Consider the following 53,130-nt stretch of genomic DNA (forward strand, 5'->3'; position numbering starts at 1 on the left):
CAATTCAATGGTGGGTTGGCACCAGCTCGCGCCGAAGAAAAACTTAAAGTCGTGTCCGGGATTAGTTGACCACTACATCAGGACCTCTAGTTCATCAAAGAACTCCCTGTCGACCTGCGCACGAATGAAACCCTGGATTTCTTCTTTTGTGACCATGCGATTCACCACTCACTATTCGGTAAGCGGATTTTTACTTCATTTTTATTCGTTATGAAAGCGAAGGCTGTTTCTTTGTACAGTGCTCCGACAAGCGGAACATTTCAGGAGGGTAAGTTTTCTCGTTGAGGCTTTCACCTGAAAAACGGCACATCCCCCAACACCGTAGCCCGCTGCATCACCCGCCGCGCCGGGCGGTAATCATCCACTGCGTAATGCTGCGTCACGCGGTTGTCCCAGAACGCGATGTCATCCTTCTGCCAGCGCCAGCGAATGGTGAACTCCGGCCGTGTCGCATGCGCGAACAAGAACTTCAACACCGCTTCGCTCTCGGTTTCCGAGAGCTCATTGATCTTCGACGTGAACCCTTCGTTGACGAACAACGAACGGCGTCCGCTCACCGGGTGCGTGCGAATCACCGGGTGCGACAGCGGTGGGTTCTTGCGTCGTGCTTCTTCCCACTGCGCCAGTGCCTCCGGGGTATTGCCGTAGCGCTCCAGCGGAAACGAGCGAGTGAAATCGTGAGTCGCGGTCAGTCCTTCGAGCAGTGCTTTCATCGGCGCTGACAGCGCTTCATATGCGGCAATTCCGCTGGCCCACAACGTATCGCCACCGAACTCCGGCAACAGCTTGGCGCTGAGCACCGCGCCCATGGCCGGGGTCGGCAGGAAGGTCACGTCGGTGTGCCAGATCGCGTTGTCGCGCACGTCGGTGACGGCGGTGTCGAGGATCAGCACTTGCGGTTGTTCCGGCACGTTCGGGTAGATCGGGTGAATGTGCAGGTCGCCGAAGTAGGCGGCGAAACGCGCTTGCTGCGACGGTTCGATTGGTTGATTGCGGAAGAACAGCACCTGGTATTTGAGCAGTGCCTGCTCGATGGCGTCGCGCTGTTCCAGGTTCAGCGGCTGGCTGATGTCGACGCCGCTGATCTGTGCGCCGAGGGCCGAGCTTAACGGGGTGATGTTCAGGCTGCTCATGGTGGTTCTCTTCAATTCCGGGGCCCCGAAACTGTCGGGGTTGTCAGTGCTGAAAAAATCAGTGGGCCTGGCCGTGCCATGGCACCAGTTTGCGTTGCAGGGCGCGCAGGCCCATTTCCATGGCGAAGGCGATCAGGGCGATGACCAGAATCCCCAGCACCACCACATCGGTGACCAGAAACTGCGCGGCCGACTGCACCATGAAGCCCAGGCCGCTGGTGGCCGCGATCAGTTCGGCGGCGACCAGCGTCGACCAGCCGACACCCAGGCCAATGCGCACTCCGGTCAAAATGTCCGGCAGGGCGCTCGGCAAAATCACATGGCGGATCAGTTGTGCGCGAGTGGCGCCCAACGATTGCGCAGCGCGCAATTTGGCCGGGTCGACGGTGCGCACGCCGGTGGCGGTGGCAATCGCGATCGGGGCGAAAATCGCCAGGTAGATCAGCAGCACTTTCGACAACTCACCGATACCGCACCAGATCACAATCAACGGCAGATAAGCCAGTGGCGGAATCGGGCGGTAGAACTCGATCAGCGGATCGAGCACACCACGGGCGATGCGATTGGCGCCGATGGCAATGCCTATCGGCACCGCGGTCAAAATCGCAAAACCCAGGCCCAGGCCGATGCGACTGAGGCTCGCGCCCAAGTGCTGCCACAACGTCGAATCCATATAGCCCGTGGTCGCCAGCAACCAGCCTTTTTGCAGCACGGCGGAGGGCGGCGGCAGGAACAGCGGTTCGATCAGACCGGTGGCCGTGACGGCCCACCAGATCACTAGCAAGGCGAACAGGGTCAGCAGGCTGATCCAGCGGGTGCTGAGGCGGCGACGCACGGGAATCGCCACTGATGTGGCGGCGGGTTTCACGGCGGTGGCGGAAACGTCGTAACTGCTCATGCGCGCTCCTGCCGCTGAACGGCGCTGCGTTGCGAGAACACTTTGGCGAGCACGTGTTCGCGGGTTTCGATAAAACGCGGGTCGGACTTGATCGCCCGTGCCGACTCACCGGCGGCATAACGCTGGCCGAAGTCCAGGTGCAGACGCTCGACGATCTGCCCCGGATTCGGCGCCAGCAGAATCAGGTCGGTGGCGAGGAACACCGCTTCTTCAATGTCGTGAGTAATCAGGAACACCGGTTTGGCGGTGCGTTGCCAGACTTGCAGCAACAGTTCCTGCATCTGTTCGCGGGTGAAGGCATCGAGGGCGCCGAAGGGCTCGTCCATCAGCAATACACGCGGGTCCGCCGCGAGGGCGCGGGCCAGGCCGACGCGCTGTTTCTGGCCACCGGAAAGCTGCCAGATGCGACGGTGTTCAAAACCGGAAAGATCGACCAGCGCGAGCATTTCCCGGGCACGCAGTTCGCGTTTGTCCTTGGCCACACCGGCCAGTTCCAGACCGAAGGCGACGTTGGCCAGCACGTCCTGCCAGGGCAGCAGGGCGTCGTCCTGGAACACCACGCCGCGTTCGGCGCTCGGGCCTTCGACCGGCACGTTATCGAGGGTGATGCGGCCGGCGCTCGGTTCGACGAAGCCGGCAATCAGGTTCAACAGTGAAGTCTTGCCACTGCCGGACGGGCCAAGGGCCACCAGCAATTGCTGCGGGCCGAGGGTCAGGGAAATGTCGGACAGTACCGGTTCCGGGCTGCCGGGATACTGTGCGCTGATGCGCTCCAGCTGTAGCAAGGCCATCGCAGTCAACTCCCGATCAGTTGGTGATGTACTTGGCGCTGACGTACGGCGCGTAGTCCGGCAGTACCGCTTCGACCTTGCCTTGTTCCTTGAGGAACGCGGCGGTATCGGTGATGGCTTTGGTGGTCGGTGCACCGAGGTCGCTGACCTGATCCGCCGCCAGCGGGTAGACGTTGCCTTGCAGCAGCAATGGGATGTCGCTGGCCTTGGCGCCCGACAGTTTCACTAGCTTGTCGACGTTGCTTTGATTGGCCAGCCAGGCTTTCGGGTCCTTGCGGTAGTCGGCGTAGGCGTCGAGGGTGACCTTGGCGAAGGCGGTGACGATTTCCGGGTGCTTCTCGGCGAAGTCCTTGCGCACGATCCAGGCGTCGAAGGTCGGCGCGCCGAACTTGGCCAGTTCACCAGACGTGATCAGCACTTTGCCGTTTTCCTTGGCCACACCCAGGGCCGGATCCCAGACGTAGGTGGCGTCAATGTCACCGCGTTTCCACGCGGCAATGATCGCCGGCGGGGCGAGGTTGAGGACGGTGACTTTCGAAGGGTCGATGTTCCAGTGCTTCAGCGCGGCCAGCAGGCTGTAGTGACCGGTGGACACGAACGGCACGGCGATTTTCTTGCCGACCAGATCCTGCGGGGTCTTGATGCCGGAGCCGTCGCGGGCGACCAGCGCTTCGGCGGCGCCGATCTGGGTGGCGATGAGGAAGGTTTCCACTGGGACCTTGCGGGTGATCGCGGCGGTCAGCGGGCTGGAACCGAGGTAACCGATCTGCACGTCACCGGACGCGATGGCGGCAATGATGTCGGCACCGTTATCGAATTTGCGCCAGTTGATGTCGGCCTTGGTGGCTTTTTCATAGGCGCCGTCGGCCTGAGCGACTTTCGCCGGGTCAACGGTGGTCTGGTAGGCGACGGTGAGGTCGGCGGCCTGAGCCAGGAAGCTCGCAGCAGCCAGAGAGGCCACGGCCAGCAGGCGAAGCGGGAAATTCAGTTTCATTGAAAAGCTCCATATCAGGCGACCGAGCGTCGGCGTGAAAGGAGACTAAATGATCTAAGAATCTAAAAATAAATAACTATTTAGAATGAGCTTATGAGCGGAAAAATCTAACTGACAAAACCTGATAGTTACTACGCTCTGCGTGGGGATTCAGTGCGTGACGCTCCGCGTCCCTGGAGGCTTTTTTGATCGTTCCCACGCAGAGCGTGGGAACGATCAACGATCAGGGAAGGAAGTGTCAGTTACTGATCGCCAGAATACTCGCCTGATACGACCCGACAAACACGTCGAAATCGCCCACCTCGTTCTGCTCCAGCTCAGCCTGTTGTGCCAGCGACGAGCGCGCGAGTTCTTCGAACCTCGCTTGCTCTTCAGCCGCCAACGGCTCGCTGCGGAAGAACTCGGCGTGGGCCTGGCTCTGGCGCAGGGAGAACTGCGCGAAGCTTTCCTTGTGCGTGGCCATGGCTGCCAACACCTGGGCCGAAGGCGTCAGGGACGAATCCTTGACCTTGGCCAGCTGTGCATCCAGCGCCTTGCTATGGGCATCGCCGCCATGGCTTTGATCCAGCAGCGCCGCCAGCGGAGCGATTTTCTCCAGCAGTTCGGCAGCCCACGCCTTCAGCTCGACCGGTTGGCCGTCACGCTGCAATTGCAGGCCAGGACGACGGCCTTCCTTGACCACGCTGAGGAAGTTCGACGTGGCGTTGCCACAGCTGATGTTAGTCAGCAGCGGGCTTTCGTTCAGCGCGCAGTACAGCAGAAACGCATCGAGGAAGCGCGACTCGGTGAGGTCGATGCCCATCGGCAGGAACGGGTTGATGTCCAGGCAGCGCACTTCGACGTACTGGATGCCACGGGCCATCAAGGCCTGGATCGGCCGCTCGCCGGTGTAGGTCACGCGTTTCGGGCGGATGTTGGAGTAGTACTCGTTTTCGATCTGCAGGATGTTGGTGTTCAGTTGCACCCACTCGCCATCCTGGTGCGTGCCGACTTCGACGTACGGCGCGTACGGCGTGGCCACCGCTTTGCGCAGGCTATCGGTGTAGCTCGTCAGGTCGTTGTAGCACGGGGTCAGGCCGGCCTGGGCGTTGCTTTGGTAACCGAGGTCGCTCATGCGCAGGCTGGTAGCGTAGGGCAGGTACAGGGTGTCCGGATCCAGTTGCTCCAGCTGGTGCGGGCGACCACGCAGGAAACCGGCATCCAGCGCCGGTGAAGCACCGAACAGGTACATCAGCAGCCAGCTGTAGCGCCGGAAGTTACGAATCAGCGCGATATAGGACGACGACTGGAAATCCCGGTCGGTGCCGACGAAGCCTTCGGCTTCTTTCAGCAGCGGCCAGAGCTTTTCCGGCAGGGAGAAGTTGTAGTGAATCCCGGCGATGCACTGCATGGTCTTGCCGTAACGCAGGGCCAGGCCCTTGCGGTAGACGTACTTGAGCTGACCGATGTTGGAGCTGCCGTAATAGGCGATCGGAATGTCTTCCTCGGCCGGCAACGGGCACGGCATCGATGGACTCCACAGGTACTCGTTGCCGAGCTTGCTGTAGGCAAAGCGATGAATCTTGTCCAGGCTCGCCAGGGTATCGGCAGGGTCTGGCAGGGCGGGCGTGATGAATTCCAGCAGCGACTCGGAATAGTCGGTGGTGATCTGTTCGTTGGTCAGCGCGGAACCCAGGCTTTCCGGGTGCGGCGTTTGGGCCAGGCGGCCTTCGCCGGTCACGCGCAGGCATTCACGTTCGATACCGTGAAGGCACTGCTCAAGCAGAGAGAGGTTAGCGCGCTCGCCGAGCAGAGCCAGGCGGCGGTTGAGAAGTTCGCTCAATTTGGATTCCTTCACGCGTCAGTCGCCCCAATATGGGGGTGGGCAGGACGGTCTACAAGGGTGAAGTTGAAACTGGCGTTTTCGCCTGGTTTTTCGGGCTCTGAAGCCCCCGTTGAAACGCCAACTTCACTCCCTGAATCTGGCCGATGCACGCGAAGATTACGCGGTCCCTGTGGGAGCGGGCTTGCCCGCTCCCACAGAAAAGCTCGACGCTGCGATCACAGCGCCGAAATTAACTCAAAATGATGAACAACATCTACAGGACAGCGAACGTGCCTTGCGCTTTTGCGACCAGTTTGTCGCCCTGCATCACGTCGGCTTCGACCACCAGCGTGCGCCGGCCCGGGTGGATCACCCGCGCCGTGCACATCACCTCGCCTTCAGAGACGGCGCGGATGTAGTTGATCTTGCACTCGATGGTCGCGCTCTGCTGGTCAAAACCGTGGGTGCTGGAACAGGCCAGCCCCATGGCAATGTCCACCAGACTGAACAGCGCACCGCCGTGCAGCTTGCCGCCGCGGTTGCGCAGTTCGGGTTCCAGCGCCAGGGCGACTTGCGCCACCCCGGTTTCCAGGCTGTGCAGACGGCAGCCCAACAGCTTGAAAAACGCGCTCTCGACGAGCCCGACCGGCATGTCCATCAGCGTTTCTTCAACTGCTTGGCGTTGGCGAACAGCGAGGCCATTGCGTTATTGACCGGCGCCGCCGGGGTGGTTTCCTTGCGCGGAGCCGAACCCTGGGACTGGCGTGGCGCCGAGCCCGGACGCGAACCACGGGCACCGTCGATCTTCTCGCCCGGGGTGTCGCTCATGCGCATCGACAGGCCGACGCGTTTGCGCGGGATGTCGACTTCCATGACCTTCACTTTCACCACGTCACCGGCCTTCACCGCTTCGCGCGGATCCTTGATGAATTTCTCCGACAGCGCCGAAATGTGCACCAGACCGTCCTGGTGCACGCCGATATCGACGAACGCACCGAACGCGGTCACGTTGGTCACTACGCCTTCGAGGATCATCCCCAGTTGCAGGTCCTTCAGGTCCTCGACGCCTTCCTGGAACTCGGCGGTCTTGAATTCCGGACGCGGGTCGCGCCCCGGCTTTTCCAATTCCTGCAGGATGTCGGTGACGGTTGGCAGACCGAAGGTCTCGTCGGTGAATTTCTTCGGATCCAGACGCTTGAGGAACGCGGCGTCACCGATCAGCGAGCGGATGTCGCGGTCGGTCTCGGCGGCGATGCGCTGCACCAACGGATAGGCCTCCGGGTGAACGGCCGAGGAGTCCAGCGGGTTGTCGCCGTTCATCACTCGCAGGAAGCCGGCAGCCTGTTCGAAGGTTTTCTCGCCCAGACGCGCGACTTTCTTGAGTGCCGCGCGGGTCTTGAACGCGCCGTGCTCGTCCCGGTGGGCCACGATGTTCTGCGCCAGAGTCGCGTTGAGGCCGGAGATCCGCGCCAGCAGTGCCACGGAGGCGGTGTTCACGTCCACGCCCACGGCGTTCACGCAGTCCTCGACCACGGCGTCCAGACCGCGTGCCAGTTTCAGCTGCGACACGTCGTGCTGGTACTGGCCGACACCGATGGATTTCGGGTCGATCTTCACCAGTTCGGCCAGTGGATCCTGCAGACGACGGGCAATCGAGACCGCGCCACGGATCGACACGTCCAGATCCGGGAATTCCTTGGCTGCCAGTTCCGATGCCGAATACACCGATGCACCGGCCTCGGAGACCATGACCTTGGTCATTTTCATCGCTGGGTATTTTTTGATCAGCTCGATCGCCAACTTGTCGGTTTCACGGCTGGCGGTGCCGTTGCCGATGGCGATCAGATCGACCGAGTGCTTGGCGCACAGGGCGGCCAGGATGGCGATGGTCTGATCCCATTTGTTGTGCGGCACGTGCGGGTAAACCGTCGCGTGATCGAGCAGTTTGCCGGTGGAGTCGACCACCGCGACCTTGCAGCCGGTACGCAGGCCCGGGTCGAGACCCAGGGTGGCGCGCGGGCCGGCCGGGGCGGCCAGCAGCAAGTCGTGCAGGTTGTGGGCAAACACGTTGATCGCTTCGGTTTCGGCGCCGTCGCGCAGCTCGCCGAGCAGGTCGGTTTCCAGGTGGGTGTAGAGCTTGACCTTCCAGGTCCAGCGCACCACTTCACCGAGCCATTTGTCGGCCGGACGGTTCTGGTTCTGGATGCCGACATGCTGGCCGATCATGCCTTCGCATGGGTGCAGGGTGCCCGGCAGCTCTTCGCCGACTTTCAGCGCGGAGCTGAGAATGCCTTCGTTGCGGCCGCGGAAAATCGCCAGTGCGCGGTGCGACGGCATGCTTTTCAGTGGTTCGTCGTGTTCGAAGTAATCGCGGAATTTCGCGCCTTCCTCTTCCTTGCCGGCGATCACGCGGGCACTGAGAGTGGCTTCCTGCTTCAGGTAGGTGCGCAGTTTTTCCAGCAGGTTGGCGTCTTCGGCGAAGCGCTCCATGAGGATGTACTTGGCGCCTTCCAGTGCAGCCTTGGCGTCGGCCACGCCTTTTTCGGCGTTGACGAAGCGCGCGGCTTCGGTTTCCGGGGTCAGCGACGGGTCGTTGAACAGGCCGTCGGCCAGTTCGCCGAGGCCGGCTTCCAGGGCGATCTGGCCCTTGGTGCGGCGCTTCTGCTTGTACGGCAGGTACAAGTCTTCGAGGCGGGTCTTGGTGTCGGCGAGTTTGATTTCGCGTTCCAGTTCAGGGGTGAGTTTGCCCTGCTCCTGAATGCTGGAAAGAATGCTGATGCGCCGTTCGTCGAGTTCTCGCAGGTAGCGCAGACGCTCTTCCAGATGACGCAGTTGGGTGTCATCGAGGCTGCCGGTCACTTCTTTCCGGTAACGGGCGATGAAGGGAACGGTAGAGCCTTCATCGAGTAGCGCGACGGCCGCTTCGACCTGTTGTGGGCGTACGCCGAGTTCCTCGGCGATGCGGCTGTTGATGCTGTCCATAAAACCACCTGACAAATTGTGAAAGCAGGCTCGCAGGCACGTAAACAAGGGCCCGGAGTCTGGTGGGGCGGCCTGACGCTTGCCGCTGCCTGGGTCAAAAGGCATCCCATTGACCCGTGAAATCGAACAATTACTGCGGCGACCCGGAAAATAAAGGACGGCCACCTGCGGTAACGATTCAGACGTTGCCTGGCACAAAAGGCCGCGCATTATAACCAGCGTTCTGTCATTCGGGGGCGACACAGTCTGTAGGCCCAAGCCCCGGTTTTCTGGCAGTGAAGGAAAAATCTGCTAACAATGCACACGGTGCGTATAACGGCAGCTACGCCATAATGCGCGCCGAGCTAAAAGGAGCATCCAATGAGCAGCACTGCACAAACTGCTGAAGGCGAAAAAATTCTCATCGTTGACGACGATCCGGGGCTGAGCAGCCTGCTGGAACGCTTCTTCGTCAGCAAGGGCTACCGTGCCCGCGCCGTACCGAATACCGAGCAGATGGATCGTCTGCTGTCGCGTGAAGTGTTCAACCTGGTCGTCCTCGACCTGATGCTGCCGGGCGAAGACGGCCTGACCGCTTGCCGCCGCCTGCGTGGCGCGAACAATCAGATTCCGATCATCATGCTCACCGCCAAGGGTGACGAGCTGAGCCGTATCAAGGGCCTGGAACTGGGCGCCGACGACTACCTGGCCAAGCCGTTCAACCCGGACGAGCTGATGGCCCGCGTCAAGGCCGTACTGCGCCGTCAGGCCGCACCAGTGCCGGGCGCGCCGGGCAGTGAAGAAGAAAACGTCACGTTCGGCGATTACGTGCTGTCCCTGGCCACCCGCGAACTCAAGCGCGGCGACGAAGTGCACATGCTCACCACCGGTGAGTTTGCGGTGCTCAAGGCCCTGGTGATGAATGCCCGTCAGCCGCTGACCCGCGACAAGTTGATGAACCTGGCCCGTGGCCGGGAGTGGGATGCCCTGGAGCGTTCCATCGACGTGCAGATTTCCCGTCTGCGCCGGATGATCGAACCTGACCCGTCCAAGCCGCGCTATATCCAGACCGTCTGGGGTGTCGGCTACGTGTTCGTGCCGGATGGCAACTCCACCAAGTGATGGGTGATTTGTAGGAGCGGGTCTGCGGGGAACGGTCGAAAGTGCCGCCTGCGCAGACTCGCAATCCGCAATATGCGAGCATTGCTCGCTCCTGCAAGTGTGTAGCGGTTATCCATGAAAACCCCCGTCTGGTTCCCCCAAAGTTTCTTCTCCCGCACCCTGTGGCTGGTGCTCATCGTCGTATTGTTTTCCAAGGCATTGACCCTGGTTTATCTGTTGATGAACGAGGACGTGCTGGTCGACCGCCAATACAGCCATGGCGTCGCCCTGACGCTGCGTGCCTACTGGGCCGCCGACGAAGAGAACCGCGCGAAAATCGCCGATGCCGCGACCTTGATCCGTGTAGTCGGTGCCGGCGTGCCCGAAGGTGAACAGCACTGGCCCTACAGTGAAATCTACCAGCGGCAGATGCAGGCGGAGTTGGGTGCCGACACCGAAGTGCGTTTGCGTATGCACTCGCCGCCGGCCTTGTGGGTTCGTGCGCCGAGCCTCGGTGACGGCTGGCTGAAAGTGCCACTGTATCCACACCCGTTGCGTGGCCAGAAAATCTGGAACGTGCTCGGCTGGTTCCTGGCCATCGGGTTGCTGTCTACGGCGTCTGCGTGGATTTTCGTCAGCCAGCTCAATCAGCCGTTGAAACGTCTGGTCTACGCCGCCCGGCAACTTGGCCAGGGCCGCAGCGTGCGCCTGCCGATCAGTGACACCCCCAGCGAAATGGCCGAGGTTTATCGTGCCTTCAACCAGATGGCTGAAGACGTCGAGCAGGCCGGCCGCGAGCGGGAGCTGATGCTGGCGGGGGTCTCGCATGACTTGCGAACGCCGCTGACCCGTTTGCGGCTGTCGCTGGAGTTGATGGGGGATCGCACGGATCTGACCAACGATATGGTGCGCGACATCGAAGACATGGACGCAATCCTCGACCAGTTCCTCGCGTTCATTCGCGATGGTCGGGATGAGTCGGTGGAGGAAGTGGATCTCAGCGATCTGGTGCGTGAAGTCGCGGCACCGTACAACCAGGGCGAGGAGAAAGTGCGCCTGCGCCTGGAGCCGATCCAGCCGTTCCCGTTGCGTCGGGTGTCGATGAAGCGTTTGCTGAACAACCTGATTGGCAACGCGCTGAATCATGCCGGGGGGAGCGTGGATGTCGCGGCCTATGTGTCCGGTGACACGAGTGCGCCTTACGTGGTGCTGAGCGTGATGGACCGTGGGGCGGGAATCGCCCCATCGGAGCTTGAGGCGATTTTCAACCCGTTCACCCGAGGAGATCGGGCGCGGGGCGGAAAAGGCACCGGTCTGGGGCTGGCGATCGTGAAGCGGATTGCTTCGATGCACGGCGGCAATGTTGAACTGCGCAATCGCTCCGGTGGCGGACTGGAGGCGCGGGTTCGGTTGCCGTTGGGACTGATGCTGCCGAGAGACGCGGTTTGAATTTCAGGCGGCCTCGCGGCCGCCTGGTGCAAGGTTCAACCCTTGCCTTTGGTCCGGGTCATGTTCGGCCCGCCATTCTTCTCAAGGTGTTCGATGATGATCCCCGCCACGTTCTTGCCCGTGGTGGTTTCGATCCCTTCCAGGCCCGGTGACGAGTTCACCTCCATCACCAGCGGCCCGTGGTTGGAGCGCAGAATATCCACACCCGCTACCGTCAGCCCCATCACCCTGGCCGCGCGCAACGCAGTCATGCGCTCTTCCGGGGTGATCTTGATCAGGCTGGCGCTGCCGCCTCGGTGCAGGTTGGAGCGGAACTCGCCGGGCTTGGCCTGCCGCTTCATCGCCGCGATCACCTTGTCGCCGACCACGAAGCAGCGGATGTCGGCGCCGCCTGCTTCCTTGATGTATTCCTGCACCATGATGTTCTGCTTAAGGCCCATGAACGCCTCGATCACTGACTCCGCCGCGGTAGCGGTCTCACACAACACCACGCCGATGCCTTGAGTGCCTTCCAGCACCTTGATCACCAGTGGCGCGCCGTTGACCATGTCGATCAGATCAGGAATGTCGTCCGGCGAGTGGGCGAAGCCGGTCACCGGCAAACCGATGCCACGGCGCGACAGCAATTGCAATGAACGCAGCTTGTCCCGCGAGCGGGCGATCGCCACCGATTCGTTGAGCGGAAACACCCCCATCATTTCGAACTGACGCAACACCGCGCAGCCATAAAACGTCACCGACGCGCCGATCCGCGGGATCACTGCGTCGAAACCCTCCAGCGGTTTGCCGCGGTAGTGGATCTGCGGCTTGTGGCTGGCAATGTTCATGTAGGCGCGCAAGGTGTCGATCACCACCATTTCATGCCCGCGTTCGGTACCGGCTTCGACCAGACGGCGGGTGGAATACAGACGCGGGTTCCGCGACAGCACAGCGATCTTCATGCAACACCTGTGGAGGAGGTAGATACCGGGAACACCGGCTTGTCTTGTACATATTTGATGCCCGGATTGACCACCAGATGGCCGTCGATCAGGGCTTTGGAACCGAGCAACAGGCGGTAGCGCATGGACTTGCGGCAGGCGAGGGTGAACTCGATCGGCCAGACCCGGTCACCCAGGGCCAGGGTGGTGCTGATCACGTAGCGCACCTGGGCCTGGCCATTCGAACTCTTGATGGTCTTGCGGGCGACCAGCGGCGCTTCACAACGTCGATGGCGCAGCTGCACGACGGTGCCCAGGTGCGCGGTGAAGCGCACCCACTTCTCGCCGTCGCGTTCGAACGGCTCGATGTCGGTGGCGTGCAGGCTTGAGGTGCTGGCGCCGGTGTCGATTTTTGCCCGAAGGCCGGCGACTCCCAGATCCGGAAGCGCCACCCACTCGCGCAGACCGATAACGGTCAAATGGTCAAATGTCTTCAATGGAAAAAACCAACGATTAACGCGTCCACGCCTCAGGGGGCACCTGGGCCAACGCTTTGAATGCGGGTTTGGCGAACCAGTAGCCCTGCATCAGAAATATTCCGCAGTCCGCCAGGAAATCCCGTTCACCGGCGCTCTCGATGCCCTCGGCGATGACTGTAACGTTCAACTCCGCACAGATTGTGACAATCCCCCGAACGATAGCCTGACGAACACGGTCATGGTCGATATCGCGAATCAGCGCCATATCGAGTTTGATCAGGTCCGGTTGGAAATCGGCCAGCAGATTGAGCCCCGAATAGCCGGCACCGAAATCGTCGATGGCCGTCTTGAAGCCGAATTCGCGGTATTCACGCAGAATATTGGTCAAATGGCGATAGTTATCTACGTGCTCGCTTTCCAGTGTTTCGAAAATCAGCCGGTCGATCGGAAAATTGTGTTTCCTCGCGGCCTCCAGGGTGCTGCGAATGCATAACTCTGGACGATAGACGGCGTTGGGCATGAAGTTGATCGACAAGTGTGTCTGCATATTGAGCTCGGCTGCGCCTTCGATGGCGCGAGTCCGGCAGAGCTGGTCGAAACGGTAGCGGTTATCTTCTGTAACCTGATCCAGCACCGTTAATGCGCCTTCACCGGCCGCACCACGGACCAGTGCCTCGTAGGCATACACCGACTTGTCACGCAGATCCACGATGGGCTGATAAGCGAAGGAAAAGTCGAAGCCCAGCGGTTCGCTTTGCTGGCAACCCAGGCACCCGGATGTGGGCGAGGTCAATGAAGACGGAAATTTGGTCACTCGATCACTCCATGCCGTTGAACCGGCGAAGATCACAGTTTATCTGGAGGGCCGAGTTCTTGCGCCCGACAGAATCGGTAGTACAGTTCCGACTACTGGCTGAACGAGGAATTCATATGGCACAAAAAAGCGAAGAGGACGACAAGGTTCGTCTCGATAAGTGGCTGTGGGCCGCGCGTTTTTTCAAGACTCGCGCTTTGGCCAAAGCCGCCATCGAGAGTGGCAAGGTGCATTGTCGGGGAGAGCGCTGCAAGCCTGGCAAAGAACCACGGATTGGCGATGAGTTCGAGATTCGTACCGGTTTCGATGAAAAGACCGTCGTGGTTCAGGCCCTGTCGATCGTGCGTCGCGGCGCACCTGAGGCACAGACGCTGTATGCCGAGACCGAGGCCAGCATCGCCAAGCGCGAAGCGTCTGCGGCGATGCGCAAGGCAGGCGCGCTGGGGGTGACCACCGACGGCAAACCGAGCAAGAAGCAGCGTCGGGATCTGTTTAAATTTCGTGGGAACAGTAGCGGTGAATAAAAAAACGCAGCCTGCCGGCCTGGGTACAAGACCCGCCGGTGGCTGCGTTTTTTGTTCAGCAATGTTCGATTATTGCGCGGACACCACACTCATCCGCGAAACCACCGGCAGCTTGCCCAGCAGCCGGAAAACCGGCGCCGTGACCTTCAGCCAGAAGTTTGCCGCGTGGTAAGCAAACGGCGTGTAGTAACCCCAGCCCAGTGCCCACACCGCCAGCAGCATGCCGCCGATGTAATCGTCCTGGCCCCAATGAGCACCGGCGACCAGACGCGGCAACATGAACAGCAGTGCCAGGCCCCAGATCACCAGAAACTGACCGACCGTACGGCTGAACACGCCCATGAACAGCGCCCAGATCAACAGTACCGAAGCGTGGTCACCGGGGAAGCTCTGGCTCGAGCGATCCTTCAGCTCCCAGGTCTTCTCCAGATGCGGGAAGTAATCGCTGATATGCACGGCGCCTTCGAGCACCATCGACGGGCTGCTGTGCTGCCAGCCCATGTAATCGGAGAACTTGGAAAACAGCGCGCGGATCACCACCATCAGCAGCAGGATCGAGAAAAAACCAAAAAAGGCGCGGCGCACGTCAATCGCCCTGAACACCCAGTCGCCCTTGATCAGCAGCGTCAGCAGAATCAGACCGACGACGATGTCGAACGGTCGCAGACTTGCAATTGCCCAGATGTGGAGCCATATGGGGTTGCTGGCCAGCGGTGCGTTGAGTGAGCGGAACAGCCACTCGTCGAAAATCACACACAGCATCTGACCCGTAGGCCATAACCAGAAAGCCAGTAGTGCCAATGGCACAACGTTGCACAGAACCAGCCGGCCGAGGTTCCACCTTGATTGGAACAAACCCGGATTGTTCATAAAATGCCTCCCGTGGCTGAACATCGGCATCAAAAAGGATGCCAGAAGCGCGGGATTTTCATTCTTTGTAACCATTTTGTCATCACATTCAGATACCCAGACCTATGACCGATTTCCTCGATACCGATTACACCCAACGCTTCATCTTCGATGACAGCGACACGCGCGGCGAACTGGTGTCGCTGGAGCGCAGCTATGCCGAAGTGCTCGCCAAGCACCCGTACCCGGAACCGGTTGCGCAATTGCTGGGCGAACTGATGGCCGCCGCCTCGTTGCTGGTAGGGACCCTGAAATTCGATGGCTTGCTGATTCTTCAGGCCCGCTCCGAAGGCCCGATCCCGCTGCTGATGATTGAATGCTCCAGCGAGCGCGAAATCCGTGGCCTGGCGCGCTATCACGCCGAGCAGATTCCGGCTGACGCAACCCTTGGCGACCTGATGCCGAACGGTGTCCTGGCCTTGACCGTCGACCCGATCGCCGGTCAGCGTTATCAGGGCATCGTCGACCTCGACGGCGAAACCCTGTCCGATTGCTTCACCAACTATTTCGTCATGTCCCAGCAGGTCGGCACCCGCTTCAAGCTGTGCGCCGACGGCCGCCGTGCCCGTGGTCTGCTGCTGCAACAGTTGCCGGCTGATCGCCTGAAAGACGAAGAAGAACGCGCCGCCAGCTGGCAGCACATCACCGCGCTGGGCAACACCCTGACCGCGGATGAACTGTTGAGCCTGGACAACGAAACGGTTCTGCACCGCCTCTACCATGAAGAGCAGGTCCGTCTGTTCGATGTGCAGAAGCTGCGCTTCCACTGCAGCTGCTCTCGCGAGCGTTCGGGCAATGCACTGGTCAGCCTGGGGCTGGAAGATGCGCAGGCACTGGTGGCCGAGCAAGGTGGCCAAGTCGAGATCGATTGCCAGTTCTGCAACCAGCGCTACCTGTTCGACGCGGCAGATATCGCTCAATTGTTCGCTGGCGCGGGCGTCGAGACGCCGTCAGATACCCGGCACTAAAACGGTTCAGCGCAGGTAAATTCACTGCTCAACGACGGAATTACGCCGTTACGACGGGAGGGCCCTACTCTTTTTGGGCTTTTCTGGCATAATCCGGCCCACTTTTTTCGCGGTAGTAGTGCGCGACTTTCTACTACAAAACGTTTGGAGCACACTCGGCCACTGGCCGACGGGGAACCTCATGACGCAAGCCAATAACGCCGTGTACACCGATCTGAGTGTTGATGATCTGGTAAAAGAAGCCCTGAACCGCGGTGAAGGCGAGCTTGCCGATACCGGCGCTCTGGTTGTTCGCACCGGTCACCGCACCGGCCGTTCGCCAGTCGACCGTTTCATCGTTGAAGAGCCTTCCACCCAGGCTGCCATCGCCTGGGGCCCGATCAACCGCAAGTTCCCGGCCGACAAGTTCGACGCGCTGTGGGCTCGTGTTGAAGCATTCAACAACGCGCAAGAGCATTTCGTTTCCCACGTGCATGTAGGCGCGGCCGAAGATCACTACCTGGCCGTGAAGATGACCACCCAGACTGCCTGGCAGAACCTGTTCGGTCGTTGCCTGTTCATCAACCCGGCCCAGTACAACCCGGCCGGTCGCGAAGAGTGGCAAGTGCTGAACGTTGCCAACTTCGAGTGCGTGCCTGAGCGTGACGGCACCAACTCCGACGGTTGCGTGATCATCAACTTCGCCCAGAAGAAAGTGCTGATCGCCGGCATGCGTTACGCCGGTGAAATGAAGAAAGCCATGTTCTCCGTGCAGAACTTCCTGCTGCCGGCCGCTGACGTGCTGCCAATGCACTGCGCTGCCAACATCGGCGAAGAAGGCGACGTGACCCTGTTCTTCGGTCTGTCGGGCACCGGCAAGACCACCCTGTCCGCCGACGAAAGCCGTTACCTGATCGGTGACGACGAACACGGCTGGGGCGAAGGCGTTGTCTTCAACATCGAAGGCGGCTGCTACGCCAAGTGCATCGACTTGTCCGAGAAGAACGAGCCGGTCATCTGGAAAGCCATCAAGCACGGCGCGGTGCTGGAAAACGTCGTGATCGACGACGCCAAGCACGCCGACTACGCCGATGTCAGCCTGACCCAGAACAGCCGCGCGGCCTACCCGCTGGAGCACGTTGCCAAGCGTTCCGAGAAGAACCTGGGCGGCGAGCCGAACGCTGTGATCTTCCTGACCTGCGACCTGACCGGCGTCCTGCCGCCAGTGTCGATCCTCAACGAAGAGCAAGCGGCGTATCACTTCCTGTCCGGCTACACCGCTCTGGTGGGCTCGACTGAAATGGGTTCGGGCAGCGGCATCAAGTCGACCTTCTCCACCTGCTTCGGCGCACCGTTCTTCCCGCGTCCGGCCGGCGAATACGCTGAACTGCTGATCAAGCGCATCCGCGGCTTCGGCTCCAAGGTCTACCTGGTCAACACCGGCTGGACCGGCGGCGGCTACGGCGTCGGCAAACGCTTCAACATCCCGACCACCCGTGCGGTGATCGCAGCGATCCAGAGCGGCGCGCTGATCGGTGCAGCCACCGAGCACCTGGACACCATCAACCTGGACGTGCCACTGGCCGTACCGGGCGTCGAAACCAACCTGCTCAACCCACGCAACACCTGGGCTGACAAGGCTGCGTACGACGAAGCTGCCAAAGCACTGGCCGGTCTGTTCATCGAGAACTTCAAGAAGTTCGAAGTGAGCGACGCGATCAAGGCTGCCGGGCCTAAGTTGTAAGACTGGGTTTGTAGCGAATGAAAAAGCCGCCTCTTGAGGGCGGCTTTTTTGTGGGTGATGGATTAGTTGCGGTCGCTTTTAATATGCCGACAGCTGGAATGCGGGGGCCATTCTTTCCTGTTCACGTCTCGGAATGCCGAGCGCACCAGCCAATTCCGGCCACTGCGTTACGGTCTCTTTGAAGTCGTTGATGATTTTGTCGGCATCCTCTCGGTCAAGCCGGAAGTTAATCGCCACTTCCCGAGCAAGGTCCAGATCCAGTGCGTTATCAGAGTCCGTGATGTTCAGTTTCAACCCATCCGCGTTCGCCACCGGATTCATGTCGTAAGCCTCAGACAACCTCCACCCGCGACCAGGATCGAGAAGGAATCCGTGGTTGCGCAAGTGGTCGTCGGTGTTCGAAACGAGGATGTTGAAGACGATTCGCGACCACAGCTCGCGCAGGTCGGTGTCGACTTCAGAGCCGTGTTCAATGATTACTCGAGCCAGTTCGATGTAGCTGGCGCCGTTCGAGGCATCGTCACCGTCGACGCGGTCGGTCATGGTCATGGCTGAGGCGAAGTGGAAGCGGCCACCGGATTTGCTTCGGTCAAAGCGCTTGACCATGAAGCAGTGGTGCTGGCTTGCGTAACGTTGAGCGGTGCCAGTCGCTACTCTTAACCCGCAGTTCTTGGCCAGAGCATTCACCACCATTTCCCAGGCACCGACGTCGTAGTCATCTCGAATGCTCGGAAACTTGGCGATCCACAGATGGCCGTGCCGATCTGCGACGCTGGCCTTGGGTCTTGCGCCACCCAGCGAGCCGCCGGGTGCGATCAGCATTTTCAACCACTCGCGTCCTTCAAGTGCTGTGTTGTCCGGATCGTTTTCCAGCGCGCGGCTCGCTTGCTCCAGTGCGCGCAACTCCAGAAACGGCGGGGCGGCTATGCCGTCGCGGTCATCAAGAAAACTGCCTTCATCGTTGAGCTTGTAGCGCAGGCCTCCAACGCGAAAGAGGTCATGTACACCCAGTAGGCAGTCGGATTCGTAAAGCTTGCTGCCGCTTGGCAACAGCCCGTCGCGAATGTCTCGCTCCAGACGCCGTTTCATCAGTAAACGTCCCCAACGATCGGGGCTTGAGTCTGCAAACGCGCCGAACTGGGTTTGGTGCCCGCCGGGGAACTGGTGCCCTTCGAAAAGATTGATACGGGGATCGAGCTTCATGAAGCTCAGCTCTGGATCGGCCAGTGCGGCTGGATCGTACTCAAACTCGAACACTTCGTTAGCACGGGCCTTTCTGGCATGCAGAAATCCGAGGCGTCTTGCGCCATTCAAGGATTCCCAATCTGCATAAACCGCAATTCGCGTCATTCTTCACCTTTTTTGGAGCCGCTTTTTTTCTTGTTCAACAGTTCTGAAAGCGAGTGGGTGTTGAGGGGAAAGTCTTCGGTCAGGCTGGCGATGTAGGCGCTGTCTTCCTCCACTCGTGTACTTTTTTCGCCGACCAGAGGTGACTTCTTGATTCTGGAGGTTCCGCGTACTCGCTGGGGTTTTGCTCCAGGCAGCAATTGTGCGTCCTGCAATCGGCGCCCCATCTCATCGGCTTCGGCCAGTTTACTCAGGTCCTTTTCCAGCCCGAGTACCTGCATGACCGACAGATAGGCACCGATGGTTACCCCCGAGCCTCCGGACTCCAGAGAGCGCAACGTTGTCAGCGACATGCCTGATCGTTCTGCGACTTGCTTGGCCGTCAGTTTGCGGCGCAGGCGAGCCAGCTTCAGGCGCTCGCCAAACTCGGAAAGCAGTCTGGAGGTCGCCGGCAGGAGCGATGCTGTCTTATTAGCCATGTGCCAATATTCCTTCATTTTTTAGCCTTAACTACCAGAATAGTAGCACTTAAGGCTGAGAGGAAAAGTCGGCAAGACAACTGGAGGCAGAAACGCCTAATTGGAAGTATTCCAGCTGTTTTTATGGCTAATGAGCAGAATTTTGGTACTTATTTGTCTTGGTCATTGTCAGGACACGGCGCGCTGTGAAGATGTTCTTCGATTTTCAGCGGCATCTTTGGAGCAGGTTTCGAGTTGAGGTCTCCGTGCTCGCGGCGAAAGATTTCATCCGCCTGTTTGACGTTTTCCATCAGCTCATCAAAAAATTTGCTCACGAGAATCTCCATTGTTTGATTGCGTTTTTTCCATCGCTCTCAGGTACCGCCTGAGAGCGATTCGTTCACTCAGCCTCAGGCCGGCGCTTTCCAGTTGAGCATTCGCTGCTGGGCGACCTGGAGCAGGTCATAGCCGTCTTTGGTGAGAAGGTAGAGCGCGTGGGTGATGTGCGGGATGTCTTCGACATCGGCGTGTTTGAAGCAGAGGCAGTAGAGAGTTTGCAGCAGGTCGCTTGAGGCGCGCAGGCGCTGGACGGCGCATTCGAGGATGTCTTGCGGGTTGGCTTCGGTGTCGATGACCAGGGGCTTGGTGTCGGTGAGGTTGGAGTCGAGTGGGCGGTAGCGATTGGAGTGGAGCTCGTTCCATGATTTCATTTTTTAGATCCTCAATTGCTTCGAATGAAGCCACCACATCGTGACCAAGCGACTGGAGGCGACTGTGTTCGGGTTGGTCAACCGGTGAGGATCATGCACATACCCGGCACGCTCGAAAGCGTCCCAAACACAGCCACCATAACGCTACTGGCAATTGAGTGCCGGCAGCATACAGCGGACGCGAATGCATGATCCATTCGGGTGACCAAGCCCGAGTCGCTGAATTGGCAGCGACAGTCACAACTATAGGTTTCGGCCCACTGGCGCCGATAGAAGACAAGGCGCCGCCACGTGTAGGAACGGGATGCAGATTCGGGCAGGCGGTTCCTACAGATCAATCACGTTTTCAACGAATCGCCCGATATCCTTCAACATCCAGCACACTCGTCGTCAACCCGGTCGCCGGGGTGTAGATCGCGCCTTTGACCGTCGAGAACGGCACGCCTTTGCTGCCCAGCGATACGTAGCGTTCGCCTTGATCCAGCTCGGTGAACCAGGTGTAGGAGCACTTCTCCATGGCCTTGTATTTCGCTGCCGCGTTGACGATGGCGGCGGTGTGGTTGCGAAGGTCGGTGTCGGTGAGGTTGAGGTTCTTGTCGAGGACGGTGCCCCAGCGTTTCAGGCAGACCTCGGCAAAGTGGCGGACGATGAGGCCGGGTTCGGCCAGCACTTTTGGACCACTGTTGCCGTCGGCGGAGGCGTTACCGACCAGGGTGGCGTGACGGCCGGGCATGGGGAAGATGCTGGTCTTGGTGCCGGTCGCCGTTTGCGGAATGACGCAGCTGAAACCCTTGGAACGTTCATCCCGAGCGTAGAACCCCACATACTCTTTTACGTTGGTGTTGAGTTTCACCCGGTGTTCCTGAAAGTTACCGATACCTGGCACCGGGTCAACGGCAAAGATATTCACTGGAATATTTTTCAGTGCGCGGTCGTTGAACATGGCATTGGCCAGCATGTGACAACTGATACCGCCACGACTCCAGCCCACCAGATTGACTTTGGTTGGAATAACGCCGTCTTTGCGAAAGGTTTTGATAATTTGCTCCTGCAACTTCTGTTGCGTGACGCTGCGATCGCCATAGTTATATTTACGCCACAGCCAGGAGCCTTCGACTTTCACATCTTCAATCGGGATGCCGGCGGCTTTGAGGCGGTTGTACTCCGCCTCGGTCAGTTGCTGGCGCTGCCAGTCGCATTGGCCTTTGATGATGTTTACCGCGTGCTGGACGTTTTCCTCCCAGCCCTTGCCGAACAAGGTTCCGCTGAGCCCGTAATCCTTGGATTGGGTGAACAGTTCATCGGCTTGCAGGTTGCTGGTGCCGGGGCCGTCGACCACGATCCAGTCGGCGAACTCGCGTCCGGTGTGATGAGAGGCCAGTGTGGAGACCAATTCCCCATTCCAATAGTTAACGTGTGCATTATCAAACTTGGTCGATCCTGTACCGCAGAAGAAAATAGTTAGGGTCGTCATGTTATTGCTCTTGGTTGATGTAAGAGCAGACAAGCTAGTTCCGATTTTTGTTGTAATGGAAGCGATGGGTTGTTGCGAACTTTGTAAGTGTGGCTGGCGGCGTTAGTTGTTTATTCGTTGTCTGGCAACGTCCAGCAAATCACAACCGTCCTGGGTCAATAAATAAAGCGCATTGACGATGTTGGGGATGTCTTTTACATCGGCCTGTTTGAAACACAAGCAGTAAAGAGTTTCCAGCAAATCGCTGGCGGCACGCAGGCGTTGATCGGCGGCATTGAGCAGGTCGCCCGGTTTTGCTTCGGTGTCGATAACCAATACCGGTTGGTCATTGTCGCAAGTCTTGAGAGGGCGAAAACGGGTATTCAGCGGTTTGTACATATTCATGATCAAGGTGTGTCCCTTACGAAGCGCTTCGGTGAGCCGACACAGTGTTTCAGTCGCGCCGGCCACTATAGAAGGGCGCTGACCGCAGGGACAAGACGGCCGCAATGGACAGATTTCGTAAGGGTTTTTCCACGATATGGGCATTTGCCCTACATGTTTTTCCGGTTTTTCAAAGCCAAACCCTTATTGGCGAATTTTCCGACGTGATTATCAGGCGTTTCAGAGTAAACCTCTGTATGGTGCGCGCCAGAATCCGTAGGGCGTTTTCAGGCGTCCGACACAGACTTAAAGGGAATTAGGTATGCAGTGGCTACGAATGGCCTCGATCATTTTGCTGTGGGTGAGTGGCTGTCGTCTGGCGTTGGCCTCCGACACGGGCAACGGGTTGGTGCTCGCCAACCTGGAGCGCACCGGTTGGCCCGACGCGCTTGCGACTCAGGCCGACATCGACACAGCTGCCCGCGCTGAGGTGCTGGTTTTCGGCAAGGCTCTGTTGGCGAGCGAAGCCCTGGACGAGCCGGAACTCACACAACGACTGGGCGTGCAGCAAATGCAGCTCAAGACGATCAGGCAAGTGCGCGACGGTCTGTGGGATCGCTTGCTCAACACCTATCGCAACGCCAGCAATCACTGCGACGGGCAAGCATTTTGCCCCCGGGTGCGCAGCGTTGCCGACTTGCGTCAACTGGCGGCAGCCTTCACCGGCGATATCAGCCCGGCTCATGCACAATGGGCAAGCAAGAGCCTCGATGTGCATGAGCGGGTACTGGATGAGCAACTGCGGGTAGCCGTATTGCGGCCCTGACACAGCGCTTGCGGCGGTTACGTCGAGGGCGCTTCGGTGAGGGTCACGACGCTGGCCAGGATCGGCGGAAAATTGTCGGGAGAGGGCGTACAGCCTCCCAGCAGCAGGGAGGCCAGGATCAGGGCGAGGGGCAGTTTGAAGGTGTTCGACATGTTCACTCCTTGGTAAAAATCCATGCGCATGGGCCGTCCTGGCTCAAGGCGTGACGCACATTACCCTCGGGTCGATTCACGCGGCGATGAACAAAGTGTTTCATTTGTTTGATCCCTTGGCGTCGCTGACGACCCTGTATCATCCCGTATCGATTTGCCCCCCGACCTTTTCTCGACCCGCTGCGATCGCCCGCTAGGCTGTTGGCATGACAGCGGTCAACGGAGTGACAGCGAATGCACAACACCCTGGAACAGGTTTTCGGTTATCCACAGTTTCGGCCCGGTCAGGAGGCCGCGATCAGCGCTGTTCTCGCCGGGCGCTCGGCAGCCGCGATCTTTCCCACCGGCTCCGGCAAGTCCCTTTGTTACCAGGTTCCGGCGCTCTTGCTGCCGCATCTGACGCTGGTGGTCTCACCGCTGCTGGCGCTGATGCAGGATCAGCTCGAGTTTTTGCGACGGCACGGGATATCCGCAGGCAGCATCGATTCGGCCCAGAGCCGTGAAGACGCCAACGATGTGATGGCCCGCGCCCGTTCGGGCGAACTGAAGATCCTGATGATTTCGGTGGAGCGCCTGAAGAACGAGCGCTTTCGCAACTTTTTGCAGCAGGTGCCGATTTCGCTGCTGGTGGTGGACGAAGCGCACTGCATCTCCGAATGGGGCCACAATTTCCGCCCCGACTACCTCAAGCTGCCGGACTACCAGCACCAGTTCAATATCCCGCAGACCCTGTTGCTGACCGCTACGGCGACGCCGAAGGTCATCGCCGACATGCAGACGAAATTCGCCATCGCGGCAGAAGATGTGGTGACCACCGGTTTCTACCGGCCCAACCTCAATCTGCTGGTCGAACCAGTGCGTGGGCAGGACAAGCGCCGATGGCTGGTGGAGTGGATGAACGAGCGTGCGGGCCAGTCGAGCATCGTCTACGTCACTCTGCAGAAAACCGCCGAGCAGATTGCCGAACACCTTGAGCGCAATGGCATTCAGGGCGAGGCTTACCACGCCGGATTGCCCCATGAGCAACGGGACGCCATCCAGAAGCGCTTCATGGGTGGGCTGTCCAATTGCATCGTCGCCACCATTGCCTTCGGCATGGGCATCGACAAGAGCGACATCCGCAACGTTGTGCATTTCGACCTGCCCAAATCCATCGAAAACTACAGCCAGGAAATCGGCCGCGCCGGACGTGACGGGCAACCGTCCGACTGCCTGGTACTGGCCAACCGCGACAGCCTCAACGTGCTGGAGAACTTTGTGTATGGCGACACGCCGGAACAGGACGGCATTCGTCATGTGCTGGACGAGTTGCAGGCCGCCGCGCCGGAAGGCCAGTGGGAATTTCTGCTCGGGCCGCTGGCGGACCAGAGCAACATTCGCTCGTTGCCTTTGAAGACGTTGCTGGTGCAGCTGGAGTTGCGAGGACTGATTGCCCCGCGCTACGCGTACTACGCTGAATACCGTTTCAAATACCTGTTGGAACCGGATGCGTTGCTTGAGCGTTTCGAGGGCGAGCGCAGGGATTTCGTCGCTGCGATCATCCAGACCTCAAGCCGCGCGCGCACTTGGGCCACGGTGAATTTCGAGGCGATGTACGAGCAGTATTCGGCCGAACGCAATCGGGTGGTGAAGGCGCTGGACTACTTCCAGGAAAAGGGCTGGGTCGAGCTTGAAAGCAAGCAGATGACCGAGGTCTACAACGTCCTGCGCGACGACTTCGACAGCCAGGCCTTGAGCGCTGAACTGCATGGCTATTTCACCCGTCATGAGCAAACCGAAGTGGCGCGGATTCACGCCATGCTTGAGCTGTTCGCCACCGAGCGATGTCTCGGTTACCGGTTAGCCGACTATTTTGGCGATCACAATGCGCCCGAGCAGTGCGGACATTGTTCTGTGTGCCACGGGCAAGTCGCCCGGCTCCCGGCACCTCCGGAGTTACCAGCGCTTGTGGATAAAAGTTTTGCAGCGTTGTGTGGGGAGTTTATCCACAGGCATCAACAACTGACCGGCAGTGCTCCGTCGGCCGAGCGGCTGACCCGGTTCCTGTGCGGAATCAGCGTGCCGCTATTTACCAAACTCAAGGCGCGGGCCATTTCCGGATTTGCGGCGCTGGAGGAATATCCCTACGCCGAGGTTCGGGCCTGGGCTCAGACGCATCTTTGAGATTGCGAATCCATCTGCTGAATGTCGATCATCACGGTAATGAACTTCAAAAATGCCCGGTGGCTGACTATGGTGATGGCTGTCTTCGGATCGCCAACAAGAGAACAACATGAGCCAGACATCCTTCGCTATACAGCAGGCCGCCGTGATCGGCGCCGGCACCATGGGCCGCGGCATTGTCATGTGCCTGGCCAATGCCGGCGTACCCGTGCAGTGGGTCGATAACAATCCACAGATGCTCGAGCAGGCGCTGGTCACCGTGGCCGAGACCTATGCGCACAACGTGCGGCAGGGGCGGATTGATCAGGCCGAGGCCGATGCCCGGATCGCCCGTGTGAGTGCGGCGGCGGACTACGTGGCGATCCGTAATGTCGATCTGGTGATCGAAGCGGTGTACGAAAACCTCGAGCTCAAGCAGAAGATCTTCCGCGAGCTCGATGGCGTGCTGAAGCCCGAGGCGCTGCTGGCGAGCAATACTTCGGCGCTGGACATCGACGCCATTGCCGCCGCGACACGGCGACCGGCTCAAGTGCTGGGCCTGCATTTCTTCAGCCCGGCGCACATCATGAAATTGCTGGAAATAGTCCGTGGCGCACAAACTTCTCCGGCTGTGCTTGAGGCTGCGCTTGAGCTGGGCAAGCGCATGGGCAAGGTCAGTGTGGTGTCGGGCAACTGCCACGGTTTTATCGGCAACCGCATGCTGCATCCGTATGTGCTCGAAGCGCGCAAGATGTTGCTCGAAGGGGCGTACCCGCACCAGGTCGATGCGGCGTTGCAGAGCTTCGGTTTTGCCATGGGGCCGTTTCGCATGTACGACGTGGTCGGTATCGATCTTGAGTGGCGTGCCCGCGAACTGGCGGGCAAGGGGCAGGATGCACCTGAGGTTCAAGTGGATAACCGTCTGTGCGAGTTGGGCCGCTTCGGTCAGAAGTCCGGCAACGGCTACTACCACTACGAGCCCGGCAGTCGTCAGGCCGAGCATGATCCAGAAGTCGATGCGCTGGTGTTGAGCGTCAGCGAAGGGCTGGGCTTTCATCGCCGGGATATCGGCTCCGAGGAGATCCTTGAGCGGTGCCTGCTGGCGTTGGTCAACGAGGGTGCGAAGATCCTGCAGGAAGGGATTGCCGAATCGGCGCATGACATCGATCAGGTCTATCTGAATGGCTACGGCTTCCCGGCGGAACGGGGCGGGCCGATGGCCTGGGCGGATGATCAGGGGCTGGCCGACATTCACAAGCGCTTGCTGGCGCTGGAGACCCGGCAGGGCGATCACTGGCGGCCGGCGCCATTGATCGGCGAGCTGGCGGCGCGAGGCAAGGGTTTTTACCTTTAGACTGGGCAGATCACTTCAGGAATCGACACTGATGTCCAACCCGATGCCGCAACGCAGCGATTACCCGCACTTCCAGCCGATTACTACGCGCTGGCATGACAATGACGCCTATGGCCACGTCAACAACGTCACCTATTACAGCTTCTTCGACACGGCGGTGAACACCTACCTGATCCAGGTTGGAGGGCTGGATATTCATGACGGCGAGGTGGTGGGGTTTGTGGTGAGTTCGTCTTGCGACTACTTCGCGTCGATCGCTTTTCCGGATCGAATCGAGATCGGCCTGCGGGTCGGCAAGCTGGGTAACAGTTCGGTGCAATACGAACTGGCGGTGTTCAAGGCTGACGAAGACGAGGCCTGTGCCGCCGGGCGCTTCGTGCATGTGTTTGTCGACCGGACGTCCAATCAGCCGGTGGCGATCCCGGCCCGATTGCGCGAAGCGCTGGAACGCCTGGCGGTTTGACGGGCAAAAAAAATCGCAGCCCGGGGGAGCTGCGATCTGGGTGTACCGGTCGATGAGGCCTGGCCTCAGTCGCGGTAATAGCGGTGGTGCTTGCGATGGCCATAGGCATGACCACGACCTGGGTGACGGTCGCGGTAGTAGCGACGATCATCATGGCGACGATCGTAACGACGATCATCGTCATCGCTCTTGTTGCCCATGTAGTTACCCAGCGCGCCACCCGCGCCACCGCCGGCTGCTGCGCCGATCAGGCTGCCGGTGGTGCCGCCCATGCTGCGGCCGACCACGTTGCCGCCGGCTGCGCCCAGCGCACCGCCGATGGCTGCTTCGCCACGGCTGCGCTTGTCGGCGCCCACCGCACTACCACCCGCGCCGCCCAGGGCTGCGCCAATGGTTGAACCTGTGCTGCCACCTAACGATTGACCGACGACCGAGCCAAGAACCCCGCCCAATGCGCCGCCCACACCTGCTTCGGTGGTGCCTCCGGCAGAAGCGAAGCCACTGACCAGGCCAAGGGACAACAAGAGAATCGAGGAGAACTTCATAGAGGAGCCTCAAAGGGATGACGGCGCGATCCTGAGGCTCTGGATGGGGTGTGACAATCGAAATCCGACGAATAACACGACCTGTATGCATTTCTGCAAGTTACTGATTTTTGGGCGGAACTTTACGGTTTTTCGCCGGTCTTTAGCTACTTCAGACAGGCCGCTTTGTTAGCAAAGCGGCCTTTTTTGTGGGCGTTTGAAAAGAGTGTTCGAGATATATCGAGTCCGATTTGCGGACGCAGAGCGTCCAAGGCTGCGTCCCCACGCAGAGCGTGGGAACGATCAGGGTCAGGCCGATTTGGCCATGATCAGCCCCGTTTCACTCGCCGCTTCCAGGCGAATGGCAATGAACTTCGACGTCGGCGTATGGCTGCCGTCCCCGGTGCTTTCCAGCGGCACCAACGGGTTCACCTCGGGGTAGTAAGCGGCTGCCTGCCCTGCAGGAATATCGAACGCCAGCAGCGTGAAGCCTTTCACCCGGCGTTCGCGGCCATCGTCCCAAAGCGACACGATGTCAGCCTTCTGCCCCGGCTTGAAGCCCAGACGAATGATGTCCGCCTCGTTGGCGAACAGCACGTCACGCTGTCCCTTCACTCCGCGATAACGATCGTCGAGGCCGTAGATGGTGGTGTTGTACTGATCGTGAGAGCGCATCGATTGCAGGATCAGGTCCGGCAATTTTCCGGTGGCGCGGGTGCGTTCGTGGATCAGGTCCTTGGGCAGCATGTTCGGCTTGAAGTTGGCCCGGCCCGAGGTGGTGTTCCACTTGCGCGCACCGGCGCTGTTGCCGAGGTAGAAACCACCCGGGTTCTTGACCTTCTCGTTGAAATCCTTGAAGCCCGGAATGGTGTCGGCGATCAGCTCGCGGATGCGCCGGTAGTCGGCCACCAGCCAGTTCCAGTCCACCGGTTTGCTGCCCAGGGTCGCGGCGGCGATGCCGGCGATGATCGACGGCTCCGAGCGCATCTGGTTCGACAGCGGCTGCAATTGGCCGTTGGAGGCGTGCACCATGCTGAACGAGTCTTCCACGGTGACGGCTTGCGGGCCTTCGGTCTGGATGTCGATGTCGGTACGGCCCAGGCACGGCAGGATCAGCGCGTCCTTGCCGTGGGCCAGATGGCTGCGATTGAGCTTGGTGCTGATCTGCACGGTCAGGTCACAGTTGCTCAGGGCCTGGAAGGTGCGCGGGCTGTCCGGCGTGGCTTGGGCAAAGTTGCCGCCCAGGCCGATGAACACCTTGGCGCGACCTTCAGCCATCGCGTGAATCGCTTCGACCACGTTATGCCCGTTGTGGCGCGGTACCTTGAACTGGAAGCGACGCTCCAGGGCATCGAGGAACGCCACCGGTGGACGCTCGTTGATGCCCATGGTGCGATCGCCCTGCACGTTACTGTGGCCGCGCACCGGGCACAGACCGGCGCCAGGCTTGCCGATGTTGCCGCGCAGCAGCATCAGGTTGGCGATTTCCTGGATGGTCGGCACCGAGTGGCGATGCTGGGTGATGCCCATCGCCCAGCACATGATCACGTTCTTGCCTTTGGCGTACATGCGCGCCGCCTGTTCGATTTCCACCAGGGACAGGCCGGACTGCGCGACGATCTGCTCCCACGGCGTATCGTCGACGACACCGAGGTATTCCAGCACGTCGACGCTGTGCTCATTGAGGAAGTCGTGATCGAACACCGCCGGTGCGCCAGACTTCTGTGCATCGCGCTCCCATTGCAGCAGGAACTTGGCCATGCCGCGCAGCACCGCCATGTCGCCGCCCAGCGCGGGGCGGAAGTATGCGGTGTTGGTCGGTTTGTCGCCGTTGGTGAGCATTTCCAACGGGTGCTGTGGATGCTGGAAGCGTTCCAGGCCGCGCTCTTTCAGCGGGTTGACGCACACCACCTGGGCGCCGCGTTTCACCGCTTCGCGCAGGGGTTCAAGCATGCGTGGGTGGTTGGTGCCCGGGTTCTGGCCCCAGACAAAAATCGCATCGGCGTGTTCGAAGTCGTCGAAGGTCACGGTGCCTTTGCCGACGCCGACACTCTGCGCCAGCGCCACGCCGCTGGCCTCGTGGCACATGTTCGAGCAGTCGGGGAAGTTGTTGGTGCCGAAGGCGCGCACGAACAGTTGATACAGGTACGCCGCTTCATTGCTGGCGCGGCCCGAGGTGTAGAACTCGGCCTGATCCGGGCTCGACAGCGCTTGCAGGTGTTTGCCGATCAGCGCGTAGGCATCGTCCCAACTGATGGGTTTATAGCGATCGGTTTCAGCGTCATACACCAGCGGCTCGGTCAGACGACCCTGATACTCGAGCCAGTAGTCGCTCTGTTCCAGCAACGAGGTGACGCTGTGCTTGGCGAAGAACTTGCCGTCCACTCGCCGCTTGGTCGCTTCCCAGTTCACCGCCTTAGCGCCGTTCTCGCAGAATTTGACCATGCCGCTTTCCGGCGAATCGCCCCAGGCGCAGCCCGGGCAGTCGAAGCCGCCGTTCTGGTTGGTCTTGAGCATCATGCGCAGGTTTTTCAGCGCGTTGTCGCTGGTCAGCCAGGCCTGGGCCACGCTGATCAGGGCGCCCCAGCCACCGGCCGGGCCCTTGTAAGGCTTGTAGCGCGGAACGGGTTTCTGGTCGGCTTGATGATGTTGGCTCACGGGTGTTTCTCCATTTCTGGGCTATACACCCGCGGCGCATTCTTCTGCGGCAGGTGGATGAGATTGAGGTTGTGGCGTCGCGCCCATTGCACGGCGAGACCGGTGGGCGCGGACAGGCTGACCAGGGTCTGAATCCCGGCCCGCAGGACTTTCTGGATCAATTCGAGGCTGCAACGGCTGGTGACTATCGCCAGGCCGTCGGCTGTGGATATCTTTTGCCGGATCAGGCCGCCGATCAGCTTGTCGAGGGCGTTGTGCCGGCCGATGTCTTCGCGGCCCAGCAGCAATTCACCGCTGGCGTTCATGAACACCGCTGCGTGCACCGCACCGCAATGCTGGCCCAGCGGCTGGAACGCACCGATGCGCTGGCGCAGACCGTCGAGCCATTCGATGGGCGGCAAGGGGGCGCCGGGCAAAACCTTGAGATCAGGCAGTGCCTGTTCAACCGCCTCCACGCCGCACAACCCGCAACCACTGGTGCCGGCCAGTTGCCGCCGCTGCTGCTTGAGGTTCCAGAAGGCGCGGTTGGCGATGGTCACTTGCGCGTATTGCGCCGAGCCTGAACCGCTCAGTTGCAGGTCGTAGATGTCCGAGGCGTCTTCGATGATGCCGCTGCCGAGGCTGAAGCCGACGATGAAGTCCTCAAGGTCGGTCGGCGTCACCAGCATCACGGCCTGACTGATGCCGTTGTAGGCAATCGCCAACGCGACTTCTTCGGCCAGCGCGGTGCTGGCCGATTCCGTGAGGGGGAGATCGCTGTAACTGTAGGTCTGACTGGCAGCAGGCGCGGGCGTTTCGAGAGCAGGCGCCGCGCAGGCCGGGCGCTTGGCGTTCATGGCATCACCGACGGATTGATCAACGTTAAGACTAGGCGCGGCAAGATGTCGCGTCTAATCGCTAGTGTCGATCCTTCGATAGATGCCGTCGATCAAGCGTCCGTTGGTGATTTTTGATAAAGCGCGAAACAGGCCTCGGCGAGCGCCGATCGGGGTGCCCCGCGACGCATGATCAGGCCCAGTCGGGCGAGGGTCTGGGCGTTTTCGATGGGTTGCAGGCGCAGGTTGTCCGTGAGGTTTTCCAGACCGCCATCCAGTGGCATCACCGCGCAGCACAAGCCGCCGTGCACAGCTTGCAACAATTGGTGGACGGCGTCGGTTTGCAGTAACGGCTGCGGCGTCAGACCACGGCTGTGGAAGTTATGGTCGATGGACTGGCGAAAATGCATGCCGCTGTTAAGCATGCCCAAGGGCAGCTCGATCAGCGACTCCCAACTCAGCGGCGCTTGGCCAAAGCTGAAAAACCGCTGGTCGTAGAGCAGGCCCATCTGCGTTTCGCTGAACGCCAGGGATTCAAACCGCTCGCCGTCGAGGCGGTCCAGGTAAGACACGCCAATGTCGATGCGGTTGTTCGCCAGTTGCTCCAGCACCTGTTCGGAGCTCAGCGAGGACAGTTCGAAGCGCAGGTTCGGGTGTTGTGCGTGCAGGCGTTGCATCAGCGGCAGTGCATCGAAACTCGACAATGGCACCACGCCCAGCCGCAGAGTACCGATCAGGTTGCCGCGACAGGCTGCCGCTTCGGCCTGCAAACCGTCATAAGCCGCCAGCACCGTACGCGCCCAGGCCAGCACCCGTTCGCCCGGCGCGGTAAAGCCTTCGAAGCGCTGGCCACGGTTGACCAGTGGCAGGTCGAGTTCCTCTTCGAGACTGCGCAGGCGCATTGACAGGGTCGGCTGGGTGATGTGGCAGCGGGCGGCGGCCTGGCCGAAATGGCGGGTTTCGTCGAGGGCGATGAGGAATTTCAGCTGCTTGATGTCCATCTTCGCTCCGGGGCGCTGGCAAGGTTGGGCGATTCTACCGCTTGAGTGACGGCAGGGTCATTGGTCGGCTTGGAACCGGGTTTGTCCGAGGTGGTCTAGGCTTGGGCGTCTGGAACCCAAATCAAGGAGTGTGCGCCATGAGTCTATTGAGCTTTGTTAAAGAAGCGGGTGAGAAATTGCTCGACCTGCTGACCCCCGGCAACGCCAATGCCAGCGAGCAATTGAAAGAACACATCAGCAAGGTCGGGTTGGGTAACCCGAATGTCCAGGCAACCGTGGACGGGGACAAGGTGACCGTTACCGGTGAAGTGGCGAGCCAGGAAGAGAAAGAGAAGATTCTTCTGGCAGTGGGCAACATCGCCGGCGTCGGCAGTGTCGACGACCAGATCACCGTGACCGGGCCGGTTGTGGCGGCGGCGCGTTTTGTGGTCGTGAAGAAGGGCGACACCCTCAGCGCGATTTCCCTGGCGATGTATGGCAACGCCAACCAGTACAACAAGATTTTCGAGGCCAACAAGCCAATGCTGTCACACCCGGACAAGATTTATCCGGGGCAGACGCTGCGTATTCCCGAGTAACAACACGCCTGCAGGAGCAGCCTTTGGCGGCTCCTGCAGTCTTCAGAGCCCGGTAATCAGAGCCCCGCAATCAAATCCCGATAATCTTCGACCGCCACAAACTCCCCGGTGTCCTTCGGCCCTTTGCGGCTGTCCGGCTCCTTCACGGCCAACAGATGCGCCACGCCGAAAGTCCGCGCACTGCGCAGGATCGGCAAGGTGTCGTCGATGAACAGGCTGCGCGCCGGGTCGAAGCCGATGTCGGCCTGCAACGCGTCCCAGAATTGTGGGTTCTCCTTGGGAAAACCGTAATCGTGGGAACTGATCAGCCGCTCGAAGTACGGCGCCAGTTCGATGCGTTCCAGTTTCAGCGACAGTGAATCGCGGTGGGCGTTGGTGATCATCACCACCCGTTTCCCGGCTCGCTTGATCGCCTCCAGAAAGGTGTCGGCATCCGGGCGCAAGGCGATCAGGTGGGCGGTTTCCAGTTTCAGCTCACGCACCGACAGCTTCAGTTCCGCGCTCCAGAAGTCCAGGCAGTACCACTGCAACTGACCGGCATGGCGCTCGAACAACGGCTGCAACTCCATGTCTGCCATGGCCCGGCTCACGCCATGCAGTTCGGCGTAGCGCTGCGGCAGGTGTTCCAGCCAGAAGTGGTTGTCGAAATGCAGGTCCAGCAGCGTGCCGTCCATGTCGAGCAGAACGGTGTCGATGTCGGACCAGGGTAATGAAGGCATGGCAACGTCTCGAGCGGTAGAAGGATATCCGACGCAAACAATCGGAAAAGCCGCGTTATAGTAGCGCGTTCACGCCAAGGAGCTTTGCATGCGCCAGAAACCCACCGTACTTGCCCGCGAGATCGTCGCCACCAGCCGGCTGTTCTGCGTCGAAGCGCTGAAGCTGCGTTTCTCCAACGGCGTGGAACGCACCTACGAGCGACTGGTCGGCAAGGGTGCCGGCTACGGCGCGGTGATGATCGTGGCGATGCTCGATGCCGAGCACGCGGTACTGGTCGAAGAATACTGCGGCGGCACCGACGAATATGAACTGTCGCTGCCCAAAGGCCTGATCGAACCCGGCGAAGATGTGCTGGCCGCCGCTGAGCGCGAGCTCAAGGAGGAGGCCGGTTACGGCGCGCGACAACTGGAGCATCTGACCGAGTTGTCCTTGTCGCCCGGCTATATGAGCCAGAAAATCCAGGTGGTGCTGGCCACCGATCTGTACGAAGAACGCCTCGAAGGTGATGAACCCGAGCCGATGCGTGTGGACAAGGTCAATCTGCGAGAGCTGTCGGCGTTGGCGCAGCATCCGAATTTCAGTGAGGGTCGCGCCCTGGCGGCGCTGTACCTGACCCGCGATCTGCTGACCCAGCGCGGATTTTTCAGTCATGAGTGAGATATCGATGAATTTTCCCCATCCGTTGATGGCGCCTGTCGTTGAGTTGGCCCTGCGGGCCGGTGAGGCGATCCTGCCGTTCTGGCGTGCCGGTGTGGCCGTCACCGCCAAGTCCGATGATTCGCCGGTGACGGCGGCGGACATGGCCGCTCACCATGTGATCGTGGCAGGCCTGAAGGCGCTGGATCCGAGCATTCCGGTGTTGTCCGAAGAGGACGCCAATATTCCGCAAAGCGTGCGCGCGGGCTGGCAGCGCTGGTGGCTGGTCGATCCTTTGGATGGCACCAAGGAGTTCATCAGCGGCAGTGAAGAATTCACCGTCAACATCGCGCTGATCGAGAGCGGCCGGGTGGTGTTCGGTGTGGTGTCGATGCCGACCAACGGGCGCTTTTACGTCGGCGGCGCGGGGCTCGGTGCCTGGCGCGGCGACACGGGCGGCACACCGGTGGCGATTCAGGTGCGTGACGTGCCGGGGCCTGGAGACGCGTTCACCGTGGTCGCCAGCCGTCGACATTCGAGCCCGGAACAGGAACGTCTGCTGGCCGGTTTGAGCGCCAGCCTTGGCGAGTTGCAACTGGCCAATATCGGCAGTTCGCTGAAGTTCTGTCTGCTGGCCGAAGGTGCGGCCGACTGTTACCCGCGTCTGGCGCCGACTTCGCAGTGGGACACGGCGGCGGCGCAGGGTGTTCTGGAAGGCGCCGGCGGCGAAGTGCTGGACTTGAGTGGCGAAGCGTTCTGTTATCCGCCACGGGAGTCGTTGTTGAACGGCTTCTTCCTGGCATTGCCGGCAAAAGCCGCGTGGCGGACGAAGCTGCTGGAGCTCGCCCGCTCTTAAGCTCGCTCAGTCTTCAGCGGTGCAGGACGTACTGCCCGCTGAACGTCGCCGCATCTTCATCACTCCCGGTATTGACGACCCGCGTATGCAGCGTCAGCCGCGCCCGTCCGTATCGCTGATACATCGTCAGAAACTTCTTCCACTGCGCTGCGCTCGGTGACGGGCAAATCGCAATGGCATCACCGGTCACCGGCAGTGGATAACTGATCTGCCCCTCCTGGATCACGATGTGGCCGTCGGTGATGCCTTCTTCCTTCAATCGCAGATGCAGCCAGCCCCAACCGGCCAGTACCGCGCCGCAATACAGGCTGCCGCCGAACATGGTGCTCTTGTGATTGACGTTGGCGTCCAGCGGCAGGTGCAGGCGCAGTTGCTGTTCCTGCCAGTCGAGCACCTTGAGGCCCATGTCCCGGGTCAGCGGAATGTCGTGGTGAAGGACCGATTCCAGATAACGACTGTCGTGCTTCATGCCCGGACCTCTTGCGGCAGAAAAGTGAATTGAGCGTGTTTCATTCGGACTCGTCCGAGTTGCCGCCGCTGCCAGCGAAATTCAGCCCGTGCTTGCGCAGTTTGTCATGCAAAGTCTTGCGCGGAATGCCCAGGGCTTCGGCGAGACTGCGCACGGAGCTGTGAGAGCGGGCCAGTTCGGCGGCGATCAGGGATTTTTCGAAGTTTTCCACTTGCTCGCTGAGCCCTCCTGCCGTGATCTCGACGGTGGTGCCGGGGCTGCCATCGGGCTGCGTGTTGTCCAGGGCCAGTTCCAGGCCGAGGGCAAAACGCTCTGCCGCGTTCTGCAATTCCCGCACGTTGCCCGGCCATGAATGCCGCAGCAGCAAGGCCCGTTGCGCCGGTTGCAGTTCATGCGGTGGCAGGCCGTGGCGGGCGCTGGCTCCATCGGCGTAATGCTGGAACAGCATCAACGCGTCTTCGCCCCGTTCGCGCAGTGGCGGAATACGCAGCGGCGCGACATTGAGCCGGTAATACAGATCCGCCCGGAAGCGTCCCTGATCGGCGGCCTGGCGCAGGTCTTCCTTGGTGGCGGCGATGACGCGGATGTCCAAGGGGATCAACTGATTGCCGCCCAGGCGTTCGACCACCCGCTCCTGCAGCATGCGCAGCAGCTTGACCTGAACATCCATGCTCATGCTCTCGATTTCATCGAGAAACAGCGTGCCGCCATTGGCAAATTCGAACTTGCCGATCCGGCGCTTTTGCGCGCCAGTGAAGGCGCCGGGCTCATGGCCGAACAATTCGCTTTCGACCACCGACTCGGCCAGCGCCCCGGCGTTGATCGCCACGAACGGGCCGTTACGCCGACTCGACAGGTCATGCAGGGCGCGGGCGACGACTTCCTTGCCAGCACCGGTTTCGCCGAGGATCAAGACATCGGCCTTGGTCGCCGCCAGTGCGCCGATCTGTTCGCGCAGGCGCGCCATCGGTGCGGACTGACCGACCAGCCGCGCGCTCAACTCGTTGCGATCACTCAGGGCCATGCGCAGGCTGCGGTTGTCCAGCACCAGGCGCCGCAGGGCCAGGGCGCGGCGCACGCTGTCGAGCAGGGCGTCACTGGCGAAGGGTTTTTCCAGAAAGTCGTAGGCACCCGCGCGCATGGCTTGTACGGCGAGCGGCACATCGCCGTGACCGGTGATCAGCAGCACCGGCAGTTCCGGATCCTGAGCATGCAGTTCGCTCAGCAGTTCAAGGCCATCCATGCCGGGCATGCGGATGTCGCTGACCACAACGCCCGGCCAGTCGCGTTCCAGTTGCGCGGCCAGGCCCTTGGCCTCGGACAGCGGAAGAATTTTCAGGCCGGCCAGATCCAGGGTCTGGCCGAGGGCCTGACGCAGGTGCGGATCGTCGTCGATCAGCACCACCTGAATGCGGTTGTCGATGGTCATGCGCTTCGATCCTCGGACGGTTGCAGGCTGACCCCGGGCGCGCCGGCGCGCAGCCGCAGGGTGATCAGGGCGCCACCTTGCTTGTGGTTGGCGAACGACAGTTCACCGCCGAAGGCGCGCATCAGGGTTTCGCAGATGGCCAACCCCAGACCCAGACCCTGGGTGCGGGTCTTGGTGGTGTAAAACGGTTCGCTGGCGCGGCCCAGGGCTTCCATGCAGAAACCCGGGCCATTGTCGCGAATGTACAGGTTGACGCCTTCGTCGGTGGATTCTGCACTCAGCCACAATTTGCGCGGCGGGCCTTTTTCCGTCAGGGCGTCGAGGGCGTTGGCCAGCAGGTTGCCGAGGACCTGGCGCAGACGGGTTTCCCCGGCCTCGACCCACAGGGTGGCGGCCGGCAGGTCGCGGATCAGTTCGACATCCATGCTGCGGCGACGTTTGGCCAGTAACGCCAGGGCGTCGTCCAGCGCCGGTTGCAGAGCGACGCTTTCCGGGGCGTGGCGGTCGCGGCGGGCAAAGGCGCGCAGGTGGGCGATGATCGACGCCATGCGCCCGGTCAGTTCGCTGATCAGCTTGAGGTTGCCTCGGGCGTCTTCAGTGCGTTCATGGTCGAGCAGCACCTCGGCGTTCTCGGCGTAGCTGCGGATCGCCGCCAGCGGCTGGTTGAGTTCGTGGCTGATGCTCGCTGACATGGTCCCCAGCGCCGACAGTTTGCCGGCCTGTACCAGATCGTCCTGGGCCCGCACCAGTTCCTGCTGGGCCTGCTCGCGCTCGAGCACCTCCTGCTTCAGGCGCCGGTTCAGGCCTTCGAGATCGCTGGTGCGCTCGGCAACCCGGCCTTCGAGTTCCCGCCGGGCCTTGGCTTCAAAGGCGATCCGTTCCAGGTAATGACGACGACGCTGCATCATCAGGCCCAACAACAGCATCACCACCAGCAAGGTGGCGCCGCCGATCGCCACCACCGTGCGCACCGGTCGGTCGATCAAGGTGCGCGGGGCGAGGATGCTGACGCTCCAGCCGGTTTCTGCGATCTCCTGGGTTTGCGGCAGCCATGCGGTCGGGCTCAGGTTCAAGGGGCGTGGCTCGCGGGTCGGGTAGGGCTGGATCGCGGTAATCGCCGCGCGTTCGGCGTCACTCAGGGGGCGAGTCGCGCGAAAGCGCCATTCCGGGCGCGAGGTAAGGATGACCACGCCGTTGTGGTCGGTCACCAGTAGTTGTTCCGGGGTTTTGCCCCACAGGCTTTCGGTGTGGTCCAGATCAACCTTGATCACCAGCACGCCGATGATTTTTTCGCCGCTGCGTACGGCCGCAGCGAAAAAGTAGCCGCGCTTGGCAGAGGTAGTACCCAGACCGAAAAAACGCCCGAGACGGCCGGCCATGGCCTCGCTGAAGTACGGCCGGAATGAGAAGTTGCGGCCGACGAAGCTGTCGTGCTTGTCCCAGTTCGACGCCGCGAGCGTCTGGCCGCTGGTGTCCATCAGGTACATGACTTCGGCGCCGGTCTGCGCGGCGATGTTCTTCAACAGGCGGTTGGCGTTGCCCTGGGTTACGCCGTCGTCCGGCGCCCCGAGTACTGCGCGCAGCGCTGGCAGGTCGCCGAGGATTTGCGGCAGCACTTCATAGCGATGCAGCGTGCCCAGCAGGTTGGCGACGTAGAGGTCGAGGGTCTGACGGTTCTGTCCGGCCAGTTCGCTGCGGTAATAGCGCTCGGCCAGGTGTTCCAGCGGCCACAGCAACGGGGCCAGGCACAGGGCCAGCAGGGCGAGGCTGCGCCAGCGGGGGCGGCGGGGAAGGGGTGGAGTCATGAGCATCGAGCGCCTGTGGGTACAGGCGCATTATGCCTAGGCTTGCCGACGCAGTCTGCGCACCCGTGGCCGGGTGTGCAGCGGCGCTGAAGATTCACACAGGATTTTCAGGAAAAGACGTCGGCGTCCTTCAGAAGGGCGGCTGCCTGATCCTTGGCCGACAGTTTTGGCGCTTCGTCCAGCTGCCAGTCGATGCCCAGATCCGGATCGTCCCAGCGAATGCTGCGTTCGGACGACGGGTTGTAATAGTCAGTGGTCTTGTAGAGGAATTCGGCGAATTCGCTCAGTACCACAAAACCGTGGGCGAAACCTTCCGGTACCCACAATTGGCGATGGTTTTCGGCAGACAGGCGCACGGCGACCCATTTACCGAAATGCGCCGAGCTGCGACGGATATCCACGGCGACATCGAGGACTTCGCCAGCCGTAACGCGGACCAGTTTGCCCTGGGTGTTTTCCAGCTGGTAATGCAGCCCGCGCAGCACGCCTTTCTGCGAGCGCGAATGGTTGTCCTGCACAAACTGCGTGTCGAGACCGGTCGCTTCCTGAAAGGCCTTGGCATTGAAACTTTCGTAAAAGAACCCGCGCTCGTCACCAAACACCTTGGGTTCGATGATCAGGACACCAGGCAGGTCGGTGGTGATTACATTCATGGAGGTTTTCCAGTGGCAGGTTGTGAATGGCCGACATTCTTGCGCAAAGTGCCGGTGTGCGCGAGAGGGGCTTGCAAATCCGCCTGCCTCCCAGGGCACCGGGAGACGGATGGTCGGGGGTTGCTTATCGCCCGAAGCAATGGCGATATAGGCGCCTAATAAAATTTCAGGGGTCGTTCCATGTCGTTCGCCACGTTGATTCATCGCGCCAGTTTGCCCAGCCCTCAGGTTTCGGTGGAGCAGGCCCGGCATCTGCTGGCGCAGCATTACGGACTGAACGGCACGTTGCAGGCCCTGGGCAGCCAGCAGGACCTCAATTACCGGGTCGACAGCGAGCGAGGGCGGTTCGTGTTGAAGATCTGCCGGGGCGACTATTCGCTGGTTGAACTGCAGGCACAGCATGCGGGCCTGAAATACCTGGCCGAGCACGGCGCGGTAAAGGTGCCTCGGGTGATCGCGGCCAGTAACGGCACTGACCTGCTGACCCTGGACGTCGGTGGAGAGTCGGTGCACGTGCGACTGCTCGATTACATCGAAGGCCAGCCGCTGACGGCGCTCGATCACCTTGGCCACGACGTTGTCGCCGGGTTCGGCCGGCTCTGCGGCGAAATGGATCTGGCCCTGGCCGGGTTCGACCATCCGGGGCTCGAGCGCACGTTGCAATGGGACGCGCGTCACGCCAGCGCCCTGATCGAGCACCTGCTGCCGGTCATCGAAGACGAACGCCAGCGCACGCTGATCGCCGAGGTCGCCGAACAGGCCAGACTTCGTTTGCAGCCGCTGGTGGAGAAGCTGCCGGTGCAGGCGATTCACATGGACATCACCGACGACAACGTGGTCTGGCAGCGCAACGACCGGCGGCACTGGCAGTTGCAGGGTGTTATCGATTTCGGCGATCTGGTGCGTACCTGGCGCATTACCGACCTGTCGGTCACCTGCGCCGCACTGCTGCATCACGCCGCAGGCGATCCGTTCGTGATTCTGCCGGCGGTGCAGGCCTATCACGCGGTCAATCCGCTGCAACACGAAGAACTGCTGGCGCTGTGGCCGCTGATCGTGGCGCGGGCCGCGGTGCTGGTGCTCAGTGGCGAGCAACAGGTCAGCATTGATCCGGGCAATACCTACAGCCGCGATAACCTGACCCACGAATGGGAAATCTTCCGGGTCGCCACGTCAGTGCCGCTGGCATTGATGGAGGCGGCGATTCTCACGGCGGTGGGGCAGACATTACCGGCCATCGACAGTGAAGGTTTTGCGCCGTTGTTGCCCGGTCTGGTCGGGCGCGAATTTGCGTTGATCGATCTGGGTGTGTTGAGCGCACACTTCGAGGCGGGCAACTGGGAGCAGCCAGGCATCGATCAGCGCCTGTTGAGCGAGGCCGCCGCTATCCACGGTCTGGCGGCCAGCCGATACGGGCAATACCGATTGTCGTGCACCCGGCCTGACAGCGCCGATGAACCAGAGACGTTCCCGCTGCACGTCGAATTGCATGTCCCCCAGGGTTCGACGGTGGAGGCACCGTTCGCGGGCGTGCTGCACTTTTCAGCCGACGGCGCGCTGCGACTCGAGGGGCCGCAACTGAGCTTGCTCCTGTGGGGCGTTGAACCTTCCCTGCACGGCGGCGCTGCGCTGGTCAAAGGCCAGGTGTTGGGGGCGGTGGACGGCCCGTTGATCGTGCAGTTGATTCGTGGCGCACAGCTTGAAGCACCGCTGTTCTGCACGCCGACCCGCGCGGCGGCATGGCAGGCGTTGTCCCCCTCGCCGGCAGCGCTGCTGGGCCTGGCCTGTGACGCCGAACCCGAACTGGACGCAGCAACCCTGCTGGCGCGTCGCGACGCCAGTTTCGCCCGTACCCAGAAGCACTATTACGTCGACCCGCCGCGCATCGAGCGCGGCTGGCGCAATCACTTGATCGACATGCAGGGCCGCTCCTACCTCGACATGCTCAACAACGTCGCGGTGCTCGGCCACGGTCACCCGCGCATGGCGGCGGTGGCGAGCCGGCAGTGGTCGCTGCTCAACACCAACTCGCGATTCAACTATGCCGCCGTTGCCGAGTTTTCCGAACGTTTGCTGAAACTGGCGCCGGAGGGCATGGATCGGGTGTTCCTGGTCAACAGCGGCAGCGAGGCCAACGATCTGGCGATTCGCCTGGCGTGGGCCGCCAGCGGTGGGCGCGACATGATCAGCGTGCTGGAGGCCTATCACGGCTGGACAGTCGGCGCGGACGCAGTCTCGACCTCGATTGCCGATAACCCGCAAGCCCTGAGCAGTCGCCCGGACTGGGTGCACGCGGTGACTGCGCCGAACACTTATCGCGGCGAATTTCGCGGCGCGGATTCGGCGCCGGATTACGTGCGCAGCGTCGAACAGCATCTGGCGAAGCTCGATGAGCAGAAACGCCAGCTGGCGGGGTTCATCTGTGAGCCGGTCTACGGCAATGCGGGCGGGATTTCGCTGCCACCGGGTTACCTGAAAAAAGTCTATGAAATGGTTCGCGCCCGTGGCGGCGTGTGCATCGCCGATGAGGTGCAGGTCGGTTACGGGCGCATGGGCCATTTCTTCTGGGGGTTCGAAGAGCAAGGCGTGGTGCCGGACATCATCACCATGGCCAAAGGCATGGGCAACGGCCAGCCATTGGGCGCCGTGATCACTCGCCGGGAAATCGCCGAGGCGCTGGAGGCCGAGGGCTATTTCTTCTCGTCCGCCGGCGGCAGTCCGGTGAGCTGCCAGATCGGCATGGCGGTACTCGATGTGATGGAAGAAGAAAAACTCTGGGAAAACGCCCAAGTGGTCGGCGCTCACTTCAAGGCCCGGCTGGAGGCACTCATCGATCAATATCCGCTGGTCGGTGCGGTGCACGGTTCCGGTTTCTATCTGGGGGTCGAGCTGATCCGCAATCGGGAAACCCTGGAACCGGCAACCGAGGAAACCACGCTGTTGTGCGATCGCCTGCGGGAGCTGGGGATTTTCATGCAGCCGACCGGCGATTACCTGAACGTCCTGAAGATCAAGCCGCCGATGGTCACTTCGCGCCAGAGCGTGGATTTCTTCGTCGACATGCTGGCGAAGGTGCTTGAAGAAGGGCTTTGAGGCGATGTGGAACCGATAAATACCGATTTGTATCGGTATTTATCGAGTTAAATTGAGAATGCTTTTTTATTTTGGCTTCTAAAGTCGATATTTATCGTTTATAAAGTCGCCATAGTCCGTCGTGTGTACCCTGTACGGCGCATTGAACAACCCTCGACGGTTCCCTGGAGTCCTGATCGACATGACCACATTGAAAAGCACACCACGCGCCGATGGCTTCTACATGCCGGCCGAATGGGCACCGCAAACCCAGACCTGGATGATCTGGCCCGAACGCCCGGACAACTGGCGTCTGGGTGGCAAACCGGCGCAGGCTGCCCACGCGGCGGTGGCGAAGGCCATCGCGCGTTTCGAACCGGTAACCGTAGCGGTCTCCGCCGGCCAGTACGAAAACGCTCGCGCTCGCCTCGACGTGCCGAATATCCGCGTGGTCGAGATGTCCAGCGATGACGCCTGGGTTCGCGACAGTGGCCCGACGTTCGTGATCAACAACAGCGGCGAAGTGCGCGGCGTGAACTGGGACTTCAACGCCTGGGGCGGCTTCGACGGCGGCCTGTATTCGCCGTGGAATCGCGACTCCCAGGTCGGCGGCAAGATCCTCGAGATCGAGCGCAGTCCGCGCTATCGCACCGAAGGCTTCGTGCTTGAAGGCGGCTCGATTCATGTCGATGGCGAAGGCACCCTGATCACCACCGAAGAATGCCTGCTCAACCGCAATCGCAACCCGCACCTGGGCCGCGCAGAAATCGAAGCGGTGCTCAGCGAAAACCTGTCGGTGGACAAGGTCATCTGGCTGCCGGATGGCCTGTTCAACGACGAAACCGACGGCCATGTGGATAACTTCTGCTGCTACGTGCGTCCGGGCGAAGTGCTGCTGGCCTGGACCGACGATCCGCAGGATCCGAACTACCCGCGCTGCCAGGCCGCCATGAAAGTGCTGGAAAGCAGCACCGACGCCAAGGGCCGCCCGTTCACGGTGCACAAGATGCCGATTCCGGGGCCGCTGTTTGCCACCGAAGAAGAATGCGCGGGCGTGGACCCGGTGGACGGTACTCAGGAACGCAACCCGAGCGTGCGTCTGGCCGGTTCCTACGTGAACTTCCTGATCGTCAACGGCGGGATCATCGCGCCGAGCTTCGACGACCCGATGGACGCTCCGGCCCGGGAGATCCTGCAGAACCTGTTCCCGCAACACGAAGTGGTGATGGTGCCGGGGCGCGAACTGTTACTGGGAGGCGGCAATATTCACTGCCTTACCCAACAGCAACCCGCGCCGCACAAAGAGTGAGTGCGGATGTAACAGCTTGAGTTGATTGAAAAATCGACCGGGCAGTCATTGATTGCCCACGCTTGAAGAGAAACCCGCAGCCCGTCAGGACTGCGGGTTTCTTTATATCCGCCTGTCGGCAGTTTCCAGACATTGGCATAGCTCTTGTATCGCTCATGGCGCACTAGGGAGGGGGGAGAACTTCAACAGTTCTGTCATAAACCTTGGATAACGTAGCCGCTCATGTACGGGGAGAGAGCGCTGAAATGAACGCCGAAGTGAACGTAATCAGCGAGCGGACGTTGCATCCCATGCCTGTCAACAGTGAGTCGCTCCAGATTGTCGCGCACTGGTTGAAGTCCAATGGAACGCGTCAGATCAGGGAACCTGATCCGCGCCGGATGATGATCGAGCGTTACCCCGCTGGCCTGTTCAGCGAGGCCGAACTGGAAGCACTCTGGGATGTGATGGAAGGATAAGAAGAACAAACAGGGATTGTAAAAAGCGCTGCCGGGATGGCAGCGCTTTTTTTATGGGCGCGGATCGGAAACGGTAGGTGCCAATGCCCACCAGGTTGACTGCCTGATCTGGAAGTGGCGGCAGCCGGTCTCGATTTGACCGATTGCCGAAACAGACTGAAAGCCATTCCGGCGTTTTTCCGTAACGACCGAGGGCCTAATGTGCCGACATCATTTTTCCCACCTTCCAGCCGGAGCATTCCCATGACCCTTCACTACATTTACGACCCGTTGTGCGGCTGGTGCTATGGCGCCAAACCGCTGGTGCACGCCGCACAGCAAGTGCTGCCGGTGATCGCCCACGCCGGCGGCATGATGACCGGTGCCAACCGCCAGAATGTTTCACCGCAACTGCGCAATTACGTGATGCCTCATGACCGGCGCATTGCCGAATACACGGGTCAGCCTTTTGGTGACGCCTATTTCGAAGGCCTGTTACGCGATCACACGGCGGTGTTTGATTCGGCACCGCCGATTGCCGCCGTGCTGGCAGCCGAAACAATCGATGGCCGTGGCCTGGAACTGCTGGGGCGTTTGCAGACTGCGCACTATGTCGAGGGGCGCCGAATTGCCGACGAAAGTGTGCTTGTGGAATACGCGGTGAAGCAGGGCTACAACGCCGATATGTTCTTGAACGCCTTGCAGTCCGTCGACACCGAACAACACATAAAGAACAGCCGCGCCCTGTTGGCAAAACTTGGTGGGCAGGGTTTTCCAACTTTCGCACTGGAACAGGATGGTCAATTCACATTGGTTGATATCGGGCCGTGGCTCGGCAAACCAGAAGCCTTCGCCCAATGGTTGAACGAGTCGTTTACACCTGCGCGAGGGACTGAAACCCTGCCGGTTTGTGGCCTCGATGGTTGCGCGTAATCCCGCATCAAAATCCCTGACTGCTGGCAAATCCGTGCACGAAGCCATCGCAAAATTTACTTTTTTTAGACGTTTTTCGCCTATTTAAAGACGATTCTTGAAATTGACACGTTGTTGAGGGCGCGGCTACGATTCGGCCCAACGCCTGTGGCTAACCGCCATGACACAAAATCAGGAGCAGGCCCGCCATGACAGTATCTTGAGCGGGTCTTTTTGTTTCGGGGTGAATAAAAGAGTGCACCAAGCGCCGTTTCAGCCGTTCGACACAGCGCGTTTCAACCCGTAATAAGGAAAACAAAATGTTGAACAAGCGAATCAGTTTGATCGCACTGGGGATGTTGAGTGCCACTTCGGCCATGGCTAACGACCAGGCCGAGTCCAAGGGTTTTGTTGAAGACAGCAGCCTCAAAGTGCTGCTGCGCAATGCCTACATCAATCGTGACTACAAAGACGGTCGTCCAGATAAAGCCGAGTGGGGCCAGGCGGCCATTGGTACGTTCTCGTCCGGTTTCACCCAAGGCACCGTGGGTGTTGGTGTGGACGCTTTCGGTCTGTACGCGCTGCGTCTGGACGGTGGCGAAGGTCGTACCGGCGCGCAGGGTATCGACTTTTTCAAGCAGGGCGATCATCCGCCGGGCTCGAGCGATAAAGCCGCTCATGACCTGTCGAAGGGCGGTGCAGCCGTCAAATTTCGTATCTCCAACACCGTCCTGACTTACGGCGACCAGATGCCGGCTCTGCCGGTGCTGAGCTACGACAACGTGCGTCTGCTGCCGGAAAGCTATACCGGTACCTTGATCACTTCCAAAGAGATCAAAGGTCTGGAGCTGAATGCCGGTCGCTTCACCGCCGAATCGCGCAAGAGCGCCGAAGGTCGTGACAGCGGTGGTCTGAAGTCGATCAACGTGTTGGGCGGCAGCTACCAGTTCACCGAACAGTTCAAGGCAGCGCTGTACGCTTCCGACGTCGAAGACGTGTTGAAGAAACAATACGTGAACGCCAACTACGTGTTCCCGATCGACAAGGATCAGTCCCTGACCCTGGACTTCAACGGTTACCGCACCAAGCTGGACAACTCCTATGTCCGCGAAAACGGTGTGACCGGCGATGACAACAAGATCTGGAGCCTGGCAGCGACCTTCGCCACTGGCCCGCACTCGTTCACCGTGGCGCACCAGCGTTCCACCGGCGACAGCAACCTGGGCTATGCCTATGGCGGCTACCAGAAAGAACAAGGTCGCGTGGGTGACGGTGGCAACACCATCTACCTGGCGAACTCCTACTGGTCCGACTTCAACGCTGAAGACGAGCGCAGCTGGCAGCTGGGTTACGGTCTGGACTTCACGGCGTTCGGCGTACCGGGTCTGAGCTACAACTTCGCGTACGTGCGTGGCGACAACATCACCACGTCCACCAGCGAAGGCGGCACTGAGCGTGAGATCTTCAACCAGTTCAAGTACGTCGTGCAAAGTGGCCCGGCCAAAGACCTGAGCATCAAGCTGCGCAGCTCGATCCTGCGTGTGTCGCAGAAATCCAGCGAGTACAACGTCAGCGGCAACGAATTGCGTGTGTTCGTGGATTACCCGATCAACATCTTCTGATGATCGGTTGACCCGCGAAACGCGTCAGAAAAACCCCGACTGGTTCGGGGTTTTTTTTTGACGTTTTTCGCGAAAACAGCATAAAAACCCGTGTTTTTGTCATTTGAAATGCACTTTCAAGCCGTTTCAAATCGCGTTTCAAACAGGGCTTTAAATGCCTGAAATTCTTTCTCATGGACGCAAATTCTCCACCTAATAGATTAGGCCGCTCAATGCAGCGGAGAATTTGGTAATGATCGTTTTAACCAGAGAAGTGGGCGAATCGCTACGGCGCGACAAATACGCCAATGTGCAGGGTGCTGACTTCAATCTCTACGGTCATTTCGCCGACTTCGTCAGACTGACCAAAAGTTGGGAAAACATGGAGCCTGACAGTTACTACGGTCAGGCCGAAGCCGGCATGCGTTACCGTCGTTACAGCGACTTTGAATACAACCCCAAGACTCGTGAACTCAAGCAACTGGAACATCGCGCGTACGTACAGTCCAAAGCCAACAACAGCTATGTGGGCGGCGTGGTGCGGCACTTCCAGGACTTCTCGGACGAAGTCATCAGCTCGCCGGTGATGCGCAGCCTGATCGACACCGATTTCGAAGTGTACAAAAGCGTGTTGCCGGAAGAGCTGCACGATGAAATCTGGCAGTGCCAGATCCATCAGATCCGCATCGAGATCAAGCCCGGCAAACAACTGGAAATTACGCCGGAAGGGATTCACTGCGACGGTTACCCGTTCAGCGGCGTGCACTTCTGGGGGCGCAACAATGTCGAGGGCGCCGAAAGTCGCCTGTACGACATTCACGAGCAGCAACTGGCGTCGACCACCTACCAGGAAATCCTCGACACCACCTACTTCCTCGACCGCGACATGCGTCACTACGTGACACCGGCACGCAACACTCACTCCCACGCCATGGCGTACCGGCAGATCCTGGCGATTTCCTTCTCGCGGCCCGGGACCGCTTTCGACATTGTTCGCTAATCAGATCACCCCAATCGACGGCCTCGAATGCTCGACGCCGGTGGTGCTGCGGCGCGCGACGGCCAAGGACGCGCAGCGCATGGAGCGCTTCTTCCGCCAGTTCGACGAAGTGTCGTTCTGTGAATGGCAGGACGCCAAATGCCTGCGCGGCGTGCTGATCCAGAAGACCACCACGGCCTATCTCGCCTTCGATGTGGAAGGCGAAATCGTCGGTGCGGTGCTGGGCGGCATGCTCGGCAGTCGCGGCACGATCAACCATCTGGCGGTCAGCCTGCGCTACCGCAGTCAGGGTGTGGGCCAGCGGCTGGTGGAAGCAGCGTCGGCCGACATGAAACGGGTCGGTGTGCTGCGGATGTTTCTGTTCGTCGACGATGCTAACCTCGCGGGCAAGCGTTTCTGGACGGCCCAGGGTTTTTGCGAACCTCACGGCGAGCGGACATTTGAGAGGGATCTATGAATGAAACATCCGGCAGTGCGCCGCTGATGGTCGACCGTCAGCCATCGCGCACCTTTGCCGAAGCCAGCCCGGTGGTGGCTGGTTACTTCACCGTGTCGTTCGTGTTCGGGCTCATGGCGGTCAATGCCGGGCTGCCGCTGTGGCTGCCGGTGGCCATGTGTCTGTTCGTGTATGCCGGCGCTTCGCAGTTTGCGGCGCTGGCGTTGATCAGCAGCGGTGCGTCACTGACCACCATCGTGCTGACCACGTTTCTGATCAATGCGCGGCACATGCTGATGTCGGTCTACATGGCGAAGGCCCTGCGGGCGCTGGGCCTGAGCCGCATGGAGCGCTGGTGCTACGCCGGCGGCCTGACCGATGAATCGTTCGCCTTCCACAGCGTCAAACTGGGCACCGGGGCACCGGTGAACGTCCGCTATCTGATCGGCTTCAACCTGTTCTGCCACACCTCCTGGGTGATCGGCGGATTGCTCGGCGCTCTGTGTGCGCAGTACGCCTCGCACCTGATCAAATACCAGCTCGATTACGCGCTGACCGCGATGATGCTCTACGTGCTGGTCTCGTTGTGTAACACCCGCAACAAACTCATTGCTGCCCTGGCCGCGGTGGTTTGCATGGGCGCACTGAGCCTGGTGGGCAGCTCGCCATTCAACGTTTTTATCGCCACGTTTGTGGGCTGCGGAGTGGGTGTATGCCTGACCAAACGTTCCTGATCCTGGTGGTCGCGCTGATGATGGCCGTGACCTTCCTGCCACGGGCCCTGCCGCTGCAGGTCAATACCGAGCACTGGCCGCCCTTCGTCGCCCGCGCGCTGGAATACCTGCCAGTGGCGATCGTCGCTGCGATCAGCCTGACACCCTTGTTGATCAAGGATCAGCACATACAGCTCGATCGCCCGGAATTCTATGCAGCGATTCCGACGCTGTTATGTGCGTATTTCAGCAAAAACCTCTTTCTCAGTGTGGCGGTTGGGACGGCTGCGTACATTGCGCTCGGTTCGTTCATGTAGCGGCAGATCGACCACGTCGTTCAACGCCTGGCCGGACAGATCCGGGTTGTTCACCGCCAGGCGCACTTCGAGGAAATCCTCGAATCCCGGGAAAATCGTCAGGCCGTTCTTCTGCGCGGCCTCGCGGGAGACCATGCCGACCGCGTCCATCTGGGTGATGAGCGACAGGGTCAGCGTTTCGCTGCAGGAATAGATCGTGCGCTGACTGTTCTCGTGATTGCCCAGCCCGGCGTCGAGAAAACGCAAAAAGCTGTGGGAATACGGGCAATCTTCTGCTGGACGCACCTGAAACTTGTTGCCGAGCAACGTCAGCGGATCATTCTCCTGACCGCAATGCGCGCCGACCACCTGCACCTGCACTTCCGGCAGGACAATGCTCGGCAAGCCCGGACGCTGCGGGCCGATCAGCACCGCCAGATCGAAGTCCTCGTTCTTCAGTTTGCTGAGGTTTTCCATCGACTCGGCGTAGCTGAATTCCATCTGGTAGTCGGGAAACACCTCGATCAGGCGTCCGATCATTCGCCGGTTGAAGTCCGGCGCCAGCGTGGTGTTCAACGCCACTTTCAACGTGCGCTGTCCCGGCACCTTCAAGGCTTCGACTTTCTCTTCCATCTGCCGCGTGGCAATCAGCACTCTGTCCATATAGGGCGTCAGCTCCGTGCCTTGCGGCGTCAGCGTCAGCCCCTTGTTGGATCGTCTAAACAAGCGGAAACCGAACTGCTCTTCGACCTTGTTCAACTGTGCGGCCAGGGCCTGCACAGTCAGACACGAGTGCTCGGCTGCGGCCGACAACGAGCCGGTCTGCACGATGCGCATGAGGTTGCGTAAGGTTCTGCTATCCATGGGTAATGCCCTCTGAAGTGGGCTGGGTATTGTTGTGTACGTGACGGCCTGAACGGCGCCATTTGCCGGCTATATTCCTGTACCTGAGCATAGTTGTCGCGCAATTAGTAGCGAATTGATTCCCCCGCCGATGGCTGGAGGCTGACACAGGATCGGGGTTTTTGGTGACGTGGGGGTGATTGGGGTCAAAAAAAGTGCACGGTTTGGGTGCGTCTGCGGGTTTTTCCAAAGGAATTTTGGCGCGATTTTTACAGGCTATTCATTACACCACCTCACAAATGAAGTACCCCACCCCTACTTTTTCCCCTCCCGGCACGCGCCTACATTGAGCTCCAACACCTGACCATCATCCCGAGGGCAGGTCACTGGAGTAGTCGTCATGCCATTTGTCAGCGTACGCATCACCCGCGACGGCGTTACCCGTGAGCAGAAAGCTCAGGTGATCGCCGAAATCACTGAAACCCTGGAACGCGTCCTCAACAAACGCCCGGACCTGACCCACATCGTGATCGAAGAAGTCGACACCGATAACTGGGGCTACGCCGGCATCACCACTACCGAATACCGCCGACAGCTGGCGGAACGGGGCCAGTCATGACCCCGACTGTGACCATCGATTTCGTTTCCGACGTGGTGTGCCCCTGGTGCGCACTTGGGGCGACGGCGCTGGAGCAGGCGATCGGCAATCTGGCCGGCGAGGTTTCGGTGGAGCTGACCTACAAGCCCTTCGAACTCAACCCGGACATGCCCGCCGAAGGCGAACCGGCCGTGCAGCACCTGATGCGCAAATACGGCCGCACCGCCGAAGACGTCGCCGCCGGCAAGAAGATGCAGATCGAACGCGGCAAGGCCATCGGTTTCGAGTTCGACCTGGAGAAACGCACGCACTTTCACAACACCTTCGATGCCCATCGCTTGCTGATGTGGGCGGCGCAGGAAGGGCGGCAGATTGCGCTGAAAAAGATCCTGCTGCGCGCTTACTTCCGCGACGGTGACAACCCCAACGATCACCCGACGCTGATCCGTCTGGCGACCGAAGCGGGGCTGGATGCGGCGAGGGCCCGCAAGGTGCTGGCCAACGATGAATTCGCCAGCGAAGTGCGGCAACTGCAGGCGTTTTACCGGCAGCACGGGATCAACTCGGTGCCCGCGCTGATCCTGAACGGCAAGCACCTGGTGTCCGGTTCGCAATCGGTCGAGTACTACGAACAAATGCTGAAACAACTGGCTAGCGCCTGATTCAACACCCACTTATTGATTGAGGATTTCATCATGAGCAATTCGAAAAAAACCGTCGTCATCACTGGCGCCTCCCAAGGTCTGGGCGAAGGCATGGTCAAGGCCTTCCGTGAACTGGGCTACAACATCGTCGCCACCTCGCGCTCGATCAAACCGTCGAACGACCCGCAGATCCTGACCATCGCTGGCGACATCGGCGACCCTGCCACCGCTCAACGCGTGATCAGCGAAGGCGTTGCACGCTTCGGCCGCATCGACACCCTGGTCAACAACGCCGGCATCTTCGTCGCCAAACCGTTCACCGCCTACACCCCGGAAGATTACGCGGCGGTGCTGTCGGTCAACCTCAACGGCTTCTTCTACATCACCCAACTGGCCATCGCCGAGATGGAAAAACAAGGCAAGGGCCACGTGGTCAACATCACCACCAGCCTGGTCGACCACGCCATCGACGGCGTGCCCTCGGTCCTCGCTTCGCTGACCAAGGGCGGCCTCAACGCCGCCACCAAATCCCTGGCCATCGAATACGCCAAGCGCGGCATCCGGGTGAACGCGGTCTCGCCGGGCATCATCAAGACGCCAATGCATGGCGAGGAAACCCACGCGGCACTGGGCGCGCTGCATCCGGTTGGGCACATGGGCGAGATCGATGACATTGCGCAGGCGGTGGTGTATCTCGATAACGCGAAGTTTGTGACTGGCGAGATTCTGCATGTGGATGGCGGGCAGAGCGCTGGGCACTGATTGATCCGGTAACACAAAGCCCTTGCAGCGATGCGAGGGCTTTTTTGTGGGCGACGGTTTACGGATCTGGACTCAGCACTTTGACCGCGTCGTCGACCAGCGCCTTGCTCAACTCCTGCAAATATTGCGAGGCGCAGGCGTGGAGTTCCGGGTCGTTGGCGGCAGAAGTATCTGACGTGAGCAGTTTGGAAATGTGCAGCAGATGGGAGGCGTGGGAGAGGGCGGTGACGACCGGGACGCCGGAGTTGGTGCGGAAGAGTGCGTGGTTGGACTGAAAGGAAAAATGGGTGAGGCCGAGGGTTTTCAGATCGTGAGGGTTGGTCATGGCTTCACCTACCGTTGGCTGGTTGGTGGAAAGGGCAGACTTTGGACGGATCGATGCTAATCATTTGTGAAACTCCCTGTATCAAATGAGGGCTGCCAATTCGTTATCAGGCGAATGGGTGGCAGCTATGCGCAGGCTGATAAACCGGAGATACAGGAACCCGGCAGGCTCGAAAGCCTCCCACGCACAGCCGCCATTGCACGGAAATGCAGGCACAAAAAAACGCCGGCAAACGTGGGTTGGGGCGCTGGTGCGCCTGTATCTTACGCGGGTTATCAGGCCCGGTCGCTGAATTGGCAGCGACGGGATTGACGGTAGCGTGGGGGAGGGGGGAGCGCAATCGTGGCCAGGTGGTGGCGGAGGCTAGCGGTGTTCCAGATGTGCGGTGCAACAGTTATGTTGCATGCGTAACAGATATGTTGCACATTCGCTCTACCGAAACAGCAAGTGATGCACATGAAGTACAGCGAGTTTCGGCGATGGTTGAAAGCCCAAGGCGTTGAGTTTCAAACCGGCAAGGGCAGCCATTTCAAGGTCTCCTTGAATGGCAGATCAACTGTCTTTCCCGACCACGGAGCCAAGGAGATGGGCGAAGGGTTGAGAAAATCGATAATCAAACAGCTGGGCCTCAAGGATTGAGGCCCAGCTGTACCCCATGAGAGGAAACGTGATGTTCGAATATGCGTTGGAAGTCCACGAGGAGCCGAGCAGTGTCTGGTTGTCCTGCGCAGAAATTCCAGAGATGCACGCCGCTGGCGATACCCTCGAGGAAGCACTCGACGGCGTCATTGATGCGATGGAAACGGCATTGTCGATTTACGTTGATGATCGCCGGTTGATTCCGACAGGTGATGCGGGGGAGCAGGAAGGTGACGCGGTATTGCGTCTGCCTATACTGACTGCGGCAAAGGTTGGGCTCTGGAATACGCTTTTGGAGTCTGGGATAAGCAAAGCTGAACTGGCACGACGCTTGGGTGTGCAACGACCCCAGGTAGATCGGTTAGTTGATTTCCTGCACCACTCCAAGATAGAGAATGTCGAGCGTGCATTGCAGCAGCTTGGGCGCCGGATTTTGCTTTCGGTTGAGGCTGCGTAAGGTTGAAGAAAAGCCCCCGATAGTGATGGCTGTCGGGGGCTTTTCATTTGGAGTGGAAAACACACCCTCCAGAAACAACAAAGCCCCTGCATTTCTGCAGGGGCTTTGTTTTGGTTCTTCACGGAATCCCGGGAAACATAGAAACAAGAACGCCGATTTGGTTGATGATGTTCGTGCGAGCAAAC

At 60.3% G+C, this 53,130-nt stretch carries 55 protein-coding genes; 26 read left to right on the plus strand and 29 right to left on the minus strand.

Annotated features, from left to right (window positions below; genetic code table 11):
* Window positions 1-290 precede the first annotated feature (290 nt).
* The 7 genes from tauD to ACKJSM_RS26325 form a co-directional block, all read right to left on the minus strand.
* Complete coding sequence (gene tauD, locus ACKJSM_RS26295; protein ID WP_236181349.1) at window positions 291-1,133, minus strand: taurine dioxygenase; 843 nt, start codon at window positions 1,131-1,133, stop codon at window positions 291-293.
* A gap of 58 nt (window positions 1,134-1,191) precedes the next feature.
* Complete coding sequence (gene tauC, locus ACKJSM_RS26300) at window positions 1,192-2,031, minus strand: taurine ABC transporter permease TauC (protein WP_410239284.1); 840 nt, start codon at window positions 2,029-2,031, stop codon at window positions 1,192-1,194.
* Window positions 2,028-2,822, minus strand: a complete 795-nt coding sequence (tauB, locus tag ACKJSM_RS26305) for a taurine ABC transporter ATP-binding subunit (protein ID WP_410239285.1) — start codon at window positions 2,820-2,822, stop codon at window positions 2,028-2,030. The genes tauC and tauB overlap by 4 nt, the downstream gene beginning before the upstream one ends.
* Window positions 2,823-2,838: 16 nt before the next feature.
* Entirely contained in the window at window positions 2,839-3,816 is a 978-nt protein-coding gene (gene tauA / locus ACKJSM_RS26310) for a taurine ABC transporter substrate-binding protein (protein ID WP_007952702.1), read from the minus strand.
* 238 nt (window positions 3,817-4,054) lie between these two features.
* Entirely contained in the window at window positions 4,055-5,638 is a 1,584-nt protein-coding gene (gene gshA / locus ACKJSM_RS26315; protein ID WP_410239286.1) for a glutamate--cysteine ligase, read from the minus strand.
* 256 nt (window positions 5,639-5,894) lie between these two features.
* Window positions 5,895-6,278 carry a PaaI family thioesterase gene (locus tag ACKJSM_RS26320; protein WP_236181345.1) on the minus strand — a complete coding sequence of 128 codons (384 nt, stop codon included), beginning with the start codon at window positions 6,276-6,278 and terminating at the stop codon, window positions 5,895-5,897.
* On the minus strand, window positions 6,278-8,602 hold the full coding sequence (locus tag ACKJSM_RS26325) for a Tex family protein (protein ID WP_236181344.1): 2,325 nt from the start codon (window positions 8,600-8,602) through the stop codon (window positions 6,278-6,280). The genes ACKJSM_RS26320 and ACKJSM_RS26325 overlap by 1 nt, the downstream gene beginning before the upstream one ends.
* 360 nt (window positions 8,603-8,962) lie before the next feature.
* Between ACKJSM_RS26325 and ompR the strand changes: the two genes are divergently transcribed.
* Window positions 8,963-9,703 carry a two-component system response regulator OmpR gene (gene ompR / locus ACKJSM_RS26330; RefSeq protein ID WP_007952694.1) on the plus strand — a complete coding sequence of 247 codons (741 nt, stop codon included), beginning with the start codon at window positions 8,963-8,965 and terminating at the stop codon, window positions 9,701-9,703.
* 114 nt (window positions 9,704-9,817) lie between these two features.
* Window positions 9,818-11,131 carry an ATP-binding protein gene (locus ACKJSM_RS26335; protein ID WP_236181343.1) on the plus strand — a complete coding sequence of 438 codons (1,314 nt, stop codon included), beginning with the start codon at window positions 9,818-9,820 and terminating at the stop codon, window positions 11,129-11,131.
* Window positions 11,132-11,166: 35 nt separating this feature from the next.
* Here ACKJSM_RS26335 and rimK read toward each other — a convergent pair whose 3' ends face one another.
* The 3 genes from rimK to ACKJSM_RS26350 are packed head-to-tail and all read right to left on the minus strand — an operon-like array spanning window position 11,167 to window position 13,344.
* Window positions 11,167-12,072 (minus strand): 30S ribosomal protein S6--L-glutamate ligase, encoded by a 906-nt coding sequence (rimK, locus tag ACKJSM_RS26340; RefSeq protein ID WP_236181342.1) that lies wholly within the window; start codon window positions 12,070-12,072, stop codon window positions 11,167-11,169.
* Window positions 12,069-12,515, minus strand: a complete 447-nt coding sequence (locus tag ACKJSM_RS26345; protein ID WP_172829514.1) for an ATP-dependent zinc protease — start codon at window positions 12,513-12,515, stop codon at window positions 12,069-12,071. The genes rimK and ACKJSM_RS26345 overlap by 4 nt, the downstream gene beginning before the upstream one ends.
* 49 nt (window positions 12,516-12,564) lie before the next feature.
* Window positions 12,565-13,344, minus strand: a complete 780-nt coding sequence (locus ACKJSM_RS26350) for an EAL domain-containing protein (RefSeq protein ID WP_410239304.1) — start codon at window positions 13,342-13,344, stop codon at window positions 12,565-12,567.
* 116 nt (window positions 13,345-13,460) lie between these two features.
* Here ACKJSM_RS26350 and ACKJSM_RS26355 point away from each other — a divergent pair, with 116 nt between their 5' ends.
* Window positions 13,461-13,868 (plus strand): RNA-binding S4 domain-containing protein, encoded by a 408-nt coding sequence (locus ACKJSM_RS26355; RefSeq protein WP_236181341.1) that lies wholly within the window; start codon window positions 13,461-13,463, stop codon window positions 13,866-13,868.
* Between the two features lie 69 nt (window positions 13,869-13,937).
* Here the strand turns inward: ACKJSM_RS26355 and ACKJSM_RS26360 are convergent, their stop codons facing one another.
* Entirely contained in the window at window positions 13,938-14,738 is an 801-nt protein-coding gene (locus ACKJSM_RS26360) for a phosphatase PAP2 family protein (RefSeq protein WP_410239287.1), read from the minus strand.
* 104 nt (window positions 14,739-14,842) lie between these two features.
* Here ACKJSM_RS26360 and hslO point away from each other — a divergent pair, with 104 nt between their 5' ends.
* Both hslO and ACKJSM_RS26370 read left to right on the plus strand, forming a co-directional pair.
* Window positions 14,843-15,745 carry an Hsp33 family molecular chaperone HslO gene (gene hslO / locus ACKJSM_RS26365; RefSeq protein ID WP_011331968.1) on the plus strand — a complete coding sequence of 301 codons (903 nt, stop codon included), beginning with the start codon at window positions 14,843-14,845 and terminating at the stop codon, window positions 15,743-15,745.
* Window positions 15,746-15,926: 181 nt separating this feature from the next.
* Window positions 15,927-17,468: a phosphoenolpyruvate carboxykinase gene (locus tag ACKJSM_RS26370; RefSeq protein ID WP_007952682.1), complete on the plus strand. Its 1,542-nt coding sequence runs from the start codon at window positions 15,927-15,929 to the stop codon at window positions 17,466-17,468.
* 78 nt (window positions 17,469-17,546) lie between these two features.
* Here ACKJSM_RS26370 and ACKJSM_RS26375 read toward each other — a convergent pair whose 3' ends face one another.
* From ACKJSM_RS26375 to ACKJSM_RS26400, 6 genes are all read right to left on the minus strand, one after another.
* A complete protein-coding gene (locus ACKJSM_RS26375) occupies window positions 17,547-18,818 on the minus strand; it encodes a type II toxin-antitoxin system HipA family toxin (protein WP_410239288.1) in 1,272 nt (423 codons plus the stop codon).
* Window positions 18,815-19,294 carry a helix-turn-helix domain-containing protein gene (locus tag ACKJSM_RS26380; protein WP_410239305.1) on the minus strand — a complete coding sequence of 160 codons (480 nt, stop codon included), beginning with the start codon at window positions 19,292-19,294 and terminating at the stop codon, window positions 18,815-18,817. Before ACKJSM_RS26380 ends, ACKJSM_RS26375 begins: the two co-directional genes overlap by 4 nt.
* 149 nt (window positions 19,295-19,443) lie before the next feature.
* Entirely contained in the window at window positions 19,444-19,608 is a 165-nt protein-coding gene (locus ACKJSM_RS26385) for a hypothetical protein (protein ID WP_410239289.1), read from the minus strand.
* Between the two features lie 75 nt (window positions 19,609-19,683).
* Window positions 19,684-19,983 (minus strand): hypothetical protein, encoded by a 300-nt coding sequence (locus tag ACKJSM_RS26390; RefSeq protein WP_039764593.1) that lies wholly within the window; start codon window positions 19,981-19,983, stop codon window positions 19,684-19,686.
* 346 nt (window positions 19,984-20,329) lie between these two features.
* Complete coding sequence (locus ACKJSM_RS26395) at window positions 20,330-21,457, minus strand: hypothetical protein (protein ID WP_410239306.1); 1,128 nt, start codon at window positions 21,455-21,457, stop codon at window positions 20,330-20,332.
* Window positions 21,458-21,559: 102 nt separating this feature from the next.
* The gene (locus ACKJSM_RS26400) at window positions 21,560-21,841 is read right to left on the minus strand and encodes a hypothetical protein (protein ID WP_236181338.1); all 282 of its coding nucleotides are present in this window, start codon (window positions 21,839-21,841) and stop codon (window positions 21,560-21,562) included.
* Between the two features lie 301 nt (window positions 21,842-22,142).
* Between ACKJSM_RS26400 and ACKJSM_RS26405 the strand changes: the two genes are divergently transcribed.
* Window positions 22,143-22,646 carry a polysaccharide deacetylase gene (locus tag ACKJSM_RS26405; protein ID WP_410239290.1) on the plus strand — a complete coding sequence of 168 codons (504 nt, stop codon included), beginning with the start codon at window positions 22,143-22,145 and terminating at the stop codon, window positions 22,644-22,646.
* Between the two features lie 17 nt (window positions 22,647-22,663).
* On the opposite strand, the gene ACKJSM_RS26410 is transcribed toward ACKJSM_RS26405, so the two are convergent.
* Complete coding sequence (locus ACKJSM_RS26410) at window positions 22,664-22,798, minus strand: hypothetical protein (protein WP_410239291.1); 135 nt, start codon at window positions 22,796-22,798, stop codon at window positions 22,664-22,666.
* Window positions 22,799-23,032: 234 nt separating this feature from the next.
* Here ACKJSM_RS26410 and ACKJSM_RS26415 point away from each other — a divergent pair, with 234 nt between their 5' ends.
* From ACKJSM_RS26415 to ACKJSM_RS26425, 3 genes are all read left to right on the plus strand, one after another.
* Window positions 23,033-24,961, plus strand: coding sequence for an ATP-dependent DNA helicase RecQ (locus ACKJSM_RS26415; RefSeq protein ID WP_410239292.1), 1,929 nt, complete (start codon window positions 23,033-23,035; stop codon window positions 24,959-24,961).
* A 109-nt stretch (window positions 24,962-25,070) separates the two neighbouring features.
* Window positions 25,071-26,294 (plus strand): 3-hydroxyacyl-CoA dehydrogenase NAD-binding domain-containing protein, encoded by a 1,224-nt coding sequence (locus ACKJSM_RS26420; RefSeq protein ID WP_410239293.1) that lies wholly within the window; start codon window positions 25,071-25,073, stop codon window positions 26,292-26,294.
* A 31-nt stretch (window positions 26,295-26,325) separates the two neighbouring features.
* Window positions 26,326-26,757 (plus strand): acyl-CoA thioesterase, encoded by a 432-nt coding sequence (locus ACKJSM_RS26425; RefSeq protein WP_410239294.1) that lies wholly within the window; start codon window positions 26,326-26,328, stop codon window positions 26,755-26,757.
* 65 nt (window positions 26,758-26,822) lie between these two features.
* Here ACKJSM_RS26425 and ACKJSM_RS26430 read toward each other — a convergent pair whose 3' ends face one another.
* The 4 genes from ACKJSM_RS26430 to ACKJSM_RS26445 form a co-directional block, all read right to left on the minus strand.
* Complete coding sequence (locus ACKJSM_RS26430) at window positions 26,823-27,302, minus strand: YMGG-like glycine zipper-containing protein (protein ID WP_085698021.1); 480 nt, start codon at window positions 27,300-27,302, stop codon at window positions 26,823-26,825.
* 288 nt (window positions 27,303-27,590) lie between these two features.
* The gene (locus ACKJSM_RS26435) at window positions 27,591-29,939 is read right to left on the minus strand and encodes an FdhF/YdeP family oxidoreductase (RefSeq protein WP_410239295.1); all 2,349 of its coding nucleotides are present in this window, start codon (window positions 29,937-29,939) and stop codon (window positions 27,591-27,593) included.
* The gene (fdhD, locus tag ACKJSM_RS26440; protein WP_410239296.1) at window positions 29,936-30,775 is read right to left on the minus strand and encodes a formate dehydrogenase accessory sulfurtransferase FdhD; all 840 of its coding nucleotides are present in this window, start codon (window positions 30,773-30,775) and stop codon (window positions 29,936-29,938) included. Before fdhD ends, ACKJSM_RS26435 begins: the two co-directional genes overlap by 4 nt.
* A 92-nt stretch (window positions 30,776-30,867) precedes the next feature.
* Window positions 30,868-31,755 (minus strand): LysR family transcriptional regulator, encoded by an 888-nt coding sequence (locus ACKJSM_RS26445; protein ID WP_236181331.1) that lies wholly within the window; start codon window positions 31,753-31,755, stop codon window positions 30,868-30,870.
* A gap of 137 nt (window positions 31,756-31,892) precedes the next feature.
* Between ACKJSM_RS26445 and lysM the strand changes: the two genes are divergently transcribed.
* Window positions 31,893-32,333 carry a peptidoglycan-binding protein LysM gene (gene lysM, locus ACKJSM_RS26450; protein ID WP_236181330.1) on the plus strand — a complete coding sequence of 147 codons (441 nt, stop codon included), beginning with the start codon at window positions 31,893-31,895 and terminating at the stop codon, window positions 32,331-32,333.
* Between the two features lie 56 nt (window positions 32,334-32,389).
* Here lysM and yrfG read toward each other — a convergent pair whose 3' ends face one another.
* The gene (yrfG, locus tag ACKJSM_RS26455) at window positions 32,390-33,052 is read right to left on the minus strand and encodes a GMP/IMP nucleotidase (RefSeq protein WP_236181329.1); all 663 of its coding nucleotides are present in this window, start codon (window positions 33,050-33,052) and stop codon (window positions 32,390-32,392) included.
* A gap of 88 nt (window positions 33,053-33,140) precedes the next feature.
* Between yrfG and nudE the strand changes: the two genes are divergently transcribed.
* Both nudE and cysQ read left to right on the plus strand, forming a co-directional pair.
* The gene (nudE, locus tag ACKJSM_RS26460) at window positions 33,141-33,710 is read left to right on the plus strand and encodes an ADP compounds hydrolase NudE (RefSeq protein ID WP_236181328.1); all 570 of its coding nucleotides are present in this window, start codon (window positions 33,141-33,143) and stop codon (window positions 33,708-33,710) included.
* 1 nt (window position 33,711) lies between these two features.
* Window positions 33,712-34,545, plus strand: coding sequence for a 3'(2'),5'-bisphosphate nucleotidase CysQ (gene cysQ / locus ACKJSM_RS26465; protein WP_236181424.1), 834 nt, complete (start codon window positions 33,712-33,714; stop codon window positions 34,543-34,545).
* 13 nt (window positions 34,546-34,558) lie between these two features.
* On the opposite strand, the gene ACKJSM_RS26470 is transcribed toward cysQ, so the two are convergent.
* From ACKJSM_RS26470 to rfbC, 4 genes are all read right to left on the minus strand, one after another.
* Window positions 34,559-35,014 carry a thioesterase domain-containing protein gene (locus ACKJSM_RS26470; RefSeq protein ID WP_236181327.1) on the minus strand — a complete coding sequence of 152 codons (456 nt, stop codon included), beginning with the start codon at window positions 35,012-35,014 and terminating at the stop codon, window positions 34,559-34,561.
* A gap of 40 nt (window positions 35,015-35,054) precedes the next feature.
* On the minus strand, window positions 35,055-36,443 hold the full coding sequence (locus ACKJSM_RS26475) for a sigma-54-dependent transcriptional regulator (protein WP_410239297.1): 1,389 nt from the start codon (window positions 36,441-36,443) through the stop codon (window positions 35,055-35,057).
* The gene (locus ACKJSM_RS26480) at window positions 36,440-38,248 is read right to left on the minus strand and encodes an ATP-binding protein (RefSeq protein ID WP_236181325.1); all 1,809 of its coding nucleotides are present in this window, start codon (window positions 38,246-38,248) and stop codon (window positions 36,440-36,442) included. Before ACKJSM_RS26480 ends, ACKJSM_RS26475 begins: the two co-directional genes overlap by 4 nt.
* 107 nt (window positions 38,249-38,355) lie before the next feature.
* Complete coding sequence (gene rfbC, locus ACKJSM_RS26485) at window positions 38,356-38,901, minus strand: dTDP-4-dehydrorhamnose 3,5-epimerase (protein WP_410239298.1); 546 nt, start codon at window positions 38,899-38,901, stop codon at window positions 38,356-38,358.
* Window positions 38,902-39,081: 180 nt separating this feature from the next.
* Between rfbC and ACKJSM_RS26490 the strand changes: the two genes are divergently transcribed.
* The 9 genes from ACKJSM_RS26490 (at window position 39,082) to ACKJSM_RS26530 (ending at window position 48,698) form a co-directional block, all read left to right on the plus strand.
* Window positions 39,082-41,994 (plus strand): aminotransferase, encoded by a 2,913-nt coding sequence (locus ACKJSM_RS26490; RefSeq protein ID WP_410239299.1) that lies wholly within the window; start codon window positions 39,082-39,084, stop codon window positions 41,992-41,994.
* A 181-nt stretch (window positions 41,995-42,175) separates the two neighbouring features.
* Window positions 42,176-43,282 (plus strand): agmatine deiminase, encoded by a 1,107-nt coding sequence (gene aguA / locus ACKJSM_RS26495; protein WP_410239300.1) that lies wholly within the window; start codon window positions 42,176-42,178, stop codon window positions 43,280-43,282.
* Between the two features lie 245 nt (window positions 43,283-43,527).
* Window positions 43,528-43,740 carry a hypothetical protein gene (locus ACKJSM_RS26500; RefSeq protein WP_236181321.1) on the plus strand — a complete coding sequence of 71 codons (213 nt, stop codon included), beginning with the start codon at window positions 43,528-43,530 and terminating at the stop codon, window positions 43,738-43,740.
* A gap of 243 nt (window positions 43,741-43,983) precedes the next feature.
* Window positions 43,984-44,652: a DsbA family protein gene (locus ACKJSM_RS26505; RefSeq protein WP_410239301.1), complete on the plus strand. Its 669-nt coding sequence runs from the start codon at window positions 43,984-43,986 to the stop codon at window positions 44,650-44,652.
* A gap of 299 nt (window positions 44,653-44,951) precedes the next feature.
* Window positions 44,952-46,253, plus strand: coding sequence for an OprD family porin (locus ACKJSM_RS26510; protein ID WP_410239302.1), 1,302 nt, complete (start codon window positions 44,952-44,954; stop codon window positions 46,251-46,253).
* A gap of 232 nt (window positions 46,254-46,485) precedes the next feature.
* The gene (locus ACKJSM_RS26515) at window positions 46,486-47,232 is read left to right on the plus strand and encodes a 2OG-Fe dioxygenase family protein (RefSeq protein ID WP_011331995.1); all 747 of its coding nucleotides are present in this window, start codon (window positions 46,486-46,488) and stop codon (window positions 47,230-47,232) included.
* A 79-nt stretch (window positions 47,233-47,311) separates the two neighbouring features.
* Window positions 47,312-47,689 carry a GNAT family N-acetyltransferase gene (locus tag ACKJSM_RS26520; protein WP_007952618.1) on the plus strand — a complete coding sequence of 126 codons (378 nt, stop codon included), beginning with the start codon at window positions 47,312-47,314 and terminating at the stop codon, window positions 47,687-47,689.
* Window positions 47,686-48,402, plus strand: a complete 717-nt coding sequence (locus ACKJSM_RS26525; RefSeq protein ID WP_011331997.1) for an AzlC family ABC transporter permease — start codon at window positions 47,686-47,688, stop codon at window positions 48,400-48,402. The genes ACKJSM_RS26520 and ACKJSM_RS26525 overlap by 4 nt, the downstream gene beginning before the upstream one ends.
* Window positions 48,381-48,698, plus strand: a complete 318-nt coding sequence (locus ACKJSM_RS26530; RefSeq protein WP_007952614.1) for an AzlD domain-containing protein — start codon at window positions 48,381-48,383, stop codon at window positions 48,696-48,698. The genes ACKJSM_RS26525 and ACKJSM_RS26530 overlap by 22 nt, the downstream gene beginning before the upstream one ends.
* On the opposite strand, the gene ACKJSM_RS26535 is transcribed toward ACKJSM_RS26530, so the two are convergent.
* The gene (locus tag ACKJSM_RS26535) at window positions 48,615-49,541 is read right to left on the minus strand and encodes a LysR family transcriptional regulator (protein ID WP_236181318.1); all 927 of its coding nucleotides are present in this window, start codon (window positions 49,539-49,541) and stop codon (window positions 48,615-48,617) included. The two genes, ACKJSM_RS26530 and ACKJSM_RS26535, sit on opposite strands and share 84 nt — an antisense overlap.
* Before the next feature lie 379 nt (window positions 49,542-49,920).
* Here ACKJSM_RS26535 and ACKJSM_RS26540 point away from each other — a divergent pair, with 379 nt between their 5' ends.
* Genes ACKJSM_RS26540 through ACKJSM_RS26550 form a run of 3 tightly spaced genes read left to right on the plus strand, consistent with a single transcriptional unit; the run spans window position 49,921 to window position 51,524 of the window.
* A complete protein-coding gene (locus ACKJSM_RS26540) occupies window positions 49,921-50,139 on the plus strand; it encodes a tautomerase family protein (protein WP_007952610.1) in 219 nt (72 codons plus the stop codon).
* Entirely contained in the window at window positions 50,136-50,780 is a 645-nt protein-coding gene (locus ACKJSM_RS26545; RefSeq protein WP_240868831.1) for a DsbA family oxidoreductase, read from the plus strand. Before ACKJSM_RS26540 ends, ACKJSM_RS26545 begins: the two co-directional genes overlap by 4 nt.
* 33 nt (window positions 50,781-50,813) lie before the next feature.
* The gene (locus ACKJSM_RS26550) at window positions 50,814-51,524 is read left to right on the plus strand and encodes an SDR family NAD(P)-dependent oxidoreductase (protein WP_236181315.1); all 711 of its coding nucleotides are present in this window, start codon (window positions 50,814-50,816) and stop codon (window positions 51,522-51,524) included.
* A gap of 58 nt (window positions 51,525-51,582) precedes the next feature.
* Here the strand turns inward: ACKJSM_RS26550 and ACKJSM_RS26555 are convergent, their stop codons facing one another.
* Entirely contained in the window at window positions 51,583-51,849 is a 267-nt protein-coding gene (locus tag ACKJSM_RS26555) for a DUF3077 domain-containing protein (protein WP_039764643.1), read from the minus strand.
* 456 nt (window positions 51,850-52,305) lie between these two features.
* Between ACKJSM_RS26555 and ACKJSM_RS26560 the strand changes: the two genes are divergently transcribed.
* Both ACKJSM_RS26560 and ACKJSM_RS26565 read left to right on the plus strand, forming a co-directional pair.
* The gene (locus tag ACKJSM_RS26560) at window positions 52,306-52,488 is read left to right on the plus strand and encodes a type II toxin-antitoxin system HicA family toxin (RefSeq protein ID WP_064384144.1); all 183 of its coding nucleotides are present in this window, start codon (window positions 52,306-52,308) and stop codon (window positions 52,486-52,488) included.
* A 31-nt stretch (window positions 52,489-52,519) separates the two neighbouring features.
* Window positions 52,520-52,945, plus strand: a complete 426-nt coding sequence (locus tag ACKJSM_RS26565; RefSeq protein ID WP_410239303.1) for a type II toxin-antitoxin system HicB family antitoxin — start codon at window positions 52,520-52,522, stop codon at window positions 52,943-52,945.
* Window positions 52,946-53,130: the final 185 nt, after the last annotated feature.

This window comes from Pseudomonas sp. PHC1 (assembly GCF_046487845.1).
In the GTDB taxonomy this organism is placed as follows: domain Bacteria; phylum Pseudomonadota; class Gammaproteobacteria; order Pseudomonadales; family Pseudomonadaceae; genus Aquipseudomonas; species Aquipseudomonas sputi.

Coding starts and splice junctions, on each gene's coding strand:
- ACKJSM_RS26525 (WP_011331997.1), top strand. CDS start 47,686: ATGAATGAAACATCCGGCAGTGCGCCGCTGATGGTCGACCGTCAGCCA.
- ACKJSM_RS26480 (WP_236181325.1), bottom strand. CDS start 38,248: ATGACTCCACCCCTTCCCCGCCGCCCCCGCTGGCGCAGCCTCGCCCTG.
- ACKJSM_RS26510 (WP_410239302.1), top strand. CDS start 44,952: ATGTTGAACAAGCGAATCAGTTTGATCGCACTGGGGATGTTGAGTGCC.
- ACKJSM_RS26540 (WP_007952610.1), top strand. CDS start 49,921: ATGCCATTTGTCAGCGTACGCATCACCCGCGACGGCGTTACCCGTGAG.
- ACKJSM_RS26515 (WP_011331995.1), top strand. CDS start 46,486: ATGATCGTTTTAACCAGAGAAGTGGGCGAATCGCTACGGCGCGACAAA.
- ACKJSM_RS26415 (WP_410239292.1), top strand. CDS start 23,033: ATGCACAACACCCTGGAACAGGTTTTCGGTTATCCACAGTTTCGGCCC.
- rfbC (WP_410239298.1), bottom strand. CDS start 38,901: ATGAATGTAATCACCACCGACCTGCCTGGTGTCCTGATCATCGAACCC.
- ACKJSM_RS26470 (WP_236181327.1), bottom strand. CDS start 35,014: ATGAAGCACGACAGTCGTTATCTGGAATCGGTCCTTCACCACGACATT.
- tauC (WP_410239284.1), bottom strand. CDS start 2,031: ATGAGCAGTTACGACGTTTCCGCCACCGCCGTGAAACCCGCCGCCACA.
- aguA (WP_410239300.1), top strand. CDS start 42,176: ATGACCACATTGAAAAGCACACCACGCGCCGATGGCTTCTACATGCCG.
- ACKJSM_RS26410 (WP_410239291.1), bottom strand. CDS start 22,798: ATGTCGAACACCTTCAAACTGCCCCTCGCCCTGATCCTGGCCTCCCTG.
- ACKJSM_RS26475 (WP_410239297.1), bottom strand. CDS start 36,443: ATGACCATCGACAACCGCATTCAGGTGGTGCTGATCGACGACGATCCG.
- ACKJSM_RS26500 (WP_236181321.1), top strand. CDS start 43,528: ATGAACGCCGAAGTGAACGTAATCAGCGAGCGGACGTTGCATCCCATG.
- ACKJSM_RS26505 (WP_410239301.1), top strand. CDS start 43,984: ATGACCCTTCACTACATTTACGACCCGTTGTGCGGCTGGTGCTATGGC.
- ACKJSM_RS26360 (WP_410239287.1), bottom strand. CDS start 14,738: ATGAACAATCCGGGTTTGTTCCAATCAAGGTGGAACCTCGGCCGGCTG.
- tauD (WP_236181349.1), bottom strand. CDS start 1,133: ATGAGCAGCCTGAACATCACCCCGTTAAGCTCGGCCCTCGGCGCACAG.
- ACKJSM_RS26370 (WP_007952682.1), top strand. CDS start 15,927: ATGACGCAAGCCAATAACGCCGTGTACACCGATCTGAGTGTTGATGAT.
- ACKJSM_RS26420 (WP_410239293.1), top strand. CDS start 25,071: ATGAGCCAGACATCCTTCGCTATACAGCAGGCCGCCGTGATCGGCGCC.
- tauA (WP_007952702.1), bottom strand. CDS start 3,816: ATGAAACTGAATTTCCCGCTTCGCCTGCTGGCCGTGGCCTCTCTGGCT.
- hslO (WP_011331968.1), top strand. CDS start 14,843: ATGACCGATTTCCTCGATACCGATTACACCCAACGCTTCATCTTCGAT.
- ACKJSM_RS26555 (WP_039764643.1), bottom strand. CDS start 51,849: ATGACCAACCCTCACGATCTGAAAACCCTCGGCCTCACCCATTTTTCC.
- ACKJSM_RS26395 (WP_410239306.1), bottom strand. CDS start 21,457: ATGACGACCCTAACTATTTTCTTCTGCGGTACAGGATCGACCAAGTTT.
- ACKJSM_RS26520 (WP_007952618.1), top strand. CDS start 47,312: ATGGAGCGCTTCTTCCGCCAGTTCGACGAAGTGTCGTTCTGTGAATGG.
- ACKJSM_RS26380 (WP_410239305.1), bottom strand. CDS start 19,294: ATGGCTAATAAGACAGCATCGCTCCTGCCGGCGACCTCCAGACTGCTT.
- ACKJSM_RS26565 (WP_410239303.1), top strand. CDS start 52,520: ATGTTCGAATATGCGTTGGAAGTCCACGAGGAGCCGAGCAGTGTCTGG.
- rimK (WP_236181342.1), bottom strand. CDS start 12,072: ATGAAGATCGCTGTGCTGTCGCGGAACCCGCGTCTGTATTCCACCCGC.
- ACKJSM_RS26375 (WP_410239288.1), bottom strand. CDS start 18,818: ATGACGCGAATTGCGGTTTATGCAGATTGGGAATCCTTGAATGGCGCA.
- ACKJSM_RS26390 (WP_039764593.1), bottom strand. CDS start 19,983: ATGAAATCATGGAACGAGCTCCACTCCAATCGCTACCGCCCACTCGAC.
- ACKJSM_RS26335 (WP_236181343.1), top strand. CDS start 9,818: ATGAAAACCCCCGTCTGGTTCCCCCAAAGTTTCTTCTCCCGCACCCTG.
- ACKJSM_RS26405 (WP_410239290.1), top strand. CDS start 22,143: ATGCAGTGGCTACGAATGGCCTCGATCATTTTGCTGTGGGTGAGTGGC.
- ACKJSM_RS26355 (WP_236181341.1), top strand. CDS start 13,461: ATGGCACAAAAAAGCGAAGAGGACGACAAGGTTCGTCTCGATAAGTGG.
- ompR (WP_007952694.1), top strand. CDS start 8,963: ATGAGCAGCACTGCACAAACTGCTGAAGGCGAAAAAATTCTCATCGTT.
- ACKJSM_RS26320 (WP_236181345.1), bottom strand. CDS start 6,278: ATGGACATGCCGGTCGGGCTCGTCGAGAGCGCGTTTTTCAAGCTGTTG.
- nudE (WP_236181328.1), top strand. CDS start 33,141: ATGCGCCAGAAACCCACCGTACTTGCCCGCGAGATCGTCGCCACCAGC.
- ACKJSM_RS26490 (WP_410239299.1), top strand. CDS start 39,082: ATGTCGTTCGCCACGTTGATTCATCGCGCCAGTTTGCCCAGCCCTCAG.
- ACKJSM_RS26445 (WP_236181331.1), bottom strand. CDS start 31,755: ATGGACATCAAGCAGCTGAAATTCCTCATCGCCCTCGACGAAACCCGC.
- fdhD (WP_410239296.1), bottom strand. CDS start 30,775: ATGAACGCCAAGCGCCCGGCCTGCGCGGCGCCTGCTCTCGAAACGCCC.
- ACKJSM_RS26425 (WP_410239294.1), top strand. CDS start 26,326: ATGTCCAACCCGATGCCGCAACGCAGCGATTACCCGCACTTCCAGCCG.
- lysM (WP_236181330.1), top strand. CDS start 31,893: ATGAGTCTATTGAGCTTTGTTAAAGAAGCGGGTGAGAAATTGCTCGAC.
- ACKJSM_RS26560 (WP_064384144.1), top strand. CDS start 52,306: ATGAAGTACAGCGAGTTTCGGCGATGGTTGAAAGCCCAAGGCGTTGAG.
- yrfG (WP_236181329.1), bottom strand. CDS start 33,052: ATGCCTTCATTACCCTGGTCCGACATCGACACCGTTCTGCTCGACATG.
- ACKJSM_RS26400 (WP_236181338.1), bottom strand. CDS start 21,841: ATGAATATGTACAAACCGCTGAATACCCGTTTTCGCCCTCTCAAGACT.
- ACKJSM_RS26550 (WP_236181315.1), top strand. CDS start 50,814: ATGAGCAATTCGAAAAAAACCGTCGTCATCACTGGCGCCTCCCAAGGT.
- ACKJSM_RS26545 (WP_240868831.1), top strand. CDS start 50,136: ATGACCCCGACTGTGACCATCGATTTCGTTTCCGACGTGGTGTGCCCC.
- ACKJSM_RS26430 (WP_085698021.1), bottom strand. CDS start 27,302: ATGAAGTTCTCCTCGATTCTCTTGTTGTCCCTTGGCCTGGTCAGTGGC.
- tauB (WP_410239285.1), bottom strand. CDS start 2,822: ATGGCCTTGCTACAGCTGGAGCGCATCAGCGCACAGTATCCCGGCAGC.
- ACKJSM_RS26325 (WP_236181344.1), bottom strand. CDS start 8,602: ATGGACAGCATCAACAGCCGCATCGCCGAGGAACTCGGCGTACGCCCA.
- ACKJSM_RS26530 (WP_007952614.1), top strand. CDS start 48,381: ATGCCTGACCAAACGTTCCTGATCCTGGTGGTCGCGCTGATGATGGCC.
- ACKJSM_RS26535 (WP_236181318.1), bottom strand. CDS start 49,541: ATGGATAGCAGAACCTTACGCAACCTCATGCGCATCGTGCAGACCGGC.